Annotated in this window: 73 protein-coding genes (1 of these 73 only partly in view); 11 read left to right on the top strand and 62 right to left on the bottom strand. The window is 54.7% G+C overall.

The genetic code is table 11. The features are described from left to right. The first annotated feature begins 466 nt into the window (after positions 1–466). Positions 467–1,009 carry a gamma carbonic anhydrase family protein gene (locus AC2AXP_RS19160; RefSeq protein ID WP_004956115.1) on the top strand — a complete coding sequence of 181 codons (543 nt, stop codon included), beginning with the start codon at positions 467–469 and terminating at the stop codon, positions 1,007–1,009. Between the two features lie 35 nt (positions 1,010–1,044). On the opposite strand, the gene aroE is transcribed toward AC2AXP_RS19160, so the two are convergent. From aroE to dprA, 5 genes are all read right to left on the bottom strand, one after another. After that, positions 1,045–1,863 (bottom strand): shikimate dehydrogenase, encoded by an 819-nt coding sequence (gene aroE / locus AC2AXP_RS19155; protein WP_004956117.1) that lies wholly within the window; start codon positions 1,861–1,863, stop codon positions 1,045–1,047. Positions 1,864–1,874: 11 nt separating this feature from the next. Then, the gene (gene tsaC, locus AC2AXP_RS19150; RefSeq protein WP_004956120.1) at positions 1,875–2,432 is read right to left on the bottom strand and encodes an L-threonylcarbamoyladenylate synthase type 1 TsaC; all 558 of its coding nucleotides are present in this window, start codon (positions 2,430–2,432) and stop codon (positions 1,875–1,877) included. 7 nt (positions 2,433–2,439) lie between these two features. After that, entirely contained in the window at positions 2,440–2,985 is a 546-nt protein-coding gene (locus AC2AXP_RS19145; protein WP_004956124.1) for a DNA topoisomerase family protein, read from the bottom strand. A 148-nt stretch (positions 2,986–3,133) separates the two neighbouring features. Next, positions 3,134–3,607, bottom strand: coding sequence for a DUF494 family protein Smg (gene smg / locus AC2AXP_RS19140; RefSeq protein WP_004956125.1), 474 nt, complete (start codon positions 3,605–3,607; stop codon positions 3,134–3,136). Continuing rightward, positions 3,579–4,700, bottom strand: coding sequence for a DNA-protecting protein DprA (gene dprA / locus AC2AXP_RS19135; protein WP_004956129.1), 1,122 nt, complete (start codon positions 4,698–4,700; stop codon positions 3,579–3,581). Before dprA ends, smg begins: the two co-directional genes overlap by 29 nt. Positions 4,701–4,832: 132 nt before the next feature. Here dprA and def point away from each other — a divergent pair, with 132 nt between their 5' ends. From def to mscL, 5 genes are all read left to right on the top strand, one after another. Beyond that, the gene (gene def / locus AC2AXP_RS19130) at positions 4,833–5,342 is read left to right on the top strand and encodes a peptide deformylase (protein WP_004956131.1); all 510 of its coding nucleotides are present in this window, start codon (positions 4,833–4,835) and stop codon (positions 5,340–5,342) included. 17 nt (positions 5,343–5,359) lie between these two features. After that, entirely contained in the window at positions 5,360–6,304 is a 945-nt protein-coding gene (gene fmt / locus AC2AXP_RS19125) for a methionyl-tRNA formyltransferase (RefSeq protein WP_004956132.1), read from the top strand. Between the two features lie 74 nt (positions 6,305–6,378). Further along, positions 6,379–7,668, top strand: a complete 1,290-nt coding sequence (rsmB, locus tag AC2AXP_RS19120) for a 16S rRNA (cytosine(967)-C(5))-methyltransferase RsmB (protein WP_004956134.1) — start codon at positions 6,379–6,381, stop codon at positions 7,666–7,668. Between the two features lie 54 nt (positions 7,669–7,722). Next, positions 7,723–9,099 (top strand): Trk system potassium transporter TrkA, encoded by a 1,377-nt coding sequence (gene trkA, locus AC2AXP_RS19115; RefSeq protein ID WP_004956135.1) that lies wholly within the window; start codon positions 7,723–7,725, stop codon positions 9,097–9,099. 141 nt (positions 9,100–9,240) lie between these two features. Then, positions 9,241–9,657, top strand: coding sequence for a large-conductance mechanosensitive channel protein MscL (gene mscL / locus AC2AXP_RS19110; protein WP_004956137.1), 417 nt, complete (start codon positions 9,241–9,243; stop codon positions 9,655–9,657). A gap of 54 nt (positions 9,658–9,711) precedes the next feature. On the opposite strand, the gene AC2AXP_RS19105 is transcribed toward mscL, so the two are convergent. From AC2AXP_RS19105 to fkpA, 42 genes are all read right to left on the bottom strand, one after another. Further along, positions 9,712–9,918 carry an alternative ribosome-rescue factor A gene (locus AC2AXP_RS19105; protein WP_088499844.1) on the bottom strand — a complete coding sequence of 69 codons (207 nt, stop codon included), beginning with the start codon at positions 9,916–9,918 and terminating at the stop codon, positions 9,712–9,714. 72 nt (positions 9,919–9,990) lie between these two features. Then, the gene (gene zntR / locus AC2AXP_RS19100; RefSeq protein WP_004956140.1) at positions 9,991–10,431 is read right to left on the bottom strand and encodes a Zn(2+)-responsive transcriptional regulator; all 441 of its coding nucleotides are present in this window, start codon (positions 10,429–10,431) and stop codon (positions 9,991–9,993) included. After that, entirely contained in the window at positions 10,431–10,805 is a 375-nt protein-coding gene (locus AC2AXP_RS19095) for a DnaJ family domain-containing protein (RefSeq protein ID WP_004956143.1), read from the bottom strand. Before AC2AXP_RS19095 ends, zntR begins: the two co-directional genes overlap by 1 nt. A 147-nt stretch (positions 10,806–10,952) precedes the next feature. After that, on the bottom strand, positions 10,953–11,342 hold the full coding sequence (rplQ, locus tag AC2AXP_RS19090; RefSeq protein ID WP_004929726.1) for a 50S ribosomal protein L17: 390 nt from the start codon (positions 11,340–11,342) through the stop codon (positions 10,953–10,955). Between the two features lie 40 nt (positions 11,343–11,382). Continuing rightward, complete coding sequence (locus AC2AXP_RS19085) at positions 11,383–12,372, bottom strand: DNA-directed RNA polymerase subunit alpha (protein ID WP_002919219.1); 990 nt, start codon at positions 12,370–12,372, stop codon at positions 11,383–11,385. 25 nt (positions 12,373–12,397) lie between these two features. Further along, positions 12,398–13,018, bottom strand: a complete 621-nt coding sequence (gene rpsD, locus AC2AXP_RS19080) for a 30S ribosomal protein S4 (protein ID WP_004956152.1) — start codon at positions 13,016–13,018, stop codon at positions 12,398–12,400. A gap of 30 nt (positions 13,019–13,048) precedes the next feature. After that, positions 13,049–13,438, bottom strand: coding sequence for a 30S ribosomal protein S11 (gene rpsK / locus AC2AXP_RS19075; RefSeq protein WP_004956154.1), 390 nt, complete (start codon positions 13,436–13,438; stop codon positions 13,049–13,051). A 16-nt stretch (positions 13,439–13,454) separates the two neighbouring features. Beyond that, positions 13,455–13,811 carry a 30S ribosomal protein S13 gene (gene rpsM / locus AC2AXP_RS19070; protein WP_039991313.1) on the bottom strand — a complete coding sequence of 119 codons (357 nt, stop codon included), beginning with the start codon at positions 13,809–13,811 and terminating at the stop codon, positions 13,455–13,457. A 146-nt stretch (positions 13,812–13,957) separates the two neighbouring features. Further along, positions 13,958–14,074: a 50S ribosomal protein L36 gene (gene rpmJ / locus AC2AXP_RS19065; protein WP_002227352.1), complete on the bottom strand. Its 117-nt coding sequence runs from the start codon at positions 14,072–14,074 to the stop codon at positions 13,958–13,960. 34 nt (positions 14,075–14,108) lie between these two features. Beyond that, positions 14,109–15,440 (bottom strand): preprotein translocase subunit SecY, encoded by a 1,332-nt coding sequence (gene secY, locus AC2AXP_RS19060; protein ID WP_004956156.1) that lies wholly within the window; start codon positions 15,438–15,440, stop codon positions 14,109–14,111. Positions 15,441–15,447: 7 nt separating this feature from the next. Next, positions 15,448–15,882, bottom strand: a complete 435-nt coding sequence (gene rplO, locus AC2AXP_RS19055; protein ID WP_039991315.1) for a 50S ribosomal protein L15 — start codon at positions 15,880–15,882, stop codon at positions 15,448–15,450. 3 nt (positions 15,883–15,885) lie between these two features. Next, positions 15,886–16,065: a 50S ribosomal protein L30 gene (gene rpmD, locus AC2AXP_RS19050; protein ID WP_004956161.1), complete on the bottom strand. Its 180-nt coding sequence runs from the start codon at positions 16,063–16,065 to the stop codon at positions 15,886–15,888. A 6-nt stretch (positions 16,066–16,071) separates the two neighbouring features. Continuing rightward, positions 16,072–16,572 carry a 30S ribosomal protein S5 gene (gene rpsE, locus AC2AXP_RS19045; protein WP_004956164.1) on the bottom strand — a complete coding sequence of 167 codons (501 nt, stop codon included), beginning with the start codon at positions 16,570–16,572 and terminating at the stop codon, positions 16,072–16,074. 14 nt (positions 16,573–16,586) lie between these two features. Next, on the bottom strand, positions 16,587–16,940 hold the full coding sequence (gene rplR / locus AC2AXP_RS19040) for a 50S ribosomal protein L18 (protein ID WP_004956165.1): 354 nt from the start codon (positions 16,938–16,940) through the stop codon (positions 16,587–16,589). A 9-nt stretch (positions 16,941–16,949) separates the two neighbouring features. Then, the gene (rplF, locus tag AC2AXP_RS19035; protein WP_004956168.1) at positions 16,950–17,483 is read right to left on the bottom strand and encodes a 50S ribosomal protein L6; all 534 of its coding nucleotides are present in this window, start codon (positions 17,481–17,483) and stop codon (positions 16,950–16,952) included. A 14-nt stretch (positions 17,484–17,497) separates the two neighbouring features. After that, positions 17,498–17,890, bottom strand: a complete 393-nt coding sequence (gene rpsH, locus AC2AXP_RS19030; RefSeq protein ID WP_004956170.1) for a 30S ribosomal protein S8 — start codon at positions 17,888–17,890, stop codon at positions 17,498–17,500. 33 nt (positions 17,891–17,923) lie between these two features. After that, complete coding sequence (rpsN, locus tag AC2AXP_RS19025; protein ID WP_004956173.1) at positions 17,924–18,229, bottom strand: 30S ribosomal protein S14; 306 nt, start codon at positions 18,227–18,229, stop codon at positions 17,924–17,926. A 13-nt stretch (positions 18,230–18,242) separates the two neighbouring features. Beyond that, positions 18,243–18,782 (bottom strand): 50S ribosomal protein L5, encoded by a 540-nt coding sequence (gene rplE, locus AC2AXP_RS19020; protein WP_004956175.1) that lies wholly within the window; start codon positions 18,780–18,782, stop codon positions 18,243–18,245. 14 nt (positions 18,783–18,796) lie between these two features. After that, positions 18,797–19,111, bottom strand: coding sequence for a 50S ribosomal protein L24 (gene rplX, locus AC2AXP_RS19015; protein WP_004956177.1), 315 nt, complete (start codon positions 19,109–19,111; stop codon positions 18,797–18,799). 10 nt (positions 19,112–19,121) lie between these two features. Continuing rightward, positions 19,122–19,493 carry a 50S ribosomal protein L14 gene (gene rplN / locus AC2AXP_RS19010; protein WP_000613954.1) on the bottom strand — a complete coding sequence of 124 codons (372 nt, stop codon included), beginning with the start codon at positions 19,491–19,493 and terminating at the stop codon, positions 19,122–19,124. A gap of 171 nt (positions 19,494–19,664) precedes the next feature. Continuing rightward, positions 19,665–19,919 (bottom strand): 30S ribosomal protein S17, encoded by a 255-nt coding sequence (rpsQ, locus tag AC2AXP_RS19005; RefSeq protein ID WP_004956179.1) that lies wholly within the window; start codon positions 19,917–19,919, stop codon positions 19,665–19,667. Further along, positions 19,920–20,111, bottom strand: a complete 192-nt coding sequence (rpmC, locus tag AC2AXP_RS19000) for a 50S ribosomal protein L29 (protein ID WP_004956182.1) — start codon at positions 20,109–20,111, stop codon at positions 19,920–19,922. It lies immediately after the preceding gene. Then, positions 20,111–20,521 carry a 50S ribosomal protein L16 gene (gene rplP, locus AC2AXP_RS18995; RefSeq protein WP_004956184.1) on the bottom strand — a complete coding sequence of 137 codons (411 nt, stop codon included), beginning with the start codon at positions 20,519–20,521 and terminating at the stop codon, positions 20,111–20,113. Before rplP ends, rpmC begins: the two co-directional genes overlap by 1 nt. Positions 20,522–20,533: 12 nt before the next feature. Next, on the bottom strand, positions 20,534–21,232 hold the full coding sequence (rpsC, locus tag AC2AXP_RS18990; RefSeq protein ID WP_004956187.1) for a 30S ribosomal protein S3: 699 nt from the start codon (positions 21,230–21,232) through the stop codon (positions 20,534–20,536). A 17-nt stretch (positions 21,233–21,249) separates the two neighbouring features. Next, positions 21,250–21,582 carry a 50S ribosomal protein L22 gene (gene rplV, locus AC2AXP_RS18985; protein ID WP_002223844.1) on the bottom strand — a complete coding sequence of 111 codons (333 nt, stop codon included), beginning with the start codon at positions 21,580–21,582 and terminating at the stop codon, positions 21,250–21,252. Positions 21,583–21,596: 14 nt separating this feature from the next. Next, positions 21,597–21,875: a 30S ribosomal protein S19 gene (rpsS, locus tag AC2AXP_RS18980; protein ID WP_004929772.1), complete on the bottom strand. Its 279-nt coding sequence runs from the start codon at positions 21,873–21,875 to the stop codon at positions 21,597–21,599. Between the two features lie 14 nt (positions 21,876–21,889). After that, on the bottom strand, positions 21,890–22,714 hold the full coding sequence (rplB, locus tag AC2AXP_RS18975) for a 50S ribosomal protein L2 (protein WP_039991329.1): 825 nt from the start codon (positions 22,712–22,714) through the stop codon (positions 21,890–21,892). 18 nt (positions 22,715–22,732) lie between these two features. Then, entirely contained in the window at positions 22,733–23,035 is a 303-nt protein-coding gene (rplW, locus tag AC2AXP_RS18970; protein WP_004929776.1) for a 50S ribosomal protein L23, read from the bottom strand. Continuing rightward, entirely contained in the window at positions 23,032–23,637 is a 606-nt protein-coding gene (rplD, locus tag AC2AXP_RS18965; RefSeq protein ID WP_004956192.1) for a 50S ribosomal protein L4, read from the bottom strand. The genes rplW and rplD overlap by 4 nt, the downstream gene beginning before the upstream one ends. 10 nt (positions 23,638–23,647) lie before the next feature. Beyond that, positions 23,648–24,277 (bottom strand): 50S ribosomal protein L3, encoded by a 630-nt coding sequence (rplC, locus tag AC2AXP_RS18960; protein WP_004956193.1) that lies wholly within the window; start codon positions 24,275–24,277, stop codon positions 23,648–23,650. Between the two features lie 32 nt (positions 24,278–24,309). Next, positions 24,310–24,621, bottom strand: coding sequence for a 30S ribosomal protein S10 (rpsJ, locus tag AC2AXP_RS18955; RefSeq protein WP_001181005.1), 312 nt, complete (start codon positions 24,619–24,621; stop codon positions 24,310–24,312). 379 nt (positions 24,622–25,000) lie between these two features. After that, positions 25,001–25,480, bottom strand: coding sequence for a bacterioferritin (gene bfr, locus AC2AXP_RS18950; RefSeq protein WP_004956195.1), 480 nt, complete (start codon positions 25,478–25,480; stop codon positions 25,001–25,003). 74 nt (positions 25,481–25,554) lie between these two features. Further along, positions 25,555–25,749 carry a bacterioferritin-associated ferredoxin gene (bfd, locus tag AC2AXP_RS18945; protein ID WP_004956197.1) on the bottom strand — a complete coding sequence of 65 codons (195 nt, stop codon included), beginning with the start codon at positions 25,747–25,749 and terminating at the stop codon, positions 25,555–25,557. Between the two features lie 133 nt (positions 25,750–25,882). Beyond that, positions 25,883–27,067 carry an elongation factor Tu gene (gene tuf, locus AC2AXP_RS18940; protein ID WP_128135914.1) on the bottom strand — a complete coding sequence of 395 codons (1,185 nt, stop codon included), beginning with the start codon at positions 27,065–27,067 and terminating at the stop codon, positions 25,883–25,885. A 70-nt stretch (positions 27,068–27,137) separates the two neighbouring features. Beyond that, complete coding sequence (gene fusA / locus AC2AXP_RS18935; protein WP_004956200.1) at positions 27,138–29,252, bottom strand: elongation factor G; 2,115 nt, start codon at positions 29,250–29,252, stop codon at positions 27,138–27,140. Positions 29,253–29,346: 94 nt separating this feature from the next. Then, positions 29,347–29,817 (bottom strand): 30S ribosomal protein S7, encoded by a 471-nt coding sequence (gene rpsG / locus AC2AXP_RS18930; protein WP_004956203.1) that lies wholly within the window; start codon positions 29,815–29,817, stop codon positions 29,347–29,349. A gap of 96 nt (positions 29,818–29,913) precedes the next feature. Beyond that, positions 29,914–30,288 carry a 30S ribosomal protein S12 gene (rpsL, locus tag AC2AXP_RS18925; protein WP_004930426.1) on the bottom strand — a complete coding sequence of 125 codons (375 nt, stop codon included), beginning with the start codon at positions 30,286–30,288 and terminating at the stop codon, positions 29,914–29,916. 144 nt (positions 30,289–30,432) lie between these two features. Continuing rightward, positions 30,433–30,720: a sulfurtransferase complex subunit TusB gene (gene tusB, locus AC2AXP_RS18920; RefSeq protein ID WP_004956209.1), complete on the bottom strand. Its 288-nt coding sequence runs from the start codon at positions 30,718–30,720 to the stop codon at positions 30,433–30,435. A gap of 9 nt (positions 30,721–30,729) precedes the next feature. Then, positions 30,730–31,089: a sulfurtransferase complex subunit TusC gene (tusC, locus tag AC2AXP_RS18915; protein WP_484381870.1), complete on the bottom strand. Its 360-nt coding sequence runs from the start codon at positions 31,087–31,089 to the stop codon at positions 30,730–30,732. A gap of 9 nt (positions 31,090–31,098) precedes the next feature. Next, on the bottom strand, positions 31,099–31,485 hold the full coding sequence (tusD, locus tag AC2AXP_RS18910; protein WP_039992453.1) for a sulfurtransferase complex subunit TusD: 387 nt from the start codon (positions 31,483–31,485) through the stop codon (positions 31,099–31,101). A gap of 2 nt (positions 31,486–31,487) precedes the next feature. Continuing rightward, positions 31,488–32,210 (bottom strand): helix-turn-helix transcriptional regulator, encoded by a 723-nt coding sequence (locus tag AC2AXP_RS18905; protein ID WP_004956215.1) that lies wholly within the window; start codon positions 32,208–32,210, stop codon positions 31,488–31,490. Positions 32,211–32,516: 306 nt separating this feature from the next. Continuing rightward, a complete protein-coding gene (gene fkpA, locus AC2AXP_RS18900) occupies positions 32,517–33,353 on the bottom strand; it encodes an FKBP-type peptidyl-prolyl cis-trans isomerase (protein WP_004956220.1) in 837 nt (278 codons plus the stop codon). A gap of 370 nt (positions 33,354–33,723) precedes the next feature. On the opposite strand from fkpA, the gene AC2AXP_RS18895 reads away from it, so the two are divergent. Further along, positions 33,724–33,951, top strand: coding sequence for a protein SlyX (locus tag AC2AXP_RS18895; protein ID WP_004956223.1), 228 nt, complete (start codon positions 33,724–33,726; stop codon positions 33,949–33,951). A 66-nt stretch (positions 33,952–34,017) separates the two neighbouring features. Here the strand turns inward: AC2AXP_RS18895 and slyD are convergent, their stop codons facing one another. From slyD to kefG, 4 genes are all read right to left on the bottom strand, one after another. Further along, positions 34,018–34,608, bottom strand: coding sequence for a peptidylprolyl isomerase (gene slyD, locus AC2AXP_RS18890; RefSeq protein ID WP_004956226.1), 591 nt, complete (start codon positions 34,606–34,608; stop codon positions 34,018–34,020). Positions 34,609–34,747: 139 nt separating this feature from the next. After that, entirely contained in the window at positions 34,748–34,951 is a 204-nt protein-coding gene (locus AC2AXP_RS18885) for a YheV family putative zinc ribbon protein (RefSeq protein WP_039991335.1), read from the bottom strand. Between the two features lie 10 nt (positions 34,952–34,961). Beyond that, positions 34,962–36,770 carry a glutathione-regulated potassium-efflux system protein KefB gene (gene kefB, locus AC2AXP_RS18880; RefSeq protein WP_004956231.1) on the bottom strand — a complete coding sequence of 603 codons (1,809 nt, stop codon included), beginning with the start codon at positions 36,768–36,770 and terminating at the stop codon, positions 34,962–34,964. 2 nt (positions 36,771–36,772) lie between these two features. Then, positions 36,773–37,324: a glutathione-regulated potassium-efflux system ancillary protein KefG gene (gene kefG / locus AC2AXP_RS18875; protein WP_039991337.1), complete on the bottom strand. Its 552-nt coding sequence runs from the start codon at positions 37,322–37,324 to the stop codon at positions 36,773–36,775. Between the two features lie 129 nt (positions 37,325–37,453). Here kefG and AC2AXP_RS18870 point away from each other — a divergent pair, with 129 nt between their 5' ends. Beyond that, positions 37,454–39,373 carry an ABC transporter ATP-binding protein gene (locus AC2AXP_RS18870; RefSeq protein ID WP_004956234.1) on the top strand — a complete coding sequence of 640 codons (1,920 nt, stop codon included), beginning with the start codon at positions 37,454–37,456 and terminating at the stop codon, positions 39,371–39,373. Positions 39,374–39,429: 56 nt separating this feature from the next. On the opposite strand, the gene tauD is transcribed toward AC2AXP_RS18870, so the two are convergent. From tauD to AC2AXP_RS18825, 9 genes are all read right to left on the bottom strand, one after another. Next, positions 39,430–40,278, bottom strand: coding sequence for a taurine dioxygenase (tauD, locus tag AC2AXP_RS18865; RefSeq protein ID WP_004956236.1), 849 nt, complete (start codon positions 40,276–40,278; stop codon positions 39,430–39,432). Next, the gene (gene tauC, locus AC2AXP_RS18860) at positions 40,275–41,114 is read right to left on the bottom strand and encodes a taurine ABC transporter permease TauC (RefSeq protein ID WP_004956238.1); all 840 of its coding nucleotides are present in this window, start codon (positions 41,112–41,114) and stop codon (positions 40,275–40,277) included. Before tauC ends, tauD begins: the two co-directional genes overlap by 4 nt. Beyond that, positions 41,111–41,875 carry a taurine ABC transporter ATP-binding subunit gene (tauB, locus tag AC2AXP_RS18855; RefSeq protein ID WP_198773719.1) on the bottom strand — a complete coding sequence of 255 codons (765 nt, stop codon included), beginning with the start codon at positions 41,873–41,875 and terminating at the stop codon, positions 41,111–41,113. The genes tauC and tauB overlap by 4 nt, the downstream gene beginning before the upstream one ends. A gap of 10 nt (positions 41,876–41,885) precedes the next feature. Continuing rightward, complete coding sequence (tauA, locus tag AC2AXP_RS18850; protein WP_004956243.1) at positions 41,886–42,881, bottom strand: taurine ABC transporter substrate-binding protein; 996 nt, start codon at positions 42,879–42,881, stop codon at positions 41,886–41,888. 93 nt (positions 42,882–42,974) lie between these two features. Next, positions 42,975–44,102, bottom strand: a complete 1,128-nt coding sequence (locus AC2AXP_RS18845; protein WP_484381869.1) for a Gfo/Idh/MocA family protein — start codon at positions 44,100–44,102, stop codon at positions 42,975–42,977. After that, positions 44,099–45,163, bottom strand: coding sequence for a sugar phosphate isomerase/epimerase family protein (locus tag AC2AXP_RS18840; protein WP_273872407.1), 1,065 nt, complete (start codon positions 45,161–45,163; stop codon positions 44,099–44,101). Before AC2AXP_RS18840 ends, AC2AXP_RS18845 begins: the two co-directional genes overlap by 4 nt. Beyond that, positions 45,160–46,242, bottom strand: coding sequence for a Gfo/Idh/MocA family protein (locus AC2AXP_RS18835; RefSeq protein ID WP_430299739.1), 1,083 nt, complete (start codon positions 46,240–46,242; stop codon positions 45,160–45,162). The genes AC2AXP_RS18840 and AC2AXP_RS18835 overlap by 4 nt, the downstream gene beginning before the upstream one ends. After that, positions 46,235–47,494, bottom strand: a complete 1,260-nt coding sequence (locus AC2AXP_RS18830; protein ID WP_430299737.1) for an MFS transporter — start codon at positions 47,492–47,494, stop codon at positions 46,235–46,237. Before AC2AXP_RS18830 ends, AC2AXP_RS18835 begins: the two co-directional genes overlap by 8 nt. A 44-nt stretch (positions 47,495–47,538) precedes the next feature. After that, on the bottom strand, positions 47,539–48,456 hold the full coding sequence (locus tag AC2AXP_RS18825) for a GNAT family N-acetyltransferase (protein ID WP_198773715.1): 918 nt from the start codon (positions 48,454–48,456) through the stop codon (positions 47,539–47,541). A 242-nt stretch (positions 48,457–48,698) separates the two neighbouring features. On the opposite strand from AC2AXP_RS18825, the gene AC2AXP_RS18820 reads away from it, so the two are divergent. Then, a complete protein-coding gene (locus AC2AXP_RS18820) occupies positions 48,699–49,679 on the top strand; it encodes a LacI family DNA-binding transcriptional regulator (protein WP_039991340.1) in 981 nt (326 codons plus the stop codon). Here the strand turns inward: AC2AXP_RS18820 and AC2AXP_RS18815 are convergent, their stop codons facing one another. Together AC2AXP_RS18815 and AC2AXP_RS18810 are read right to left on the bottom strand one after the other, a co-directional pair. Beyond that, positions 49,680–50,462, bottom strand: coding sequence for a PhzF family phenazine biosynthesis protein (locus AC2AXP_RS18815; RefSeq protein ID WP_004956261.1), 783 nt, complete (start codon positions 50,460–50,462; stop codon positions 49,680–49,682). A 10-nt stretch (positions 50,463–50,472) separates the two neighbouring features. Continuing rightward, positions 50,473–51,075, bottom strand: a complete 603-nt coding sequence (locus tag AC2AXP_RS18810; RefSeq protein ID WP_039991342.1) for a LysE family translocator — start codon at positions 51,073–51,075, stop codon at positions 50,473–50,475. 340 nt (positions 51,076–51,415) lie between these two features. Here AC2AXP_RS18810 and AC2AXP_RS18805 point away from each other — a divergent pair, with 340 nt between their 5' ends. Both AC2AXP_RS18805 and AC2AXP_RS18800 read left to right on the top strand, forming a co-directional pair. Further along, on the top strand, positions 51,416–52,396 hold the full coding sequence (locus AC2AXP_RS18805) for a hydrolase (RefSeq protein WP_039991343.1): 981 nt from the start codon (positions 51,416–51,418) through the stop codon (positions 52,394–52,396). Continuing rightward, positions 52,393–52,456: the beginning of a YheU family protein gene (locus tag AC2AXP_RS18800; protein WP_004956277.1), read on the top strand. 170 nt of this gene lie beyond the right edge of the window; 64 of the gene's 234 nt are visible here — the first part of the coding sequence; it begins with the start codon at positions 52,393–52,395; its stop codon lies off the right edge, out of view. The genes AC2AXP_RS18805 and AC2AXP_RS18800 overlap by 4 nt, the downstream gene beginning before the upstream one ends.

Here is a 52,456-nt window from a genome sequence, read left to right as displayed (position 1 = left end):
AAGATTCACTAAATGAATTTTACTTCAGTAGTCACTCTTCAAGACTTGATATTTTTTTGCTGCCGAAGCAGCTGGATATCGTCTTGTGAGTGCCCACACAGATTGTCTGATAAATTGTTAAAGAGCAGTGAGTTACGCGCCGAAGCTTGTTAACTCGAGGTGGCGTATAATACGCTTTCCTCTTTCAGAGTCAACCCGTTTTTTCAGGATTTTTTCTCTTTCGTCCCGGCCGCGTTGTGAAGTGAATCACTTGCGCCGTGTCGATGGAGGCGCATTATAGGGATCCGAGTTTTTTGCACAACCCCTTTTTTGATCTTTTCTTATCGTTTGCACACTTTTCCGCCCTTTCGGCCGGATCTTGCGCGATCGAGGCCATTTTACGCAGGATCTGCGCTGTTGATTGGTTGTAATTCCATCGCCAACGTCTAGTATTGCCGGTAATTATGATCCCGACGTGAGGCTTACCATGTCTGATGCAATTCGTTCTTACCTTCATTACACCCCACAGATCGGCCAACGCGTGATGATCGATCCTTCCAGCGTGGTGATCGGCAACGTGGAACTGGCCGATGACGTCAGCATCTGGCCCCTGGTGGCCATCCGCGGCGACGTTAACGCCGTCAAGATCGGTGCGCGCAGCAACATTCAGGACGGTAGCGTGCTGCACGTGACTCATCAATCGGAACATAATCCTCAAGGCTACCCGCTATTAATTGGCGAAGATGTGACGGTGGGGCATAAAGCCATGCTGCATGGCTGCGCCATTGGCAACCGGGTATTGGTGGGAATGGGATCGATTTTGCTGGATGGTGCAGTAATAGAAGACGACGTGATGATTGGCGCCGGTAGCCTAGTGGCGCCGGGAAAACACCTGGCAAGCGGTTACTTATATATGGGCAGCCCTGCACGGCAAGTACGACCGCTGACGTCGGCCGAGTTGGAAGGGCTGCGCTACTCCTCCAATAACTACGTGCGCTGGAAAGATGATTACCTGTCCGAAGATATTTGACCGAACGCCCGTTCCTGTCCGGGTACGGGTTGCTTTCAGTCAGCCAGTTCCTTGCGCAATTGCTGCAGCACCGGTTCAATCTGCGGCATGACCCCATGCCACAGCAAAAAGGCATGCGCCGCCTGCCCCACCAGCATGCCTAAGCCATCGGCAAACTGCGTTACGCCCTGCCGTTGCGCCCACGCCAGAAACGGCGTCAAACCGCGTTGGTAAAACATGTCGTAACAACGGATATGCGCTCCCATGATGCTCACGGGCAACGTCGGCACCTCTCCGCTAATGCCTGATGCAGTCGCGTTGATCAGCAAATCAAAATCCTGTTGATCGAGTTGGTTCATCGGCAGTGCCGCGATCTCTCCAAGGTGGCGGAAGGCCTGCGCCAGGTCTTGTGCCCGACTAAAGGTACGGTTGGTAATCACCACCTCGCAACCAAAGGAAAGCAACGGCAGTATAACGCCGCGAGCGGCCCCCCCCGCCCCCACCAGCAGAATGCGATCGCCGGAATTGATCAAACCCTGACGCTCCAGATCGCTCAACAGGCCAATGCCGTCGGTGTTGTCTCCCAATAGCAACCCATGGAGCTGTCGTTTAAGGGTATTCACCGCGCCGGCCATTGCCGCACGTTCGGTCAGTTCATCGGCCAGCTGATACGCCTGTTCCTTAAACGGCACGGTAACATTGGCTCCTTCGCCGCCAGCGCCAATGAACGCCTGTAAACTCCCGGCAAAATCATCGACCGGAGCCAATACCGTGCCATAGGGATGCGCAATCCCGGTTTGCTGAGCAAACAGCGCATGAATGCGCGGTGATTTGCTATGAGCAATCGGGTTGCCAAATACCGCAAATTTGTCCATCCACCGCTCCTCTAGCCCTGACGGATCTGCTCGCCGGTCAACGCATCTCTGATTTCTGAAGGGTTAAGACGACCACCGACATTGCCGGCTAACACCGGGAAAGCGGCGCCAAACTGCTGCAGCACCTCATTGGCGCTCCGGCAGGGCTCTTGTCCACTGAGGTTGGCGCTGGTCGATACCAATGGCTTACCGAACTCGCGGCACAGTTGCTGCACCAAAGGATGATCGCTAACGCGTACCGCCAATGAATTAAAATGCCCGGTAAGCAGCGTCGAGGTGGTCGGTTTCGCCGGGATCACCCAGGTCACCGGCCCCGGCCAACTGGCGAATATCGCCGCGCGCTGCGACTCGCTAAGCTGGCTGTCAGCAATATAGGGCAGCAACTGGTCGTATTCGGCAGCAATCAGGATCAGTCCCTTTTCCCAAGGCCGCTGCTTTAAGGCCAGCAGTTCGCGCAGCGCCTGCTCGCTGTCAGGATCGCAGCCCAGGCCAAACACCGCTTCGGTTGGGTAGGCAATAACCTGCTGATTGTTCAATGCTGTAATAATGGAGGTGAATTCTAAGCTCATGATGTCGTTATTCTGTCGTTGTGACCGGTTTTCCGCAGAGTTTACTGGCGCAGCAGAGGATTATCCCCCTGGCCGTACGCTTTTCCATCAGCAACGGATAATGGCAATACGCGCATTCGCCGGCGACGGGTTTAAGATTGAGGGCAAACTGGCATTCCGGGTAGCGATCGCAGGAATGAAACACTTTGCCGTAGCGTGATTTGCGCTGCAGCAATTTGCCCTGGCCGCATTGCGGGCAAGGAATGCTGGTTTCGTCCGGTTTGTCGATTACTTCGGTATGATCGCATTCAGGGTAGTTATTACAACCAATGAACATGCCATAGCGCCCCTGACGCAACACCAGCGTCGCCTGGCATTTCGGGCAATGTTGTCCTTCCAATACTTTAACTATATGACCGTCCGCCTGGGCTTTCAGCGGACGTATATATTCGCACTCTGGATAATGAGAACAGCCAAGGAAGGGGCCATGGCGACCACTGCGGATCACCAACTCGGCCCCACATTCCGGACAGGGTTCATTTTGCCTAGCGGCAAAAATCGCTGTTTTAGTCATAACTACTTTATACCCTACATGATTCGAGTTACAGGAAGGCGGCGACGCAGCAAATCCCTGGGGCGCACAAAGGCTACGCCACCAGGGTCAGCAAGGGAAGCCAACGCACCTGTATCTTGAAGTATACGGGTATATGCGTGTTATCGGCTCAATGCAAATAGCCTTCGTTTACTTCAAACAACAGTTCTTCCATTTGCTGATAGGCGCTTTCATAACCTGGGATATTGAATAGCACCATCAACACCACCCATTTCAGGTCTTCGAGATCGAATTCCTCGTTATCCAACGCCATAACGCGATCGATAACCATTTCACGGGTTTCGAGGTTCAATACCTGGATCTGTTCAAGGAACAGAAGAAAACCACGGCAACTGGCATCCAGACGCACGCTTTCTTCTTCGGTATAGAATCGCATCGCCAGCGGATCGGCGCCCATAAGATACGGCGCGTTCTCACCTTCTTGCAAGTCTGCGAGTTTTTCAAGCCAATTCAACGCGTTGTAGATATCCTCTCGATGAAACCCCGCCTCAGCGAGATCATCGGTCAGTTTATCCTGATCGACGCGTATCTCTGGTTCATTGTGGATATACGTTTCAAATAAGTACATGAGTACGTCGAACATGGCTTGCCCTCCTTATTCGGACATAGCCGCCGGGTACAGCTGCGATCCATCCTGCTAACTCCAGATCGAGTAATTGGATTACCACCTCTGGCACAGGTTGGCCGGCACGTTCAGCGACGACGTCAACAGGTGTCACCTCATCTCCTACGTTAGCCAACACATCGGCAAATGGCAATTCAACTTCCGCTTCTGAAGCAGAAATAGTTGTTTTTTCATCCATCGCCAACCAATGCAGGCCGCTGCCGAGCTGTTCTGCGATATCTTTTGGTTCGGTAACCAGATAACCGCCCTGTTGAATCAGCCAGTGTGTTCCCGCGCTCATAGGATTACCCAAGGCGCCAGGCAAGGCAAAAACGTCACGCCCCTGTTCAAGTGCCAGGCGCGCAGTAATTAGCGAACCACTGCGTAAAGCGGCCTCCACCACCAGCACGCCAAGGCTCAAGCCACTAATGATGCGATTACGCCGAGGGAAATGCGCTGGCAGAGGCAAGTCGGTGACCAGGTGTTCGGACAACAGCGCGCCGCCCTGCTCGACGATGCGCCTGGCCAGTCGACGATGACAACGCGGCGAGACATTGGCCAGCCCGCTACCCAATACGCCAATCGTGATACCCTGTGCGTCAAGTGCAGCGCGATGACAGATACCGTCGATGCCAAGTGCCAGACCGCTGGTGATGGCATAGCCGCAATGTGCCAACTCGCCGGCAAAGTACGTCGCCCAACGCTCACCGTAATGGCTGTATTGACGACTGCCCACCATGGCGATTTGCGGCAACTGCAACGCCTCAATGCAGCCGTCCACCAGCAGTACAAACGGCGCATCGACGAGATGCGAAAGTTGCTGCGGATATCCCGCCGTGCCGAAAGTCAGCATCCTGTGCCCGGGGTGTTCCAGCCAAGCCAGCGTCGCGGCCAGGTAGCGCGAGTCCAAACGGTCGAACTGTTCACGCTGGCGAAGGTTCAGGCCCAGTGCGCGCAGCATGCGGCAAGGTGCGCCCCCTGCCGCGATCAACTGCCGCAAGACCTCGCTTGCCGCTGCCGCGCCGAGCCCCGATACCGCATGCAGCCGTAACCCCATCTCCTCTGGAATCATCGCGCGTCCCTTGCCGTTAGCGTTGGTATTACCAATCTGTGCAATTGTTAGACGATGCTGTCAATCAGGACGGGAAATGTCTAGAATAGACATTAAACTCTCTTTATTACTCGGATATAGATCTAAAGATATATGTCAGTCTTGCAGGTATTACATTTCCCAGACGAGCGGCTGCGCAAAGTTGCAGCCCCGGTAAAAGAAGTCAATGCTGATATCCAGCGTATCGTGGATGATATGTTTGACACCATGTACGCAGAGGAAGGCATTGGCCTGGCCGCGACCCAGGTGGATATCCACCAACGCATTATCGTCATCGACGTTTCCGAAACTCGCGATCAGCGCCTGGTGCTGATTAACCCGGAACTGTTGGAACAAAGTGGTGAAACCGGCATTGAAGAAGGATGCCTGTCCATCCCTGAACAACGTGCCTTGGTGCCACGGGCCGAAAAGGTGAAGATCCGCGCGCTGGATTACAACGGCAATTCATTCGAACTGGCCGCCGACGATCTGTTGGCCATCTGTATCCAGCATGAAATGGATCACCTGGTCGGCAAACTGTTTGTCGATTACCTGTCGCCGCTGAAACGCCAGCGTATCCGTCAGAAACTGGAAAAAATGGCCAAGCTGCAAGCGCGCGCCTAACCACGCAGGGAATCAACGTGTCTGACTCTTTACGCATTATTTTTGCCGGCACACCCGACTTCGCAGCGCGTCATCTTGACGCGCTGTTGTCATCTGGACACCAGGTGGTCGGTGTGTTTACCCAGCCCGATCGCCCTGCCGGGCGTGGCAATAAACTGACGCCAAGCCCGGTCAAAGTGCTGGCTGAACAGCATCAACTGCCGATCTTCCAACCCAAGTCATTACGCCCAGAAGAAAACCAGCAACTGGTGGCAACGCTTGAAGCTGACGTGATGGTGGTGGTGGCATACGGTCTGATTCTGCCAAAAGCAGTTCTGGATATGCCGCGCCTCGGCTGTATCAACGTACACGGTTCGCTACTGCCGCGCTGGCGCGGTGCCGCGCCGATCCAGCGTTCCCTGTGGGCTGGCGATCGGGAAACCGGCGTGACCATCATGCAAATGGATGTCGGCCTTGATACGGGTGACATGATGCATAAAATCAGTTGTCCCATTGAAGCTTCGGATACCAGTGCCAGCCTGTACGACAAGCTCGCTGAATTGGGGCCCAGGGGATTGCTGACCACATTGCAACAGTTGGCCGACGGCACCGTCGCACGTGAAGTACAAAACGAAGCGCTGGTGACCTACGCGGAAAAACTGAGTAAAGAGGAAGCGCGCCTCGATTGGCAACTTTCTGCCGCACAGCTTGAACGCTGCATTCGCGCCTTCAATCCGTGGCCAGTCAGTTACTTCACCGTTGACGACCAACCGGTGAAGGTTTGGCAGGCGCAGGTTAGCGATGAGAGCAGCAATGCCCAGCCGGGTACCATCATCCATGCCGACAAGCATGGCATCCAGGTGGCAACTGCCGACGGCGTGCTATGCCTGACGCAGTTACAGCCTGCCGGCAAAAAGCCGATGTCAGCTCAAGATTTGTTGAATTCACGTCGCGAATGGTTCACTCCGGGTAACCGGTTATAAACCGCCTTCACTGCCCGGTGGATCCTGCCGGGCTGTTTATTTTATTCAATGCCGATCGTCAACAGCTCTAGCCTATGAAAAACAACTACAACCTCCGCAGCATTGCTGCTCAAGCCATCGGCCAGGTATTGGATCAGGGGCAATCACTCAGCACCATCCTGCCGTCATTGCAGAAAAACATCTCGGACAAAGACCGCGCACTGTTACAGGAGCTGTGTTTTGGCACCTTACGCGTCTTGCCGCAACTGGAATGGTGCATTCAGCAGTTGATGGCCAAACCGATGGTCGGTAAACAACGCACGCTGCACTATCTGCTGATGGTTGGCATGTACCAATTACTGTATACCCGTATTCCTGCGCACGCGGCGCTGGCAGAAACGGTAAACGGCGCCGTTGCGCTAAAGCGGCCACAGCTCAAGGGGCTGATTAACGGCGTTTTGCGTCAGTTCCAGCGCCAGCAGGATCAATTGCTGCAACGCGCGGCCAACAATGACAGCCGCTATTTGCACCCAAGCTGGCTATTGAAACGCATCCAGCAGGCCTATCCTGAGCAGTGGGAACACATCGTCGAGGCCAATAACCAGAAACCGCCAATGTGGCTGCGGGTAAACCGGCTGCATCACACGCGCGATGAATATCTCAAACTGATGGAACAAGCCGGCATCGCCGCCGCGCCACACGCAGAATATCGTGATGCGCTGCGTTTATTGTCGCCATGCGCGGTCAACGAGCTGCCCGGCTTTGCCGAGGGATGGGTCACCGTGCAGGATGCCTCTGCACAAGGCTGCGTCGATCTGCTGGATCCGCAGGATGGCGAGCAGATCCTCGATCTGTGCGCAGCCCCTGGCGGCAAAACCACGCATATCCTCGAAGCGGCACCAAAAGCCCATGTGATGGCGGTCGACATCGACGAACAGCGGCTGAGTCGCGTGAACGAAAATCTCCAGCGTCTGCGATTCAGCGCCGAGGTCAAGCAGGGTGATGGCCGTACACCGCAGCAATGGTGCGGCGATAAGCAATTTGATCGCATTCTGTTGGATGCGCCATGCTCTGCCACCGGGGTCATCCGCCGCCATCCTGATATCAAATGGCTGCGCCGCGATCGCGACATTGCCGAATTGGCCAGCCTGCAGGCGGAAATCATGGATGCCATTTGGCCTCACCTGAAGCCTGGCGGTGTGATGGTGTATGCCACCTGCTCTATCCTGCCACAGGAAAACAATGAGCAGGTACTGGCCTTTTTACAGCGCCATGCCGACGCACAACGTGTAGAAACCGGTAAGCAACATCAACCTGGCCGACAGAACCTTCCTCATCCTGAAGATGGCGATGGCTTCTTTTACGCTAAGCTGATTAAACTGTAACCCCTCAGGGCGTGCCTTTGCGCCCTGCTCTTTCAGTGTGAAGCAGAGAACACGATGAAAATAATTATTCTTGGCGCAGGTCAGGTCGGCGGAACTCTGGCGGAAAACCTGGTTGGCGAAAATAACGATATCACCGTGGTGGATACCGATACCAACCGCCTTCGTCAGTTGCAGGACAAATTCGATCTGCGCGTCGTACAGGGACATGGTTCACACCCGCGCGTCCTGCGTGAGGCCGGCGCTGAAGATGCCGATATGCTGGTTGCCGTCACCAATTCTGACGAAACCAATATGATCGCCTGCCAGATTGCCTACTCATTGTTCAACACGCCAAACCGCATCGCTCGTATTCGTGCGCCAGAATACATTCGTGAATCCGACAAGCTGTTTTTACCTGAAGCGGTGCCTATCGACCACCTGATCTCTCCCGAACAGCTGGTTATCGATTACATCTACAAACTGATTGAATACCCTGGAGCCTTGCAGGTTGTAAACTTTGCGGAAGGGAAAGTCAGCATTGCCGCGGTTAAAGCCTATTATGGCGGCCCGTTGGTAGGCAATGCGTTGTCGGCCATGCGCGAACACATGCCGCATATTGATACCCGCGTAGCCGCTATTTTCCGCCAGGATCGACCGATTCGCCCGCAGGGTTCCACCATCATTGAAGCCGGTGACGAAGTATTTTTTGTTGCTGCATCCCAGCATATCCGCGCGGTAATGAGCGAACTGCAACGGCTGGAAAAGCCTTACAAGCGCATTATGATCGTCGGCGGCGGCAATGTCGGTGCCGGTTTGGCCGCCAAGTTGGAGAAAGACTACAACGTCAAGCTGATTGAACGTAACCAGCAGCGCGCCGCCGAATTGGCCGAACAGCTCCATGACACCATTGTGTTTTACGGTGATGCTTCCGATCAGGAACTGCTGGCCGAAGAACACGTTGAACAGGTAGACGTGTTTATTGCCATCACCAACGATGACGAAGCCAATATCATGTCCGCCATGCTGGCCAAACGCATGGGCGCCAAGAAAGTCATGGTGCTGATCCAGCGCCGCGCCTACGTCGATTTGGTTCAGGGCAGCGTGATTGACATCGCCATCTCACCGCAACAAGCTACCATCTCTGCGCTGTTGGGGCACGTACGCAAGGCCGATATTGTCAGCGTCTCGTCCCTGCGCCGTGGCGTGGCAGAAGCCATCGAAGCGATCGCCCACGGTGATGAAAGTACCTCCAAAGTGGTTGGACGCATTGTAGAAGAGATCAAGTTGCCGCCAGGCACGACCATTGGCGCAATTGTACGTGGTGACGATGTGATTATCGCCAACGGCAACAGTAAAATTGAGCAAGGCGATCATGTGATCATGTTTATTACCGACAAGAAATTTGTCCCGGATGTTGAACGACTGTTCCAACCGAGTCCGTTCTTCCTTTAATACAAATACGTAAAGCCGGTAACCGCCGTTTTGCGTTAAAATTGATTGTCACAGGAAATGGCGAAAAGTTTTCTATACTTATTGTGGCAAAGGGAAGTTGCTTTGTTAAACTTGTGTTATTAATTTTGCGAGGGGTGTTCTATGAGTATGATGAAAGAGTTCCGCGAGTTTGCCATGCGTGGCAACGTGGTCGATTTGGCGGTGGGTGTCATTATCGGTGCTGCCTTCGGGAAAATTGTATCGTCATTCGTTGCTGATATCATCATGCCGCCGTTGGGTTTGCTGATTGGCGGCGTCGATTTTAAACAGTTCCATCTGGTTTTACGTGAAGCACAAGGCGCTGTTCCGGCGGTAGTAATGAATTATGGTTCATTCATTCAGACCGTTTTTGATTTTATCATCGTCGCATTTGCCATCTTCCTGGCAATTAAGCTGATGAATAAAGTTCGCCGCAAGCAGGAAGAAGCCCCTGCTGCTCCGCCAGCGCCTACCACTGAAGAAAAACTGCTGACTGAAATACGCGATCTGCTGGCTCAGCAACAACAGCCAAAGCTGTAAGACCACCCTTTTTATAAATAAAAGCCCTCGCTGATAGAGGGCTTTTTTAATGGCTTAAAACCAGAAGGCCAGTGGTAAATTATCTGCTGATACTTTACCACTGGCCTCCCAACGCCCACCTTTTGCATGTTTTTCTTTACGCCGATAACTGCCTTTACCTTTAATATTTTTTTCTACCCGTTGGCGAAACAGCGGGTCATGTAACAAGGCTTCCAAGGCGTTATCCTGAATTTGGCCCTTGGTATGTCGATATTTTGTCATGGTATTACTCCGATTAACTCTGTGGTTATAAAACGGCTGATGATACTGCGGTCGAGGTCGACATTAAAGCGATTATCGCTGTTGCCTGACGCTTGCCGCTTTTTCTTCACGTGCGCCTTGTTCCAATGCCTCAAGGATCGAGCAAGAGCTACTGGTATGTGCGGTACCACAGCAGGCATCGCTGAGTCGTTTCAATGATTCACGCATACGCGACAATTCTTGCAATTTGTTCTCAACGTCCTGCAGTCGCGCCTCCACGATCGATTTTGATTCCTGGCAGGTATGATGCTCTGGATCGACGCGGATCGATAACAGTTCGGCGATGGTTTCCAGGGTAAATCCCAATTGCTTGGCATAACGAATAAAACGCAGCCGCTGCAAGTCCTGCTCGCTGTACAAGCGAAAACCGCCTTCGGTTCTGATGTCGTGATCCATCATGCCCTGCTTTTCGTAATAACGCACCGTATCGGGCGTCACATCGGCAAGTTTTGCCAACTGGCCAATTTTAAACATTACTTATCCTCCGTGCTGAATTTACCGCTCAGTGCCGCCTGGTATTCACCGTGTAGAAAATCGGTGCTCATTCCCGCCTGACGCAAACGAAACGCCAACAGCGCCATGCGTTTATTCAACTCGTCAAAGTCAGGATGTTCGCTATTGATGCCCTGCAGTAAGCGAGCCAGCGTCAGCGCTTCTTTGCGCACTTCAAGTTCTGGCGGCAGATAACCGGCGTTTTTTAACAGGCGAAAACCCGATCGCAGCTCGGCAGGTACCGCACTGTCATCATCCAGTATTAGCGGCGCGCCCATACCGGGTAGTTTGTCGAGTTCACCTTTCTGCTGGGCATCGGCGATATGGCGTTCAGCCCATTCATCGAGCAACCACATAAGAGGATTTCTCCAGCGCTAAAGCAGATAATATTAGCATAGTGGATAAGAAGGGAGATCTTAAGTCATCACATAGGGGGATCGATCTGCGGCAAACGACAGACGTAAAAAAACCGGGCAAGCCCGGTTTTTTTACGCGTCTACAGATTACTCTGCAGTTGCCACTTCTGCTTGAGACTCAGCACGATCAACCAGCTCGATGTATGCCATCGGCGCGTTGTCGCCTGCGCGGAAGCCACACTTCAGAATGCGAGTGTAACCACCGGCACGGCTCGCGAAACGCGGGCCCAGCTCGTTAAACAGTTTTGCCACGATCTCGTTATCACGAGTACGGGCGAATGCCAGACGACGATTAGCTACGCTGTCGGTCTTGGCAAGAGTAATCAGCGGCTCAACAACGCGACGCAGCTCTTTCGCTTTTGGCAGGGTCGTCTTGATGATCTCATGACGAACCAAAGAGCCGGCCATGTTACGGAACATAGCCTGGCGATGGCTGCTGTTACGGTTCAGTTGACGACCACTCTTACGATGGCGCATGACCTTATCCTTCTCAGTAAAACCTTAACCTGTGATCCGGTTACTCGTCAGCAATGCTTGCCGGCGGCCAGTTTTCCAGGCGCATGCCCAGAGACAGACCACGTGAGGCCAGCACATCTTTAATCTCGGTAAGAGATTTTTTACCCAGGTTCGGCGTTTTCAGCAACTCAACCTCGGTACGCTGTACCAGATCACCGATGTAGTGGATAGCTTCTGCCTTAAGGCAGTTAGCAGAGCGGACAGTCAATTCCAGATCGTCAACAGGGCGCAGCAGGATTGGATCGAACTCTGGTTTCTCTTCTTTAACTTCCGGCTGACGTACATCACGCAAGTCAACGAAAGCTTCAAGTTGTTCAGCCAGAATGGTTGCCGCACGGCGGATCGCCTCTTCAGGATCGATCGTGCCATTGGTTTCCATTTCGATTACCAGCTTGTCCAGGTCAGTACGCTGTTCTACACGCGCTGCTTCAACATTGTAGGCAATGCGCTCTACAGGGCTATAGCAGGCGTCCACCAACAGACGACCAATCGGGCGCTCATCTTCTTCCGAATGAATTCGGGCAGAAGCCGGCACATAACCACGACCGCGCTGAACTTTGATACGCATGCTGATAGCAGCGTTCTCATCGGTCAGGTGGCAGATAACGTGCTGCGGCTTGACGATTTCGACATCACCATCATGGGTAATGTCGGCAGCGGTCACAGGGCCAATGCCAGATTTATTCAGGGTAAGAATAACTTCATCTTTGCCTTGAACTCTCACCGCCAGCCCTTTCAGGTTGAGCAGGATCTCCAGGATATCTTCCTGTACGCCTTCTTTGGTGCTGTACTCATGCAGTACACCATCAATCTCAACCTCGGTCACCGCGCAACCCGGCATAGATGAAAGCAGAATACGGCGCAGTGCGTTGCCAAGAGTATGGCCAAAGCCACGCTCTAAAGGCTCAAGGGTCACCTTGGCGTGCGTCGAACTGACTTGCTCGATATCTACCAGGCGCGGTTTTAGAAACTCTGTCACAGAACCCTGCATTGTGTCCTCTCTTTGGTACTAAGCTTTACTTGGAGTAAAGCTCGACGATCAGGTGTTCGTTAATGTCCGCAGACAGATCGGTACGTTCAGGAATACGTTTGAACACACCTTCCATCTTAGCAGCATCAACTTCCAGCCAAGTTGGCTTTTCACGCTGCTCAGCCAGCTCCAAAGCGGCCTTAACACGAGACTGCTTTTTAGCTTTCTCGCGGATGCTGACTACGTCATTCGGAGATACCTGATAAGAAGCGATGTTAACAACGCGACCATTTACCATGATGCCTTTATGGCTAACCAGCTGACGTGCTTCTGCACGAGTGGCGCCAAAGCCCATACGGTAAACGACGTTGTCCAGACGGCCTTCCAGCAGTTGCAACAGGTTTGCACCAGTGTTGCCTTTCAGACGTGCTGCTTCTTTATAATAGTTACGGAATTGACGCTCCAGAACACCGTACATACGGCGAACTTTTTGCTTTTCACGTAACTGTACACCGTAGTCAGACAGACGCGGTTTACGCGCACCGTGTTGACCAGGCGGTTGCTCAATTTTGCATTTTGAATCGATCGCGCGAACGCCAGACTTCAGGAACAGGTCTGTGCCCTCACGGCGGCTAAGCTTGAGCTTAGGACCCAAATATCTTGCCATTTTCTTTCTCCAACAATCCTAAAAGCAGCGTTATACGCGGCGCTTTTTCGGCGGACGACAACCGTTATGAGGGATCGGAGTCACATCAGTAATGTTAGTGATGCGGAAACCAGCCGCGTTCAGAGCGCGGATAGTAGACTCACGACCAGGACCAGGTCCTTTAACCATAACTTCCAGGTTCTTGATACCGTATTCTTTTACTGCTTCAGCACAACGTTCGGCTGCAACCTGAGCTGCAAACGGAGTTGACTTACGAGAACCACGGAAACCGGAACCACCGGCAGTTGCCCAACCCAAAGCATTACCCTGACGATCGGTAATAGTTACAATGGTGTTGTTGAAAGAAGCATGGATATGAGCCACGCCGTCAGAGACTTGCTTTCTTACACGCTTGCGTGTACGAACAGGTGCCTTTGCCATTATTCAATCACCCCGATTATTTCTTGATCGGTTTACGCGGACCCTTACGGGTACGTGCGTTGGTCTTAGTACGCTGACCGCGAACTGGCAGACCACGACGATGGCGCAAACCACGATATGTACCAAGATCCATCAGACGCTTGATGCTCAGGGTAACTTCACGACGCAAATCACCTTCTACAGTGAATTTGGCGACTGCTTCACGCAGCTGTTCAATTTGCTCTTCAGACAGCTCACTGATCTTAACATTTTCAGGAATACCCGTAGCCGCACAGATAGACTGTGAGCGGGTTTTACCGATTCCGAAGATCGACGTTAAGGCGATTACGGTATGTTTATGATCAGGAATGTTAATGCCTGCTATACGGGCCACTATGCACTCCTACTATTTTATACGGCAACACCATTCTGAAAAGCCCGTTTTCAGGATACTCAAATAATGTTGCAGCTACATACAAAAGATTGGCTGGCTAATCTAGCCAGCTCAACCCAACTTTGCAAGAAAAATATGCGAGATAATCAGCCTTGACGCTGTTTATGCTTCGGCTCGGCGCTGCAAATCACACGAACGACACCGTTACGCTTAACGATTTTGCAGTTACGACATAATTTCTTGACGGAAGCACGAACTTTCATTTTTACTCTCCGTAACTTCTCAAACAAAACCCGACTAGCGGTTATAGCCTTTCAGGTTTGCTTTCTTCAATGCAGACTCGTACTGACTTGACATCATCAGAGTTTGCACTTGAGCCATAAAGTCCATGATGACGACAACCACGATCAGTAGCGAGGTACCACCAAAGTAGAATGGTACTTTCATTGCATCACGCATGAACTCCGGGATCAGGCAGATGAAAGTAATGTACATCGCGCCCACCAGGGTTAAACGCGTCATTACTTTATCGATGTACTTCGCCGTTTGCTCTCCCGGACGAATTCCTGGTACGAAGGCACCGGACTTCTTCAGGTTATCTGCTGTCTCACGCGGGTTGAAAACCAACGCCGTGTAGAAGAAACAGAAGAAGATGATTGCAGACGCATAGAGTAACACATAAAGCGGCTGTCCAGGCTGCAAATACATCGAAATCGTTGTCAGCCAGTTCCAACCGGTACCGCCCCCAAACCAGGATGCAATCGTGGCTGGGAACAGGATAATGCTGGAAGCGAAGATTGCAGGAATTACGCCTGCCATGTTCACTTTCAACGGTAAGTGTGTGCTCTGTGCTGCGTAAACACGACGACCTTGTTGACGTTTCGCATAGTTAACGACGATACGACGTTGACCACGTTCGATGAAAACAACGAAGAAGGTTACTGCAAACACCAATACTGCAACCAGCAGCAACAGGAGGAAGTGCAGGTCGCCTTGCCGGGCTTGCTCAATAGTATGACCGATTGCCGGCGGTAATCCCGCCACAATACCAGCGAAGATAATGATTGAAATACCGTTGCCGATACCTCGTTCGGTTATCTGCTCACCCAGCCACATCAGGAACATTGTCCCGGTAACCAGACTCACAACCGCAGTAAAGTAGAACGCAAAGCCTGGATTTAACACCAGGCCCTGCATACCAGGCATATTCGGCAGACCGGTAGCAATACCGATCGACTGGAATATGGCCAATACCAGCGTACCGTACCGGGTGTACTGGCTTATCTTGCGACGGCCAGCCTCCCCTTCTTTCTTGATTTCCGCCAACGCCGGATGAACCACCGTCAGCAGCTGGATAATGATCGACGCCGAGATATATGGCATGATCCCCAGAGCAAAGATAGAAGCACGGCTGAGGGCACCACCAGAGAACATGTTAAACATTTCAATGATAGTGCCTCTCTGCTGCTCGAGCAATTTGGCAAGCACAGTGGCATCGATACCAGGAATCGGAATAAAAGAGCCGATACGGAAGACAATCAGCGCGCCGATAACAAACAAAAGTCTGCGCTTCAGCTCGCCGAGCCCACCTTTAGCACTTTGAAAATCTAATCCTGGTTGCTTAGCCATCTGCTACTTATTCCTCAATTTTACCGCCAGCAGCTTCGATAGCAGCACGAGCGCCTTTGGTGACACGCAGACCACGCAGGGTAACCGGACGAGTGATTTCGCCAGAAAGCATAACTTTCGCGAACTCAATCTGGGTACCAACAACGTTAGCGGCTTTCAGCGTGTTCAGGTCGATTACGTCGCCTTCAATCAAAGCCAGCTCAGACAGACGAACTTCTGCCGTGATCATCGCTTTGCGAGAGGTGAAGCCGAATTTCGGCAAACGACGGTATAAAGGCATCTGACCACCTTCAAACCCGCGACGTACGCCACCGCCAGAACGAGACTTCTGACCTTTGTGACCACGGCCGCCGGTTTTACCCAGGCCAGAACCAATACCACGACCTACACGCTTCGGCGCATGCTTGGCACCTTCAGCCGGAGACAGAGTATTTAAACGCATCTGTTACTCCTCAACTTTAACCATGTAGGAAACCAGGTTGATCATACCGCGTACAGCAGGAGTATCCTCGCGCTCTACGGTGTGACCAATACGACGCAGACCCAGACCGAGCAGAGTAGCTTTATGCTTCGGCAGACGGCCAATGGAACTGCGAACTTGTGTTACTTTAATAGTCTTAGCCATGGTCAATTACCCCAGAATGTCTGCAACGGATTTACCACGCTTGGCAGCGACCATTTCAGGGGACTTCATATTTGCCAAGGCATCAATAGTTGCACGAACCACGTTGATCGGGTTGGTGGAACCATAAGCCTTAGCCAATACGTTGTGAACCCCAGCGACTTCCAGGACGGCGCGCATTGCACCACCGGCGATAATACCGGTACCTTCGGAAGCCGGCTGCATGAACACACGAGAACCCGTGTGAGCACCTTTAACAGGGTGCTGCAGGGTGCCGCTGTTCAGCGCGACATTCATCATGTTGCGACGGGCTTTTTCCATCGCTTTCTGGATCGCTGCCGGAACTTCGCGTGCTTTGCCGTAGCCAAAACCAACGCGACCGTTACCATCACCAACGACTGTCAGTGCGGTAAAGCTGAAAATACGGCCACCTTTTACGGTTTTAGATACGCGGTTTACCGCGATCAGCTTTTCCTGCAGTTCGCCAGCTTGTTTTTCGATGTGAGCCATCTTAAACCTCTTCCTTAGAACTGAAGGCCAGCTTCACGGGCAGCATCTGCCAGTGCCTGGACTCGACCATGATATTGGAAACCGGAACGGTCAAAGGAAACATCTTTGATGCCTTTTTCCAACGCGCGCTCAGCGATAGCTTTACCTACTGCTGCTGCTGCGTCTTTGTTACCGGAAAACTTCAGTTGCTCAGTGATAGCTTTTTCTAAAGTAGAAGCTGCTACCAATACTTCAGAACCGTTCGGAGCAATTACCTGTGCGTAAATGTGACGCGGGGTACGATGTACCACCAGGCGGGTTGCACCCAGTTCTTTGAGCTTGCGGCGTGCGCGGGTCGCACGACGGATACGAGCAGATTTCTTATCCATAGTGTTACCTTACTTCTTCTTAGCCTCTTTGATACGCACGACTTCGTCGGCGTAACGAACACCCTTGCCTTTGTAAGGCTCAGGACGACGGTAGGCACGCAGATCTGCAGCAACCTGGCCAATAATCTGCTTATCAGCGCCTTTCAGCACGATTTCAGTTTGGCTAGGACATTCAGCAGTAACACCTGCTGGCAGCTGGTGATCGACAGGGTGAGAGAAGCCCAGGGCTAAATTCACCACATTGCCTTTAACAGCAGCACGATAACCAACGCCTACCAGTTGAAGCTTCTTGGTGAAGCCTTCGGTAACACCGATAACCATTGCGTTCAGCAGAGCGCGCGTAGTACCCGCTTGGGCCCATGCGTTCACAAAGCCTTCGCGTGGTGCGAAAGTCAGTGCGTTAGCTTCTTGCTTCACTTCAACGGCTTCGTGGACTGTACGAGTCAGCTCGCCGTTCTTACCCTTAATCGAAATAACCTGACCGTTGAGTTTTACCTCTACGCCGGCAGGAATGACGACGGGTGCTTTTGCAACACGAGACATTCTTTCCTCCCGAATTAAGCTACGTAGCAGATAATCTCGCCACCAAGACCAGCCTGGCGAGCTGCACGATCGGTCATAACACCTTTAGAGGTAGAAACAACAGCGATCCCCAAACCGGCCATAACTTTTGGCAACGCATCTTTTTTCTTATAGATACGCAGACCTGGACGGCTGATACGCTGAATGCTTTCTACCACAGCTTTGCCCTGGAAGTACTTCAGTACCAGTTCCAGAACAGGCTTGGCGTCGCCTTCGATTTTGAAATCTTCAATAAAACCTTCTTCCTTCAGCACGTTGGCAATTGCCACTTTCAGCTTGGAGGAAGGCATGGTGACCGCAACTTTGTTCGCGGCTTGACCGTTACGGATACGGGTCAGCATATCCGCGATCGGATCTTGCATGCTCATCTGTCTTTACTCCCGTGATTCAATTGGTGACAATTACCAGCTAGCCTTTTTCAAGCCTGGTACTTCACCGCGCATGGCGGCTTCACGCAGTTTGATACGGCTCAACCCGAATTTGCCCACATAACCATGTGGACGGCCAGTTTGGCGGCAGCGATTACGCTGACGGGACGGGCTGGAATCACGCGGCAGAGTTTGCAGCTTGAGAACGGCATTCCAACGATCTTCATCGGAAGCGTTCACATCAGAGATAATAGCTTTCAGTTCAGCGCGTTTTGCAAAGAACTTGTCAGCTAATTTCACGCGCTTTACTTCGCGTGCTTTCATTGATTGCTTAGCCATCAGTAACCCTGCCTTACTTGCGGAACGGGAAGTTAAAAGCAGCCAACAGTGCGCGGCCTTCATCATCAGAGTTCGCAGTAGTGGTAATGGTAATATCCAAACCACGGACGCGATCGACTTTGTCGTAGTCGATTTCTGGGAAGATGATTTGCTCACGCACACCCATGCTGTAGTTGCCACGGCCGTCGAATGACTTGGCGGACAAGCCACGGAAGTCACGGATACGTGGAACAGCAATGGAAATCAGACGCTCAAAGAACTCCCACATGCGTTCGCCACGCAGAGTTACTTTACAGCCGATCGGATAGCCCTGGCGGATTTTGAAGCCTGCAACAGATTTGCGTGCTTTGGTGATCAACGGCTTTTGACCGGAGATTGCTGCCAAGTCGGCTGCTGCGTTATCCAGCAGTTTCTTGTCAGCGATCGCTTCACCAACACCCATGTTCAGGGTGATCTTCTCGACCCGAGGGACTTGCATGACAGAATTGTAGTTAAACTGAGACATCAGTTGTTTAACTACCTCGTCTTTGTAGTAATCATGCAGTTTCGCCATCGTATTACTCCAAATTACTTGATAGTTTCGCTGTTAGATTTGAAGAAACGGACTTTTTTGCCGTCTTCGAATCTAAAGCCTACACGGTCAGCCTTACCGGTAGCCGCATTGAAGAGAGCAACGTTAGAAACCTGAATTGCAGCTTCTTTTTCAACGATGCCACCTGGTTGGTTCAGAGCCGGAACCGGCTTCTGATGTTTCTTCACCAGGTTGATACCTTCAACAATGACCTTACCAGCAGACAGGACATTTTTTACTTTACCGCGCTTACCTTTGTCTTTCCCGGTAATCACGATAACTTCGTCATCACGACGGATTTTCGCTGCCATGGTTCGCTCCTTAGAGTACTTCTGGGGCCAGAGAGATAATTTTCATGAACTTCTCATTACGCAGTTCACGAGTTACCGGCCCAAAAATACGCGTACCGATTGGCTGCTCGCTGTTATTGTTTAAAATAACGCATGCATTACCATCGAAGCGAATGACAGAACCGTCCGGGCGACGTACACCCTTCTTGGTGCGCACCACTACCGCCTTCAGCACATCGCCTTTCTTCACCTTACCACGTGGAATTGCTTCCTTGATGGTAATCTTGATGATGTCGCCGACGCCTGCGTAGCGACGGTGCGAGCCACCTAGAACCTTGATACACATTACGCGACGTGCACCGGAGTTGTCGGCGACGTTCAGCATAGTCTGTTCTTGGATCATTTTAGTGCTCCGCTAATGTCAACTACTACTTTAAAGACCCAAGAAATATTAGGTCGTTGAAAAGCCCCATAACCGAGGGCGCAGCATTATAACACCGCTTCCAGAGTATGGGTAGAAAAAATGAACGGCTCATTTCCTGAGCCGTTCATTAAGTTAGAGCCAGCTACTCTATTACAGAATCGCTTTCTCTACAACGCGAACCAACGTCCAGGACTTGGTCTTGGACAGTGGACGGCATTCGCGGATTTCAACCACGTCGCCGATACCACATTCGTTGCTCTCGTCGTGTACGTGCAGCTTGGTCGTACGCTTGATGAATTTCCCGTAGATCGGGTGCTTCACGAAACGCTCGATAGCAACAACAATGGATTTCTCCATTTTGTCGCTGATCACGCGACCTTGCAGAGTACGGATATTGTCACTCATTTACACACCCGCCTTTTCAGTCAGTAAAGTCTTAACGCGTGCGACATCACGACGCACTTGTTTCAACAGGTGAGTTTGTTGCAGCTGGCCACTCGCCGCCTGCATGCGCAAGTTGAATTGCTCACGCAGCAGGTTGAGCAGCTCAGTGTTCAGCTCTTCAACGCTTTTTTCACGCAGCTCTTGTGCTTTCATTACATCACCGTCTTAGTTACAAAGGTGGTTTTGATCGGCAATTTAGCTGCAGCCAGCTTGAATGCCTCACGGGCCAGCTCTTCCGGCACACCGTCCATTTCGTACAGGACTTTACCAGGCTGGATAAGGGCAACCCAATACTCCACGTTACCTTTACCTTTACCCATACGCACTTCGAGCGGCTTCTCGGTGATCGGTTTGTCCGGGAATACACGGATCCAGATCTTACCTTGACGCTTAACTGCACGAGTCATTGCACGACGAGCTGCTTCGATTTGACGAGCAGTCAGACGGCCACGGCCAACAGCTTTCAGACCGAAAGTGCCGAAGCTAACATCCGTACCCTGCGCCAGACCACGGTTGCGGCCCTTGTGCATCTTACGGAATTTTGTACGCTTTGGTTGTAACATCAGCGACTCTCCTTACTTGCGGCCTTTACGCTGCTGCTTTTTAGGTTGAGCAGCCGGTTCCGGTTGTTCAACTGCAGCCATACCACCCAGGATCTCACCTTTGAAGATCCATACCTTAACGCCGATTACACCATAAGTGGTGTGCGCTTCAGATGTGTTGTAATCGATATCCGCACGCAGAGTGTGCAACGGAACACGACCTTCACGGTACCATTCGGTACGCGCGATTTCAGCACCGCCAAGGCGGCCGCTTACTTCAACTTTGATACCTTTAGCGCCAAGACGCATTGCGTTCTGTACAGCACGCTTCATAGCACGACGGAACATAACGCGACGTTCCAGCTGTGAAGTGATGCTGTCAGCAACCAATTTAGCGTCAAGTTCCGGTTTACGGACTTCGGCGATGTTAATCTGTGCAGGAACGCCAGCGATATCCGCTACGACCTTACGCAGTTTTTCGACATCTTCACCTTTCTTGCCGATAACGATGCCTGGACGAGCGGTGTGAATAGTCACACGGATGCTCTTCGCAGGACGTTCGATAACGATGCGAGAAACGGAAGCTTTCGCCAGTTCCTTGGTCAGGAATTGACGAACTTTAAAGTCGCTGTCCAGGTTGTCAGCGAATTCTTTGGTATTCGCATACCAAGTAGAGTTCCAAGGTTTGACAATACCCAGGCGAATACCGTTAGGATGTACTTTCTGACCCATTGCTAGTCTCCAGAGTCTCAGCGATCGGACACAACCACAGTAATGTGGCTGGTGCGCTTCAGGATGCGATCTGCACGACCTTTTGCACGCGGCATAATGCGCTTCATGCTTGGGCCTTCGTCGACGAAGATTTTCGTGACTTTCAGATCATCGATGTCAGCGCCATCGTTGTGTTCTGCGTTAGCAATGGCAGACTCCAGCACTTTCTTAACCAGACCAGCAGCTTTCTTGTTGGTGTAGGTCAGAGTTTCCAGAGCTTGCGACACTTTCTTACCGCGGATCAGGTCAGCAACAAGGCGAACCTTCTGAGCAGAAGAACGAGCGTGGCGATGTTTAGCGATAGTTTCCATCTCTTCCTCCTACCTTAGCGCTTTTTAGCTTTTTTATCAGCCGCATGGCCGCGATAAGTACGAGTCGGCGCGAATTCACCCAGTTTGTGACCGACCATTTCATCGGAAACGAACACTGGTACGTGCTGACGACCATTATGGACAGCGATGGTCAAACCGATCATGTTAGGAAAGATCGTTGAACGACGGGACCAAGTGCGCAAAGGCTTCTTGTCACCGCTTTCCACCGCTTTCTCTACCTTCTTCAGCAAGTGCAGGTCAATAAAAGGACCTTTCTTGAGAGAACGTGGCATGGCTTATCCTCTAATTATTTTTTGCTACGGCGACGTACGATGAACTTATCAGTACGCTTGTTGCTACGGGTCTTCTTACCTTTGGTCTGAACGCCCCACGGAGTTACCGGGTGCTTACCAAAGTTACGACCTTCACCACCACCGTGCGGGTGATCTACCGGGTTCATCGCCGTACCGCGAACGGTAGGACGAACACCACGCCAACGTGCAGCACCTGCTTTACCCAGAACGCGAAGCATATGTTCAGCGTTACCGACTTCACCCAGGGTGGCGCGGCAATCAACTGGAACTTTACGCATTTCGCCGGAGCGCAGACGCAGAGTTACGTAGGAACCATCACGTGCAACGATCTGAACGTAGGCACCGGCTGAACGAGCCATCTGGCCGCCTTTACCTGGTTTCATTTCTACGTTGTGAACCGTTGAACCCACTGGAATGTTGCGCATCGGCAGGGTGTTACCCGTTTTGATTGCAGCATCAACGCCAGATTGAATCTGGTCACCAGCTTTCAGGCCTTTCGGCGCAAGGATGTAACGGCGTTCGCCGTCTTTGTACAGAACCAGCGCGATGTTCGCGGAACGGTTCGGATCGTACTCCAGACGCTCAACCACTGCAGGCACACCGTCTTTGTTGCGTTTGAAGTCAACCAGACGATAATGTTGCTTGTGGCCACCACCGATATGACGGGTGGTGATACGGCCATTGTTGTTACGACCACCGCTTTTGCTCATTTTTTCAAGCAGCGGGGCATAAGGTTTACCCTTGTGCAGCTCAGGGTTAACCACTTTAACAACGTGGCGACGACCCGGAGATGTAGGTTTACATTTAACAATTGCCATTGTTCTTACTCCTCCGACTTACTCTGCGCCGCCGATGAAGTCCAGATTCTGGCCTTCTTTCAGGGTGACGTAAGCTTTTTTCCAGTCGCTACGACGACCAACACGCTGACCGTGACGCTTCACTTTCCCTTTAACTACCAGGGTGTTAACGTCCTTGACTTCGACTTCAAACAGTTTCTGCACTGCAGCTTTGATTTCTGCTTTGGTCGCGTCTTTGGCAACTTTGAGAACGATGGTGTTGCTTTTTTCCATCGCAGCGGATGCTTTTTCAGATACGTGCGGTGCACGCAGCACTTTCAGCAAACGTTCTTCACGGATCATGCCAGCATCTCCTCAACTTGCTTCACAGCATCAGCAGTCATAACCACTTTGTCGAAGGCGATCAGGCTAACTGGATCGATACCTGCTACGTCGCGCACGTCAACCTTGTACAGGTTGCGAGCGGCCAGGAACAGATTCTCGTCGACTTCGCCGGTTACAATCAGCACGTCTTCCAGGGCCATATCTTTCAGTTTCTGTGCCAGCAGCTTGGTTTTAGGCGCTTCTACAGAGAACTTCTCGACAACGATCAGACGATCTTGACGTACCAGTTCGGACAGGATGCTTTTCAGCGCGCCGCGGTACATCTTTTTGTTAACTTTCTGACTGTGGTCTTGTGGCTTGGCAGCGAAGGTTACACCACCGGAACGCCAGATCGGGCTCTTTACAGAACCTGAACGCGCACGGCCGGTACCTTTCTGGCGCCACGGTTTTTTACCGGAACCAGTTACTTCAGCACGGGTCTTCTGAGCACGGGTACCTTGACGGGCACCTGCTGCATAAGCAACAACAACCTGGTGTACCAGCGCTTCGTTGAAATCACGACCGAAGGTAGTTTCGGAAACAGTCAGCGCGCTTTGCGCGTCTTTCAATACTAATTCCATTGCTATCCCCTTACGCCTTCACAGCTGGTTTAACGATCAGGTTGCCACCGGTTGCGCCCGGTACAGCACCCTTAACCAGCAGCAGGTTGCGCTCAGCGTCAACACGTACTACGTCCAGGCTTTGAACGGTTACACGCTCGTCACCCAGGTGGCCAGCCATTTTCTTGCCTTTGAACACTTTGCCCGGAGTCTGGTTCTGACCGATAGAACCCGGAACGCGGTGAGACAAGGAGTTACCGTGGGTAGCGTCTTGGGTACGGAAGTTCCAGCGCTTTACAGTGCCAGCAAAACCTTTACCTTTAGAAGTACCGGTAACGTCGACTTTTTTAACGTCAGCGAAGATTTCTACGCTGATTTCCTGACCTGCAGCGAACTCTTGACCTTCTTCAAGGCGGAATTCCCACAGACCACGGCCAGCTTCAACGCCAGCTTTAGCGAAATGGCCCGCTTCCGGTTTGGTCACACGGTTCGCTTTTTTGCTACCGGTAGTGACCTGGATGGCACGGTACCCGTCGTTGTCCAGGTCTTTGACCTGAGTAACGCGGTTCGCTTCAATTTCGATTACGGTTACTGGGATAGAAACGCCATCTTCAGTGAAGATACGGGTCATACCCACTTTTTTACCGACTAAACCAATCATTGTTTCAACCTCTCAATCGCTCAATGACCTGATTAACCCAGGCTGATCTGCACGTCTACACCGGCAGCCAGATCCAGACGCATCAGAGCATCAACGGTTTTCTCGGTTGGCTCAACGATGTCAACCAGACGCTTGTGAGTGCGAATCTCGTACTGATCACGCGCATCTTTGTTGACGTGCGGAGAGATCAGAACGGTAAAGCGCTCTTTGCGAGTTGGCAGCGGGATCGGACCACGGACTTGCGCACCAGTGCGCTTAGCAGTCTCGACGATTTCCGCGGTTGATTGATCGATCAGACGATGATCAAACGCTTTCAGGCGGATACGGATTCTTTGGTTCTGCATGAGACCAGAGCTCCAATTATTTATAAACGTAAATAATTACTCCTCACACCCATTTCGATTGATGGGGGAGTGTAATCGTCAACATATAACCCCCATATCGGGAGTATTGTTCGAAGGGCAGAAAGAGCTTGCCTATCGACTGATTCGCTAAAATCAGGCTTACCAAGATTAGGTAAGCCCGCGCATTATACGCAAAATGCGCGCATAAGCAAGGCACAGATGAAATTATGCTCAGGATATCGACAAATTTAATCGAGATGAGGTATCAGACGTTGGCGCCAAGAGAAAAAGATGGGGACTCACATGGGGATATTCAGCAATCGCTGTCCCCTGCCCTGCCGGCAGTAATCGGTTTCCGGCAGAGAGGAAACGCGGTAAATCAGTCTTTGCGCTCCAGTACCTGCGCCTGGGCATAGTTCTGGATACCCAACCGCTGAATCAGGTCCAGTTCGGTCTCCAGCCAGTCGATGTGTTGTTCTTCGTCGGCCAGAATTTCAATCATCAAATCGCGGCTGACATAGTCATGGATGGAATCAGCATAGGCGATACCTTCACGCAAATCTCTGGCGCCTTGCAGCTCAAGATCGAGATCTGAGCGCAGCATTTCTTCAATGTCTTCGCCAATATTCAGTTTGCCGAGGTCTTGCAGATTGGGGAGCCCTTCAAGGAATAATATGCGTTCAATGTAACGATCGGCATGTTTCATCTCGTCGATCGACTCGTGATATTCCTTATCGTTGAGGCGCATTAGACCCCAATTCTTGAACATACGGGCGTGCAGGAAATATTGATTGATGGCAACCAGCTCGTTACCAAGCAGTTTGTTGAGATGCGCAATGATCTTTTTATCGCCTTTCATAGGGTAATCCTCCTGACCAGTTCTAAAAGTGTAGAACCTGTATGCCAAGAGTCAAAAAATAACCTTACCTTTTGTTAGGCAACTTCATGCATATGAATAATGGTTGCGCGTTCCTCCACCATAATTTGTCTTGCCTGACGAATGCATTTCCCACAATCGGTACCAATTGGCACTAAATCACGCAGTTGCTTCATGGTATGAGGGTTGTGCTGGCGAACCACTTTGCGAATGGCTTTATCAGTCACGGCATTACACAGACATACGTACATAGGAGACTCACTTCTTAACCAATGCATCAAGTCTAAATGGGAATGCTTTTTATTTCAATTAAGATTTAACCAATTTGCATAAAAAAAGGGCACCGAAGTGCCCTTTTTATTGGTGTCGAAAAGTTGTCAGCGATTAAGCGATAACTTTAGCAACAACACCTGCGCCTACGGTACGGCCGCCTTCACGGATTGCGAAACGCAGACCGTCGTCCATTGCGATTGGGTGAATCAGGGTAACAACCATGTTCACGTTATCGCCTGGCATTACCATCTCTACGCCTTCTGGCAGTTCGATGGTACCGGTCACGTCAGTAGTACGGAAGTAGAACTGTGGACGGTAGCCTTTGAAGAATGGCGTGTGACGACCACCTTCTTCTTTGCTCAGGATGTACACTTCTGAGTCGAATTTGGTGTGCGGCTTGATAGAACCTGGTTTAGCCAGAACCTGACCACGTTCGATGTCTTCACGCTTGATACCACGCAGCAGAACACCAACGTTCTCACCAGCACGGCCTTCGTCCAGCAGTTTGCGGAACATTTCTACACCGGTACAGGTAGACTTAACGGTGTCTTTGATACCAACGATTTCAACTTCTTCGCCAACTTTGATGATACCGCGCTCAACACGACCGGTAACAACGGTACCACGACCGGAGATGGAGAATACGTCTTCGATTGGCAGCAGGAACGGCTTGTCGATAGCACGCTCTGGTTCTGGGATGTAAGAATCCAGCGCTTCAGCCAGTTCTACAATCTTAGCTTCCCACTCTGCTTCGCCTTCCAGCGCTTTCAGCGCAGAACCGCGGATTACTGGCAGGTCGTCGCCAGGGAAATCGTAAGCAGACAGCAGCTCGCGAACTTCCATTTCTACCAGTTCCAGCAGCTCTTCGTCATCAACCATGTCACATTTGTTCATGAACACGATGATGAAAGGAACGCCAACCTGGCGACCCAGCAGGATGTGCTCACGGGTCTGAGGCATAGGGCCGTCAGTCGCTGCAACAACCAGGATTGCGCCGTCCATCTGCGCAGCACCGGTGATCATGTTTTTCACGTAGTCGGCGTGCCCTGGGCAGTCAACGTGCGCGTAGTGGCGAGACGGGGTGTCATACTCAACGTGAGAGGTGTTGATGGTGATACCACGAGCTTTTTCTTCTGGCGCGTTATCGATCTGATCGAAAGCACGTGCAGAACCGCCGTAGGTTTTAGCCAGAACGGTAGTGATTGCTGCAGTCAGGGTAGTTTTACCGTGGTCAACGTGGCCGATAGTACCAACGTTAACGTGCGGTTTGTTACGTTCAAATTTTTCTTTAGACACGGCTATATTCCTTACTCTTATGCTCTCCCCTCAAGGAGAGAGCATGGGATCATTGTTTTAAAACCTGGGCTTATTTACCACGGGCTTCGATTACGGCCTGAGCAACGTTGTTCGGCGCATCATCATACTTCAGGAACTCCATGGAGTAAGAAGCACGACCTTTGGTCAGAGAACGCAATTGAGTTGCGTACCCGAACATTTCAGACAACGGAACTTCAGCGTGAATCTGAACGCCGGTAGCGTTGGATTCTTGACCTTTCAGTTGACCACGACGACGGCTAAGGTCACCGATAACGTCACCAGTGTTCTCTTCTGGCGTTTCAACTTCAACCTTCATGATAGGCTCAAGCAGAACGGGTTTCGCTTTCTTAAAGCCATCTTTGAAGGCGATAGAAGCTGCCAGTTTAAACGCCAATTCGGAGGAGTCAACGTCATGGTAAGAACCGAAGTGCAGACGCACACCGAGATCAACAACCGGATAGCCAGCCAGCGGACCTGCTTTCAGCTGCTCCTGGAGACCTTTGTCAACGGCAGGGATGTATTCAGTTGGAATCACACCGCCTTTAATGTCGTTGACGAACTCGTAGCCTTTCGGATTCGAGCCCGGCTCCAGTGGGTACATGTCGATCACAACGTGACCATACTGACCACGACCACCAGACTGCTTGGCGTGTTTACCTTCGATATCGGTAACCTTGGAGCGAATCGCTTCGCGGTAAGCAACCTGAGGTTTACCGACGTTCGCTTCAACGTTGAATTCACGCTTCATACGGTCAACGATGATGTCGAGGTGCAGTTCACCCATACCAGCGATGATGGTCTGGTTAGATTCTTCATCAGTCCATACGCGGAATGACGGGTCTTCTTTAGCCAGACGGCCCAGAGCCAGACCCATTTTTTCCTGGTCAGCTTTGGTTTTCGGTTCAACGGCGATGGAAATTACCGGTTCAGGGAATTCCATACGCTCCAGAATGATCACGTTGTCCGGATCACAGATGGTGTCACCTGTAGTCACGTCTTTCAGGCCGATTGCCGCAGCAATGTCGCCCGCGCGAACTTCTTTGATCTCTTCACGTTTGTTAGCGTGCATCTGAACGATACGGCCAAAACGCTCACGAGCCGACTTCACCGGGTTGTATACGGTATCACCGGAGTTAACCACACCAGAATACACGCGGAAGAAGGTCAGGTTACCGACGAACGGGTCAGTAGCGATTTTGAACGCCAGTGCAGCGAACGGCTCGCTATCGTCTGCGTGACGCTCGGCTGGAGTATCTTTACCGTCGTCCAGCATACCGTTGATTGCCGGTACGTCTGTTGGCGCTGGCAGGTAATCGATTACCGCATCCAGCATCGCCTGTACGCCTTTGTTCTTGAACGCAGAACCACAGGTAACCAGAATGATTTCGTTGTTCAGCACGCGCTGACGCAGAGCTTGCTTGATTTCTGCCTCGGTCAGCTCTTCGCCGCCCAGGTATTTTTCCATCAGCTCTTCTGAAGCTTCGGCAGCAGATTCAACCAGATTCTGGTGCCATTCTTCAGCCAGTTCCTGCATGTCAGCCGGGATATCTTCGTATTCGAAGGTCACGCCTGCATCGGCTTCGTTCCAGTTGATGGCTTTCATCTTCACCAGGTCAACAACACCGGTGAATTTCTCTTCTGCGCCGATAGCCAGCTGCAGAGGAACCGGGTTTGCACCCAGGCGAGATTTGATCTGGCCTACAACTTTCAGGAAGTTCGCGCCCATGCGGTCCATTTTGTTAACGAACGCGATGCGTGGAACCTTGTATTTGTTAGCCTGACGCCATACGGTTTCAGACTGTGGCTGAACACCACCAACAGCACAGTAAACCATTACCGCGCCATCAAGCACACGCATGGAACGTTCAACTTCGATGGTGAAGTCAACGTGCCCTGGGGTGTCGATGATGTTTACGCGATGCGGTTCATACTGCTTGGCCATACCTGACCAGAATGCAGTAGTTGCAGCGGAGGTAATGGTAATACCACGCTCCTGCTCCTGCTCCATCCAGTCCATGGTAGCTGCGCCGTCATGAACTTCACCGATTTTGTGGTTTACACCGGTGTAGAACAGAATACGTTCGGTAGTGGTGGTTTTACCGGCGTCGATGTGTGCGCTGATACCGATATTACGGTAGCGCTCAATGGGTGTTGTACGAGCCATTTGATTCCTCTATTCCTAGGGCGTTCATTCAGTTAACCCAAGCGGGCTGGCTTCTTGAAGCGCCCGCTTGGTTAGCATAACTACTGCGTGGCAATTACCAGCGGTAGTGGGCGAACGCCTTGTTGGCTTCGGCCATACGGTGAACGTCTTCACGCTTCTTAACAGCAGAACCTTTGTTCTCTGCTGCGTCAGACAGCTCGTTCGCCAGGCGCAGAGCCATGGATTTATCACCGCGTTTACGAGCAGCATCAACGATCCAGCGCATTGCCAGGGCATTACGACGAACCGGACGAACTTCAACTGGTACCTGATAAGTAGAACCACCAACGCGGCGAGACTTGACTTCGACAGTCGGGCGCACGTTGTCCAGAGCTACTTCGAAAGCTTCCAGGTGATCTTTACCAGAACGCTGAGCCAGGGTCTCCAGCGCGGTATAGACGATTGCTTCAGCAGTAGATTTTTTACCATCTACCATCAGGATATTTACAAATTTGGCCAGCAGCTCGGATCCGAACTTAGGATCCGGCAAAATTTTACGTTGACCAATGACGCGACGACGTGGCATGGAAATACTCCGTTGTTAATTCAGGATTGTCCAAAACTCTACGAGTTTATTTTGACATTAAAGTGAAAATGTTTGGCCTTACTTAACGGAGAACCATTAAGCCTTTGGCTTCTTCACGCCGTACTTGGAACGAGCTTGCTTACGGTCTTTAACACCGGAGCAGTCAAGTGCGCCGCGAACGGTGTGGTAACGCACACCTGGCAGGTCTTTTACACGACCGCCGCGGATCAGGATCACGGAGTGTTCCTGCAGGTTGTGACCTTCACCACCGATGTAGGAAGTCACTTCGAAACCGTTAGTCAAACGCACACGGCATACTTTACGCAGTGCGGAGTTTGGTTTTTTCGGGGTGGTGGTATATACGCGGGTACATACACCACGTTTTTGCGGGCAGGCTTCCAGCGCTGGAACGTTGCTTTTAGCAGCCTTCACAGAGCGTGGTTTGCGTACCAGCTGGTTAATCGTTGCCATTCAAAAAGCTCCTGGTTTGTGCTTCGTTTCTTGCTTCGTAAACATGTGATAAATCCCCCCGCATGCACTACTGGCAAAATACGAGGACGCAGAATTTTATGGCTGAGTGATTAAGGTGTCAAGAAATATACAACATCAGCATTATCACCACGCCATTTGGCTATGGTGTTTTTCGGTTAATTCAACGAATTGATTATAGCCGATGACGGTGATGCTGTGTGAAATATAACCAGACAGACCGCGAGCGCTCAGGTCATCTTCCAGCGCATACAGGGATATGGGGGCGTTCAGCAGTAAATCAAGCGGCGCACTGCCGGCCAGCGCGGCCAGCACGCCGTCCTGCAGCAGCAGCAGCGCGTCGCCCGGGGCAGCCAGGCGCAGCAGTGCAGGCAGATCGCATTGTAGCGGGGAGCGGCTCAGGGTAAACAGCATGGCTAATTCCTAAAATGTCAGTACCACATCGTAGTCGGCGAGCCGCTGGCGCAGCACGTCCGGCGCCAACACCTCGGCGTCCAGCACGCCGCCATCGATCTGCGTAAAGCCGCGCTGTTGCAGTGACGCGGCGCACAGATAGCAGCGATCGACATCGTACAGGGGCAATACACCGAAGGTGGCAATATAATTTCGCGCAAGGATCTTTTCCGGCTGTTGGCCAGGCAGCAGTTGCAGCACCCCGTCGCCGATAAAGAACACGCCCAGTTCCTCGCTCAGCGCGGAGGTCGCCAATAGGGCATCCAGTCCTTCGCGACCGGCGGCACTGCCGTGTGGCCCCTGGGTGAAAACAAACGCGACTCTTTTCATGATGATCTCTTAAAACTGCACGGTGCGGTCGCAGCTCAGTGTCGCTTCCGCCAGCGCACCCAGCCCGCTGAGAGTGAATCCCGGCTGCAGGTTGGCGGCCGGCAACCCTTGCTGCTGCGCTTCCTGTTGGTCAGTAACGCCTCGGCGCAGCGCAGCCGCCACGCAGACGTTCAGCGCAATAGCGTGCTGCTGCGCCAGCGCAGCCCACGCACGCACCAGATCGAACTCGTCGCTGGCCGGCGACGTCAGCTGATTGGCATTCAGCACACCTTCGCGATAAAAGAACACGCTGGTCAGTTGATGCCCCGCCGCCAATAACGACTGAGCGAACAGATACGCGCTGCTGGCCTGTTGCGTGCCATACGCCGGGCCGGTGACCACCAGGCAATAACTCAGGCTCAACGTTCGCTTCCCAGCAGATCGCCGCTTTTGAACTGGCGAATATACAGATAGACGGTGTGTTTGGAGATATTCAGCCGCTCAGCCACCTGATTGATGGCGTCCTTGATATCGAAAATCCCCTTTTCATACAGGTTCAGCACCACCTGACGATTTTTGGCGTTGTTGGATACGTTACGGTCGGCATTCACCTCTTCAATGGTGAATTCCAGCGTTTGCGCCACCAAATCGTCAACGGACGAGGCGAAGTTAACCGAAGAAGGCACTTCCTGCGTTTCCGGCGGCATAAAGGTTTGCATGATCTGTGAGAACGGCACATCCAGGTTCATATTGATGCACAACAACCCGATGACCCGCTGTTCACGATTACGAATGGCGATGGTCACCGACTTCATCAGCACGCCGCTTTTGGCACGGGTAAAGTACGCTCTGGACACGCTGCTGTCGTCGCCGGCCATATCGTGCAGCATGCGCAGTGCCAGATCGGTAATCGGCGAGCCTATCTGACGCCCGGTATGTTCACCGTTGGCAATCCGCACCGCGGAGCATTTCAGATCCTCCAGCGAGTGCAGTACGATTTCGCAGTGACCGCCGATCAGCATCGCCAGTCCGTCGACCACGGCTTCATAAGACTTCAGGATTTCATGGTCCGTTTGGCTAAACGGACGTTCATTCAGCAAATCGAGTTCGCTGGCTTCGCTGGATAAAAGCGAATTAGACATCGAAGATACCACCCTCATAGATCGCCTGTGCCAGGGGGCGCAGCTAAAACGGCTCTTGGCGGCCGGGAACGGTTTTAGATACACGCCCTAAGGGGCAGGCGTATGACTCATTAGTCAGAACCCAGGTTTGGCGATATGGCCAAAACCAAGCCCTGGCATTTACGCGTGGTATTGACGTTAAGCCGATGCCCGGCAGGCGTCAAGTAATCCGTAAGGAGAGGGGAGAAAAGTTGCGTTGCAGATCAGGCTGACGGAGCTGAAGTAAAAACCGCCGCGATAAACGCGGCGGTGATGCATCGGCAAGGCTTATTTTGCTTTGCTGCCTGCGGCTTCCGCTGGCTTTTCAGCTTTGGCATCGGCTTTTGGCGCCGCTTTCACGTCCAGCAGCTCAACGTCAAACACCAGGGTCGAGTTGGCCGGGATGCCAGGAACGCCGGTTTTACCGTAGGCCAGCGCCGGTGGGATAACCAGCTTGATCTTGCCGCCCTTCTTGATGTGTTTCAGGCCTTCGGTCCAGCCCGGGATCACGCCGTCCAGACGGAACGACAGCGGTTCGCCGCGCGTGTAGGAGTTGTCAAACTCGGTGCCGTCGGTCAGGGTACCCTTGTAGTTCACCACCACGGTGTCGCTGTCCTTCGGCGCTTCACCGGCACCTGGTTTTTCTACCTGGTACAGCAGACCTGATTCGGTTTTCTTCACGCCTTTTTCTTTGGCGAAGGTATCACGATATTTGGCGCCTTTCGCTTCGTTGTCTTTGGCATCCTGCTCCATCTTCGCCTGAGCGGAAGACTTCACGCGTGCTTCAAAGCCCTGCAGGGTCTTTTCGATATCGGCATCGTTCAGCTTGCTCTTGTTGGCAAAAGCGTCCTGAACACCGGCGATCAGCTGATCCTTGTCCAGTTTGATGCCCAGTTTTTCTTGCTCTTTCAGCGAGTTGTCCATGTAACGGCCCAAAGACGCACCCAGTGCGTAAGCCGCTTGTTCGTCATCGTTCTTGAACTTGCCGGTGCTTGGCGCTGCCGCTGCATCAGCCGCTTTGGCGGCCTCGGCCGGTTTCGCTGCATCGGCGGCCATAACCTGAGTCGTATTCAGAGCAAAAGCCATGGTGGTTGCCAGAAGCGTGACTTTAAACAAAGATTTCATCCATTTCTCCAGTGTCTGAAGCGGTGCCCCAAACAATCATTAGGTAAGATAACCGGGCTACTATAGCTGGCTGAAACAAAACAAAACAGTCGCACAGGTAACCAATCGAGTCAAAGTGTGACTCCGTATCCCGAGAGAAGTTTCCTCTGATTTATTACCCGCATGATAAATCAGACTTTTCTGTGCCAATGACGCCATATTGACGTAAAAAAGCCGTCCCTTGCGCGCTTTTTTACCGACTTTTACACCGGGTACCGAACTTTTCGGCTATACCCTAGGCTGAATGCGTCCAAATAGCACAGCGCAAAGCCCGCGCCACCTGTTACCATAACGCCAGCAATCGGGATTTAACAGTGTCAGAGGTAGTATTATGCACAACGTCGACAATCAGGGCCTGCTACAGCGGCTGGAGGAACTGGAAAGCCGTCAGGCGTTCCAGGAATTGACAATTGAAGAGCTGAATCAAACAGTTGTCCAACATCAGCTTGAATTATTAAAACTGCGGGAACACCTGCATATGTTGACCGACAAACTGCGTGCCACGCAAACCTCGATGATCGCCTCGCAATCGGAAGAGACGCCGCCACCGCACTATTGACCGGCCAACGCGCTGCGCCAATAAAAAAGGCCGCCGAGGCGACCTTTTTCTGGCAGTAGACTGCGCTTAGTGGCAACCGCAACCACCGTTGCCGCAACCGCCTTTCTTGCCATGGTCGTGGTCATGATCGTGAGCATGGTCATGATCGTGACCGCCGCAGCAGCCGTCACCGTGTTCGTGATGATGATCGTGCTCACCGTGAACGTGGCCATGAGCCAGTTCTTCAGCGGTTGCTTCACGAATGGCCACGACTTCGACATTGAAGTTGAGGTTCTGGCCAGCCAGCATGTGGTTACCGTCAACCACCACGTGGTCACCGTCCACTTCGGTGATTTCTACCGGTACCGGCCCCTGATCGGTGTCAGCCAGGAAACGCATGCCAACCTGCAGTTCGTCAACGCCCATGAATACATCTTTTGGTACGCGCTGAACCAGGTTTTCGTCATAGTTGCCGTATGCGTCGTTAGCGCCAACGTGAACGTCGAAACGATCGCCCACCGCGTGGCCTTCAAGCGCTTTTTCCAGACCTGCGATCAGAGAGCCATGCCCGTGCAGATAGTCCAGCGGTGCACTCACCGGAGACTCATCAACCAAAACACCGTCTTCTGTACGTACTTGGTAAGCCAGGCTGACCACCGAGTCTTTTGCTACTTTCATGATATCTCCTACCGTTGGATACTTTAAGCTGCCCCCTTGTGGCACCTTAGTACCGTACGGACACAACCTATACCGTGCAGATTGTAACGGAAATCTGCATCGCTGTACCCTTCAGCATAAAAAATCGCGGCAAATAACGCTACTCCGGGTGGAAAATCCCGATGACCTGCTCCTGCGGACGCACGTGCTTTTCCACCTGTTGTTCGGTCTGGCGCTGGTGATGACCGCACTTGACGCACTCCACCACTTCAACCCGATCTTCGCGCCAAACGGCCAGCGTATCCATCGCGCTACAGCTCGGGCAGACCGCCCCGGCGATAAACCGCTTACGTGTTGCAGACATGCTCTTGCTCCTATTCATATTCATCCCAGCCGTCAAACTGGCGACTCTCTTTTTGCATTTCGCGATGGAACAGCTCTTCCAGCTCGCGCCGCGCCTCTTTGACGCGTGAGATTTGCGCCACGTCGCCCTGATGCGGCGGCATCAGCTCACGCAGCATACGCATATCCAGCCGGCGGAAGTGCTGCTGAGCGCGAAACGCCTGATGCGGATGCATACCAAGCGTCATCAGCGCCTTGCGCCCCAGTTCCAGCGCGCTGGAGAACGTCTCGCGGCTGAAATACTGTACCCCGGCCTGCAACAGCTCGTGCGCCTCCACCCTGCCCCGCGCCCGCGCCAAAATGGCCAGATTGGGAAAATGCTGCTGGCACAGGTGAACGATCGCCAGGGTATCTTCCGGCTCGTTACAGGTGATGACGATCGACTTGGCTTTTTCGGCACCGGCGGCGCGCAGCAGTTCCAGCTCGGTGGCATCACCGTAATACACCTTGTAGCCATAGCGGCGCAACACGCCGACCGCACTGACGTCGCGTTCCAGCACCGTGATACGCATTTTGTTGGCCATCAGCAGACGGCCAATCACCTGGCCGAAGCGGCCAAAACCGACGATAATCACCTGCGGATCGTCATCTTCGACGTACGGTGTTTCCTCGTCTTCGTCTTTGGCGTTATAGCGGCGCGCCAGCATGCGATCGATGATCTGCATCAGCAGCGGCGTGGTCATCATCGACAGCGTCACGATAACCAATAACAAGGCCAGTTGGTCGCTTTTCAACAGTTTTTGCGACGCCGCCGCCGAAAACAGCACGAAGGCGAATTCGCCGCCCTGACTCAGCACGCCAGCGAACTGCAGGCGCACCGAGCGCCGCAGGCCGAAAATGCGCGCCAGCGTATACAACACGCCGGACTTGATGGTCACCAGCAGCAGCACGCCGATCAGCACTTCCGCCAGATGGGTATACAACACGCCGATATTCAGCGCCATGCCCACCGAGATAAAGAACAGCCCCAGCAGCAGCCCCTTGAACGGTTCGATGGCGATTTCCAGCTCGTGACGATACTCGCTTTCCGCCAGCAATACGCCGGCGATAAAGGTGCCCAACGCCATCGACAGCCCAAGCGCATCCATAAACAGCGCCGCCCCCAGCACCACCAATAACGCGGCGGCGGTAAAGATTTCACGCACGCCGGACGCGGCGATATAGCGGAACAGCGGCCGCAACAGGAAACGGCCGCCAACCAGCATGCCGCCGAATGCCGCTACCTTATAGCCAATCTCCGCCCAGTCGTCGCTGGTGCCGGCGCCGCCGGCCAAAATCGGGATCAGCGCCAATGCCGGGATCACCGCCATATCCTGAAACAGCAACACCGAGAAGCCGAGCTGGCCCCCTTCGTTGCGGTTCATGCCCTTTTCGCGCATCAGTTGCAGCGCCATGGCGGTGGATGACATCGCCAGCCCAATGCCGCCAATCACCGCCGCCTGCCAGGCAAACTGGGTCAGATACAGCAGCACGCCCAGCACCGCCGCGGTGAGCACCACCTGACCGGCACCGACGCCGAAGATCGAGCGGCGCAGTTCCCATAGCTTGGAGGGGTTCAGCTCCAGGCCAATGATAAACATCAAAAACACTACGCCCAGTTCGGAAAAGTGCAGAATTTCCTCTACGTCGCGGATAAACCCCAGCCCCCAGGGGCCGATGGCGATGCCGGCGAACAGGTACCCCAGCACCGCACCGATCCCCAGACGCCGAGCGATCGGTACCGTCACCACGGCGGAGAACAGGAACAGCAGTACGGCGGTCAGTAAGGTTGAACTTTCCATGTTTATCGCCCTCGTTGCGGCAGCGGGTTTTGCAGCCAGTCGCCATAGGCGTCGGCGTGACCGGCCAGCACCTCCGGCTTTTGGCGGCGCGCCCAGTAAACGATAATCGGCGACAGCCAATGCATATGACACATGCCGGCGGTCAGCTCAAACGGACGCAGAATGTCTTCCATCGGATAACGGTTGTAACCGCCGGTGCGGTACGCGCCTTCCGGTTCGCCGGTGGTGATTACCGAACGCCAATACTTGCCCGCCAGCGCATTGCCGCCAACGCCGCTGGCAAAACCACGCGACAGCACGCGGTCGAGCCACTCTTTCAGCAGCGCCGGGCAGCTGTAGGTATATAAAGGATGTTGGAAGACGATGATCTGATGCTCGCGCAGCAACTGTTGCTCATGGTGAATATCAATAAAAAAATCAGGATAGTGCGCGTATAAATCGTGCACGGTGACGTGGTCCATCTGCTGTGCCGGCTTGAGCAAAACCCGGTTGGCGACCGAGTCATGAGATTCCGGATGGGCATACAGCAGCAAAACCTTGGGCGGCTGCGACATCATTCCCCTCCAAAGCGTCGTCAGGGTAGCGGTTTTCCGTTACCATGCAGCGCAAAGTTTAAAACAGCACGCGTACTGCGGTCTGTTACATTAAAGATAATTTAACATACTCTGAACAAACGGCGCTTTATGATTGTATTCTCCTCGCTACAAATTCGACGCGGTACCCGTGTCTTGCTGGACAACGCCACGGCGACGGTTAATCCAGGTCAAAAGGTCGGCCTGGTGGGCAAAAACGGCTGCGGCAAGTCTACGCTGCTGGCGCTGCTGAAGGGCGAAATCGCCGCAGACGGCGGCAGTTACAGCTTTCCGAGCAACTGGGCGCTGGCCTGGGTCAACCAGGAAACGCCGGCGCTCGACGTGCCGGCACTGGAGTATGTCATCGATGGCGATCGCGAGTTCCGCCAGCTCGAAGCCGAGCTGCAACAGGCCAACGATCGCAATGACGGCAACGCCATCGCCACGCTGCACGGCAAGCTGGACGCCATCGACGCCTGGACGGTGCGCGCCCGCGCCTCCAGCCTGTTGCATGGACTGGGCTTTTCCAATGAACAGCTGCAAAAGCCGGTGCGCGCCTTTTCCGGCGGCTGGCGGATGCGTCTCAACCTGGCACAGGCGCTGCTCTGCCGTTCCGACCTGCTGCTGCTCGACGAACCCACCAACCACCTGGATCTGGACGCGGTGATCTGGCTGGAACGCTGGCTGAAAGGCTACGCGGGTACGCTGGTGCTGATCTCGCATGACCGAGACTTCCTTGACCCGATCGTTGACAAGATCCTGCATATCGAACAGCAAACCATCAACGAATACACCGGCAATTACTCCTCGTTCGAACGCCAGCGTTCGACCAAGTTGGCGCAGCAGCAGTCGATGTATCAGCATCAGCAGGAGAAGGTGGCGCATCTGCAGAGCTTTATCGATCGCTTTAAAGCCAAGGCGTCCAAGGCCAAACAGGCGCAAAGCCGCATCAAGATGCTGGAACGGATGGAGCTGATCGCCCCGGCGCACGTCGACAACCCGTTCAGCTTCAGCTTCCGCGAGCCGGAAAGCCTGCCGAACCCGCTGCTGCGTATGGAAAAGGTCAGCGCCGGCTATGGCGATAACATCATTTTGCAATCCATCAAGCTGAATCTGGTGCCCGGCTCACGCATCGGCCTGCTGGGGCGCAACGGCGCCGGCAAATCAACGCTGATCAAACTGCTGGCCGGTACGCTGGATCCGCTGAGCGGTGAAATCGGTCTGGCAAAGGGCATCAAGCTCGGTTATTTCGCACAGCATCAGTTGGAGTTTTTACGCGCCGACGAATCGCCATTGCAGCACCTGAGCCGCATCGCGCCACGAGTGCTGGAACAACAACTGCGTGACTATCTGGGTGGCTTCGGCTTCCAGGGCGATAAGGTCACCGAACAAACCGAACGCTTCTCGGGCGGTGAAAAAGCACGCCTGGTGCTGGCGCTGATCGTCTGGCAGCGTCCTAACCTGCTGCTGCTTGATGAACCGACCAACCACCTGGATCTGGACATGCGCCAGGCGCTGACCGAAGCGCTAATCGATTTCGAGGGTGCGTTGGTGGTGGTGTCGCACGACCGACACCTGCTACGCTCCACCACCGACGATCTGTATCTGGTGCATGACGGCCAGGTCGAACCGTTCGAAGGCGATCTGGACGATTACCAGCAGTGGCTGAGCGACTTACAAAAACAGCAGGCGCAGCAGGACGCGGCACCGAAACAGGACAGCGGCAACAGCGCGCAAGCGCGTAAAGATCAAAAGCGTCGCGAAGCCGAGTTCCGCAGCCAGACTCAACCGCTGCGCAAACAAATCGCCAAACTGGAACAGCAGATGGACAAGCTGGCAGCCGAACTGGCCGCGACAGAGGAAAAGCTGGCGGACTCCACGCTGTACGACATCAGCCGCAAGGCCGAACTGACCGAATGCCTGCAACAGCAAAGCCAGGCCAAAAGCGCGTTGGAAGCAACGGAACTGACCTGGCTGGATGCCCAGGAGCAGTTGGAACAGCTGACCCAGGCGTTTGAATCAGAGAGTTGACGGTGGCGGTTGCGACGCATGCGCCAGCAACCGCGCCGCAGCCTACACAGGCGGTGCTACCCTTTATAAAACGGCTTATCGCCCAGTACCGTCGCGCGGTGCATAATGCGCCGCTGCGGCAGATAGTCGGCGTTGGCATAGTGCTGCGTCACGCGATTATCCCAAATGGCGATGTCGTTTTCCTGCCAGCGCCAACGCACCTGGAACTCCGGCTTGGTAATATGGGCAAACAAAAAGCCGAGTAACGCGTCGCTTTCCTTTGGTGACAGGTCAACGATGCGCGTGGTAAACCCTTCGTTGACGAACAGCGCCTGCTTGCCGCTGACCGGATGGGTACGCACCACCGGGTGCAGCAACGGCGGATTGTTCTGCACCGCCTGTCGCCAGCGCTGGTGCTGTTCTTCACTGCCACGATGCTTGTACTCCGGAAAGGATTTGGTGAAGTCATGCTCGGCCCGCAACCCGCTCAACAACTGTTTGAACGGCGTCGACAACGCGTCAAAGGCGGCAATACCGCTGGCCCATAGCGTATCACCGCCGGTGCTCGGCAGGCGTTTGGCGGCCAGAATCGCCCCCAGAGGGGGATTGTCGATAAACGTCACGTCGGTATGCCAGTTGTCATTGTCCGGCGGATTGTTGTCATCGGTATCCAGTACGATGATCTCCTCCACGTCACTGGCGTGCGGATAGACGGGATGAATGTGCAGATCGCCAAAGCGCCCGGCCAAATCACGCTGTTGCAGCGGTGTGATCGGCTGATTGCGGAAGAACAGCACCTGATGCTTCAGCAACGCGTGATAAAGCTGCTCGAACTGGCCATCGCCAAGCGGTCGCGCCAACGTGACGTTTTCCACCAAAGCACCGATATGCGGCCCCAACGGGGTAATCACCAAACGTTCGTTCATTGTTGTACTCCATGCCACGGGGTTAATCGGCGCTGCAAGGCGCGTAGCCCCAGCTCCAGCCCAAATGCAATAATCGCAATCACGCTGATGCCGGCGATCACCACATCGGTCGCCAGAAACTCACCGGCAGATTGCACCATAAAACCCAGCCCGCGCGTGGCGGCGATCAATTCGGCGGCCACCAGCGTAGACCACCCCACGCCGAGTCCGATGCGAATACCGGTCAGAATTTCCGGCAACGCATTCGGCAGCACCACGAAACGCAGCACTTGCCAACGATTGGCCCCCAAGGCACGGGCAGCACGCAATCGAACCTGTGCCACGCTGCGCACCCCGGCCACGGTAGACAACGTCACCGGCGCAAAGATTGCCAGGTAAATCAACAGGATTTTTGATGTTTCCCCGATGCCGAACCAGATCACCATCAGCGGCAGGTAGGCTAACGGCGGTACCGGACGATAAATTTCTATCAGCGGGTCGAGAATACCGCGCACCGTGTCATTCAACCCCATGGCGATACCAACCGGAACGCCGATCATCACCGCCGCCAGCAGCGCCAGCAGTATACGCCCCAGACTGGCCGCCAGATGCTGCCATAACGTGGCGTCCATAAACCCTTGCGGACTGGCGATAGTCAGCAATTGATGCAGCACCTGCTGTGGTGACGGCAGAAACAGCGGGCTGATCAATCCCAGCGCGGTGATCCCCCACCAGACCGCCAAGGTTACCAGTAAGGTGGCCGCGCTCAGCCAGAGGTTGCGCGGCAGCGTGAGACGGCGGGCCGGCGCGCGCGCTGTCTGCCCGACGCTGGATTTCAAAATGGAATGCAGACTCATGACAGCGCCTCGCGTTCAAAGACCTTGCCGAGCACGTATTCGCGCCGGGCGATAAATTCCGGGTCGGACTTGATGGCGCGACAGGCTTCACCGGCGGCGTAGCGACGACCAAAATCCAGCGACAGCCGTTCAACCACCTGGCCAGGCCCCGGCGATAGCAGCAACAGCTCGCTGGCCAGGAATACCGCCTCTTCGATGTCATGGGTAATCAGCAGCACCTGCTTACCGGTATCGCGCCAAATGGTCAGCAACAGCTCCTGCATCTGCTCACGGGTAAAAGCATCCAGCGCGCCAAACGGCTCATCCAACAGTAACAGCCGCGGGTCGGCCGCCAGTGCACGAGCAATCCCCACCCGTTGGCGCATGCCGCCGGACAGTTGCCAGATAAAATGCTGCTCATAGCCGGCCAGTCCGACGCGTTGCAGCATCTGCTGCGCCACCGCGCGGCGCGACGCTTTGCCGACGCCGGCCAGTTGCAAGCCGAACTCGACGTTATCTACCACGTTGCGCCACGGCAGCAAGCCTTCATGCTGGAATACCACGCCCCGCTCGGCACCCGGGCCGTTAACCGGTTTTTCATCAAGCGTGATGCTGCCCGCTGAAGGCGCGATAAATCCGGCAATCAGGTTCAACAGCGTGGTCTTGCCGCAACCTGACGGCCCGAGCACCACCACCAGTTCCCCACTGGCAATCTGGAATGACACATCGCGCAGCGCGGGGCGTCCCTGATATTCGGCTGAAAGACCACTGACGTTTAACATGCCGACCTCCTTAAGGCTGCGGTGCAGCCTGCACCTGCTTAACGAAACGGTCGGTCACATAGGCGCTGTAATCGTTGTCGACCTGCGGGATTTTGCCCTGCTGCTTGAGGAAGAGCGCGGTATCATGGATCGCCTTTTCCACCGGCTGACCAAGCTGGCTGATTTGTTCGGCCACCGGCAGATAGCGATTACCCTTCACCAGTGGCGGGATCTGCGCTACCGGCACGCCGCTCAGGCGAGACAGGGTATTGAGATTGTTCTGGTCTTGCAGCCAGGCATCCGGCGCGGCCAGATAGGCCTGCTGCGCGCTGAGTGCGCTGGCGGCAAAGGCGGTGACCACCTCGGGATGCTGTTCGGCAAAATCCTTGCGCACCACCCACACGTCCAGCGTTGGCGATCCCCATTGCCCCACTTGCTCAGAATCGGCCAGTACCCTGCCCTGCTTGGCCAGCTCGCTGACTACCGGTGCCCAGACGTAAGCGCCGTCAATGTCGCCACGCTGCCAGGCGGCAGCGATCGCCGGCGGTTGCAGATTGAGGATCTTCACCTGTTCGGGCTTGATGTCCCAATGCCTGAGCGCAGCCAGCAGGCTGTAATGAGTGGTGGAAATAAACGGCACCGCAATGCGCTTGCCAATCAGATCTTTTGGCGACTGGATGTCATTCTTGACCACCAGCGCTTCAGAATTTCCCAGTTGCGAGGCGATCAGGAATACTTCAATCGGCAGTTTCTGGCTAGCGGCAACCGCTAACGGACTGGAGCCGATATTACCCATCTGCACGTCGCCAGACGCCAGGGCACGCAACACGCTGGAGCCGCTGTCGAACTTGCGCCAGTCGACCTGGGCGCCAGAGCGTTTGGCAAAGCTGTTTTCCGCCTGCGCGACCTTGGCAGGCTCCGCCGAGGTTTGATACGCCACGGTTACGTCCACCGCCTGCGCACTGGCCGCCGCCAGCGATAGCATCAGCAGCGCTGCGCCGCGTAAAGAAAAGAGTGTGCCCGCCATGATCCGCTCCGTTGATAAACTGCTATTCAGTTATCTGTAGTTTTATCCGAGCGTCAGCGGGCATTGAAGGAATAAAAAAATATTCTTTATTACTTATGGAACTATAAGCGTCGTCCATTGGCCGCCGGCGTCATGGCTGCGTCGGGCGGTTTCGATAAACGCCATGCCTTGCAATCCGCTTTCAATTCCCGGCAACAGCGGCGCGGCACCAGGTCCATGGCGCAAACGCTGCGCCGCCTCACGATAAATCTGGCCAAACCCTTCCAGATACCCTTCCGGGTGACCAGCCGGCACCCGTGCCAACGCGCGGTTTTCCGCATATTGAGAGGTTGCACCACGGGTCAAACAATACGCCGGTGCCGAATGGGGACGCATCCACAGCTGATTGGGGTTTTCCTGATTGAATTCCAGGCTGCCTGCGCTGCCGTAAATCCGCAACCGCAAGCCGTTCTCATGGCCACAGGCCACCTGGCTGGCCCACAAACGGCCGCGTGCGCCGTTGGCATAACGCATCTGCACCCGCACGTCATCATCCAGCCGACGGCCGGGAATAATGCTGCTCAGCTCGGCGCTGATGGTGACGGGCAGTTGACCGCAAACGAACTGCGCCAGTTGCCAGGCGTGAGTACCAACGTCGCCAATGCAGCCCGCCCCCGCCTTTTCCGGCTCGGCACGCCAGCCCGCCTGTTTGTTACCGCGTTGTTCCAGCGGCTGCGCCAGCCATTCCTGCAAATATTCTACCTCGACGAAGCGCAGCTCCCCCAGTTCCCCGGCCAGCACCCGACTGCGCGCTTCGCGGATCAGCGGGTAGGCGCTGTAATTATGGGTCAAGATCAGCTGTCGGCCGCTGCGACGCACGGTTTCAGCCAGTTGCAGCGCATCCTGGTACGAGGTGCACAACGGCTTATCGCAGATCACATCGATGCCGGTGGTGAGAAACGCCGTCGCCGCCGGCGCGTGCAGGTGGTTTGGCGTCACGATCGCCACCACCTGAATGCCGTCCTCGCGCGCCGCTTCCTGCTGCGCCATCTGCTGGAAATCACCATAGCAGCGCTGCGCATCCAGCTGTAGCGACGCTCCGGTGCGCCGACAATTGTCCCAGTCCGAGGAAAACGCGCCGGCCACCAGGATAAATTCGTCATCCATGCGTGCCGCCAAACGATGCACTGCGCCAATGAAAGCCCCTTCGCCGCCGCCGACCATACCCAAACGTAACCTCATTCCTTGCCCTCCAGTCCGAGCATGGTCCTTACCGCAGCGCGATCGCTGCTGCCGGCGGCGAAATCGTCGAACGCCCGTTCAGCCACCGGTATGATATGCCGGGCAATAAATGCCGCCCCTTCGCGTGCGCCCACCTCCGGCGCCTTCAGGCAGCATTCCCACTCCAGCGTCGCGGTACCGGGGAAATCGTACTGCGCCAGTTTGCTGAAAATGGCAGCGAAATCAATCTGGCCGTCCCCCAGCGAGCGGAAACGCCCCGGCCGCTCCAGCCACGGCTGATAACCGCCGTAAACGCCGCTACGCGCGCTCGGCCGGAACTCGGCGTCCTTGACGTGGAAGGCGCGAATGCGGTGGTGGTAGCGATCGATAAAACCAAGGTAATCCATCTGCTGCAAATGCAGATGACTCGGATCGTAAAGAATATGGCAGCGCGGATGGTTGCCGACCAAGCGCAGAAAACGCTCAAAGGTCACGCCGTCGTGCAGATCCTCCCCCGGATGCAGTTCGTAGCAAACGTCGACGCCGGCCTGGTCAAACGCATCGAGGATTGGACGCCAGCGCTGCGCCAGTTGGCCGAACGCCTCCTCCAGCAACAACGCATTATGCGGCGGCCATGGATAAAAGTAGGGCCAGGCCAGCGCACCGGAAAACGTCACGTGCGCACTCAGGCCCAAGCGTTGCGAAGCCTGCGCCGCCAGCATCAGCTGATCGCAGGCCCACGCCTGGCGCGCACGCGGATTACCACGCACCGCCTCGGGCGCAAAGCCCTCGAACGCGGCATCATAGGCCGGATGCACCGCCACCAATTGGCCTTGCAGATGGGTCGACAGTTCGCTGATGCTCAGCCCATGCTGCGCCAAGCGTGCGCGTATCTGGTCGCAATAGGCCTGGCTGCGCGCCGCCTGTGCCAAATCAAAAATCGCCGCATCGCCGGTCGGCAGTTGCAGGCTGCGAAACCCCAGCCCCGCCGCCCATTGCGCCAGCCCATCCAGCGAATTGAACGGCGCCTGCGGACCGATAAACTGTGCCAGAAACACCCCCGGCCCGTTAATGGTTTTCATTGCTCACCCCCTAACATTACCGTGCTCTGACTGCGTACCGCCTGGTCCGCCGCCAGTACCACCCGCAGGCTGTTAATCGCATCGCGCCAATGGTCGTTGAGATCGCCACCCTGCCGGATCGCCTGCAGGAAAAACTGCTGTTCGCGGCGGCATAACGCCAGATGATCGGGCTCGTCCCGACAATCAATCCATTCGTCCGCGTCGGTGAACCGGTTATCGGCGTCAAGGGTCGCATGATGCACCCGCAGCGATTCGGTGCGGGTATGGGCATCGACATTGTCCGACGCTCCCACGGCTGCGGCCTGTCGCGCCACGATCGATACCGCGCCACGCGGGCCGATCACATCCTTGATAAAGAATGCCGTCTCGCTGATCATCGGCCCCCAGCCCGCCTCGTACCAGCCGACCGAACCGTCGGCAAAGCGCACCTGCAGCTGACCGTAGTTGTACATGTCCGCCGGCAGCGCATCGCTCAGCCGGGCGCCGATCGCGCTGACGCTGACCGGCTCCGCCTGTGTCATTTGGCACATCACGTCAAGGTAATGCACCCCGCAATCGACGATCGGCGACAGCGACTGCATCAGATTGCGATGCACATTCCACATCTGGCCATGGCTCTGCTGGTTAAGGTTCATGCGCATCACCAACGGTTTGCCCAGGCCGCGTGCCAGGGTGACAAAGCGCTGCCATGACGGGTGGTGGCGCAGAATGTACCCCACCACCACCTGCCGCCGCGCGGCGCGAGCGGCGGCAATGACCCTTTCGGCACCCGCCACGCTGGTGGCCAGCGGTTTTTCGATAAACAGGTGGCAACCGGCCGCCAACGCCTGCAATGAATAGGCTTCATGGGTGTCGGGGTAGGTCGTCAGACACACCGCATCCGGCCGGGTTTGCGCCAGCGCGCTGGCAAAATCGGCAAACAGCGCATAGCCGCCGCCCAGTTGCCGATTGAGCGCATGGCGCGAATCGCCACGCGCCACCAGTCCGCATATCGTCACGCCGTCCATCGCCTGGTAGGCCGCTGCATGCGACGCCCCCATGTTGCCGCACCCCACCACCAATACGCGCAAATCAGCCATCGTTGCTGTCTCCTTTTGGCGTTTCGCGGTAGTTGAAGGTGAAGAAGAACAGCAGCGCAATTACCAACGCGCCAATCGCCGGATACCACCAGAAACCTTGCCATTGCGGCAACGCCGCCGCCCCCTGCGCCGTCACCATACGGTTGAACAATGCGCCGCTGAGCTGCGAGCCGATCAACATGCCAAGGCCGTAGGTAAACAGCACCAGCAGGCTTTGCGCCTGCCCCTTGACCTTGTCGCCCGCCACTTTGTCGGTATAGATAAAACCGATGACGAAGAAAAAGTCATAACACATGCCGTGCAGGATAATGCCGAGGTAAATCATCCAGCGCAGCTCTTCGGTGATGCCAAGCGCAAACATCACGTAACGCAGGCACCATGACAGCATGCCGATCAACAGCATCATCTTGATGCCCAACCGAACGAACAGCAGCGGGATCAGCAGCATGAAGAACAGCTCGGACATTTGCCCCAGCGACATCACACCGCCGACGTTGCTAAAGCCGGTAGCCGCCACGAACGGCGCTGCATAGGCGTAATACGCCGCCAGCGGAATCGAGATCAGCGTGGCGCAGATGATAAACACCAGAAAATGGCGCTGCTTGAGCATCGCGAAAGCGTCAGCGCACAGCAGATCGCGCATCTGCACCGGTTTACCGCGCTCCGGTGCCGGGGTATGCGGCAAGGTGAAGCTGTAGATAGCCAATACCAGCGAAGCCACCGCCGCCAGGGTGAAAATGCCGGTACTGTCAGACAAACCGCTGGCGCCGACGATCAGCCCGGCCACAATCCACCCCAGCGTACCGAACGCCCGTACCACCGGGAAGGCCTTTTCGCTGTTGCTGAGACTGTAAAACGCCACGTTATTACTCAGCGCAATGGTCGGCATATAACACAGCATATAGCCGAAGATGACCCACAGCAGACCGCTTTGCTGATCGGCAAAAAAGCCCGGCATCCACCACAGCAACGCCGCGCCCACCAGATGCAGCAACCCCAGTACCTTTTGCGAGGCAAAGAAGCGATCCACCACCATGCCCAGAACGAACGGCGACAGAATCGAGGCAATCGGCCCGGTGGAATAAGCATCGCCGATGATCGCCGCCATGCCGTACTTGCCCATCACCACCCCGAGGGTGACGTACCACGCGCCCCAGACGAAGAATTGCAGGAACATCATCAGCGCCAGCCGCGGCACCACCCATTTGAATGTGACACTTTTGGCCCCCAGGGCCACGCTGTCGGTTTGCATAACTCCCCCATCGTTCTGTGTTGTTGTGGTTAACTGCTGTGTGTTTATCCGCTTTCAGGCAGAAAGGACGGCATGACCACGCCGCCGGGACGTTGTGCCTCGCCCTTCGCCTGCGCCAGATGCAATTCGCAAATCCGTCCCCCCCAGCGCAACAGCGCTCGACTAAGCGCCGAGGACTGCGCCGGCACCAATACCACCGCCGTATGGCCGCGATGATGTCGGTCGAGCATCCAGCCCAGCAGCTCCAGCGCCATCTCTTCGCGCTGGCAGCATCCCGGCCCCAGCATGCGTGACGCCGGATGGGCAACCGATGCCAGGTAGCCGCCGATAATGCCGTCCTGCTCCCACACGGCCGTGCGCCAATATCCACTGCCGTCGCCAAGCAAGAATTCGATATCCCGTCGCCGGGCGATGCCCAGCAGTTGACGCTCCAGCTGCATGATGGCGGGCAAATCCGCTGGCTGAGCCTGACGAACCCGAACGTGTGACGACGGCGAAAGGTCAAGACCCCGTGGCGGCACCGCGATCGCCATATCCTGATAGACCGCATATGGCGCAAAACCGGCGCGATGATAAAGCGCGTAAGAATCCAGATTCAGCGCGCTGGACAACAGCCGCTGCGGCAGCCTGCCCGCCAGCTCATCGCCCTTGTGCAATAGCTGCGCCGCAATGCCACGACCAAAATAGTCGGGATGGACGTTCATGATGCCCAGTCCAAGGTGTGTTTCGCGCGGATGAAAGAAGCAGGAGCCGCACAGCACGCCGCGTTGATCCTGCGCAACCCAGTGGTGGCCGGCATCCAGTTGTTGATACACATCGACAAACAGCCCGCAGCTTTCCGCCATGTCCGGGAAAATCGCCGCCATACCGTGCCGCTGGTACCAGGCATTGGTTGAATGGTGAATCAGTTGGGCAATCGCCAGGCGATCGCTGGGCTGCGCCAGGCGTAATTGAATTTGCATCGGCCACCTCGATACCGTCAGGAACCGGGCAAGATACTGCGAAATCGTCAAATGAAATCGATTTCATTCAAGCCATGAGCAAAATGTAATCGATTTCTTTTTTTCGGCAACCTGATTAAGCTGGTGATTGATGATGGCGAGTGAAATTTGCAAGCAACATCACAATGCTGGCGGTAAACCCGCTTTTTTAGCCACGTTACCGCATACTGGCGGTGGCAAATCAGCACAAGGAACAGCGATTCATGTCGATAGAAAAAGTGGCGAAAATCGCCGGCGTGTCGCCGGCGACGGTATCACGGGTGCTGAACGGCCAGCAGATCGTCAAACCAGCGACGCGCGATAGGGTATTGGCGGCCATCCGCGAATGCGATTACCAGCCCAACCTGCTGGCGCGCCAGTTACGCACCGCGCGCAGCCGCATGCTGCTGGTGTTGGTGTCCAACATTACCAACCCGTTCTGCTCATTGGTGGTGCGCGGTATCGAGGAAGAAGCCGAACGCCACGGCTACCATATTCTGCTGTGTAATTCCGAATCCAACCCGACGCGCGAATCGGCCTATCTCAAACTGTTGAGCGGGAAAGTGGTGGACGGGGTGATCACCATGGATGCCGTCAGCTGCCTGCCGGGACTGACGGCAATGATCGGTGACTTTCCGTGGGTACAGTGTGGCGAAGGAGATCCGGAGTTTCGCGCCTCGTCGGTGACCATAGACAACCACCAGGCGGCGTTTGCCGGCGTACGGCTGCTGGCGGACAAGGGGCGTCAACGCATCGCCTTGATTAACAGCGATATGCGCTATCTCTATTCGCAACAGCGTGAACAGGGCTATCTGCGGGCGCTGGCGGATTTTGGCCTGAGTTACCATCGGGTGGAATACGTTGACGGGCTGGAGTATGCCGCCGGTGCGCAGGCGATGAACCGCCTGCTGGCCGACGCGCAGCCGCCGGATGCGGTATTTGCCATTTCCGACGTGGTTGCCGGCGGGGCGATGAGCGCCTTGCATCAGCGCGGACTGCGTATCCCGCAAGACGTGGCGATCATCGGCTTTGACGGCGTGCCGTTCGGCGCTATCACCACGCCGCCGCTGTCGACCATCGAGCAGCCGATGCACCAGTTCGGCATTCGCAGCGTGCAACTGCTGTTGGCAAAAATCAAGGATCCGCAGTTGGCGCCCAGCAATGAAGTACTGGACTGGCGACTGGTGGAGCGCGGCACCACCTGATTAGGCGGTAATTGATCCGCGCAGGAATATATTGGCATAGCCGCCGAGCAACGTACGCTCGCCCTGCAACTGGCAAAACAGCTCGCCACCGCGCGGCGAGATCTGCCGGGCATGCAATGCGCTACGGCCCAGCCTGGCGCTCCAGTACGGCATCAGACTGCAGTGGGCCGAGCCGGTCACCGGATCCTCGCCGCCATCCAGCGTAAAGTAGCGAGAAACGAAATCCACCTCGTCACCCGGTGCGGTGACGATCACCCCACGACCCACCGCCGCGATCAACGCCGGTATCGCCGGTTGCAGCGCCCTGACCTGCGCCTCATTGTCCAGTACCACCATTAGCGCATTGGCCTGCCACACCGCCTGCGGCTGCACGCCCAACAGCGCGGCCAGGCCTGCCGGCTCGGCGATCGGGTGCGGGGCGCGTGTCGGGAAGTCCAGAATCAGGCGTTGACCGTCCGCCGCGTCGCGTTTGACATACAGCTCTCCGCTGGCGGAACGCAGGCGCACATCGTTCAGCCCCGGGTTCAGCACATTGAGCATCACATGCGCCGCCGCCAGCGTGCCATGGCCGCATAAGTCCACTTCGCGGTACGGCGTGAACCAGCGGATGGCGGCCATGTCGCCGTCCTGCCACACAAAGCTGGTTTCCGGCAGGTTCAATTCATTGGCGATCGCCTGCATTTGCACGGCGTCCGGTGGCGCTTTCAACACATATACGCCCGCCGGATTGCCGCGCAATCCCTGGCCAACAAAGGCGTCAACGTGGAAATAATCTTCGGTCATCTGCAATCCCTTAATGCCAAATCAACAACACGCAGGCTGCGGTCAGCAACCCCATAGAAACGTTAAAGATAACCCAGGCTTTCTTGCTGCGCAGCAAACGGCCAATCACGCTGCCGAAACCGAGCCAGACGATGCCGGTGGCCAGATTCATGCCGGAAAGCCCCGCCGAGATCGCCAGAATCGAGTGATTATACCCTTCGCCGTTCAGGCTGAAGCTGGCCACCGCGCCCAGCGCCATCAGCCAGGCCTTGGGGTTGAGAAACTGCAACAGCCAACCCTGATACAGACGAATCGGCTTGGGTGGCGCGGTATCGGTGTCGAGCTTTTCATAACGGGCGGTCGCCACCTTCCACGCCAGCCACAGCAGATACAGGCTGCCAAGAATTTTCAGTGCCAGGTGCAGCGAGGGATAGACCACAATCAGGCTGCCAACGCCGAACGCCACCAGCAATAAAATGCTTTGCATGCCGAGTATGATGCCCAGCATCAGCCACAGCGAACGCATAAAGCCAAAGTTGGCGCCGGAGGTGGTTAACAACAGGTTATTCGGACCGGGCGTAATAGCGGCAACAAACAGGAAGCCGAGCATTGAAAGAAATAAACTTGATTCCATGAAACGGGTGCTCCCCACCCAAATGCGTGTGTGCGTTTACCCGTCATGCTGCAAGCTGCTTACTGGCTGGCTACGCATCCTGAGCCGAAGCACCGGGTTTGCGTAGGCGCATCGGGATGCATTCACTTGCCGCCTCGATGCAACTCGAATTATTTGGGGTATATTATTAATCATATCCCGAATCGTTGGTATGGCAGCCAAGAAGCCCGCGTGAGCATACCAGGCACTGACCGGTCAGTGATGGTCGCTGCCACTACAACGAATAAGGAAATAGTGGTATTGAAGCTAACAGTGCTCTACCGATCAGACAATAGCCGCCAATAAGAATTTTATTCACGTTATGTATGAAACCTTCCGCCCTCTCACCGGGGCCAGTAATCCGCACCTGCAAACGCTGCTGCCACGCCTGGTACGTCGTCGCGTACGACTGAAACCGCATTGGCAACGGCTGAACCTGCCTGATGGCGACTTTCTCGATCTCGCCTGGAGCGAAGACCCGCGCCTGGCGCGCGACAAACCGCGGGTAGTGCTGTTTCACGGCCTGGAAGGCAACTTCTACAGTCCGTATGCCCACGGCCTGTTGCACGCCTGGCAGCAAAAGGGCTGGCTCGGCGTGGTGATGCATTTTCGCGGTTGCAGCGGCGTGCCAAACCGCCAGCAACGCATTTACCATTCCGGTGAAACCGAAGACGCCCGCTTCTTCCTGCAATGGTTGCGCGACAGCTATGGCACTGCGCCAACCGCGGCAGTCGGCGTATCGCTCGGCGGCAATATGCTCGCCTGCTATCTGGCACAGCAGGAAGGCAATAGCCTGCTGGACGCGGCGGTGGTGGTCTCGGCACCGTTAATGCTCGAACCCTGCTCGTGGCGTATGGATCAGGGATTCTCCCGCGTATATCAGCATTACCTGCTGGGTCAGTTGAAGCAGAACGCCACGCGAAAACTGCTGCATTATCCCGGCACCCTGCCGCTGAAATTGCCGCAGTTGCAGGGCTTGCGCCGCATTCGCGATTTCGACGATCTGATTACCTCGCGCATTCACGGCTTCAGCGACGCCACGGATTATTACCGCCGTTGCAGCGCCTTGCCGCTGCTGCCGAAGATCCAGACACCGTTGCTGATCATCCATGCCAAGGACGATCCGTTCATGACCGACGAGGTGATCCCTGACCTCGCCAGCCTGCCGCACAATATCGAATATCAACTGACGGAATGCGGTGGCCACGTCGGCTTCGTCGGCGGCTCACTAAAAAAACCCTACATGTGGCTGGAATACCGCATTCCCTCCTGGCTTACCCCTTATCTGGAACAGAACACGTGATAATCCCCTGGAAAGAACTGGACAGCGAAACGCTGAATAATCTGATCGAATCCTTTGTAC

It is taken from the genome of Serratia sp. Sp408 (assembly GCF_057180665.1).
Note: the sequence above shows the minus strand (reverse complement) of the source record. Positions and strands in the feature narration are given on the sequence as shown.

Coding starts and splice junctions, on each gene's coding strand:
- AC2AXP_RS19160 (WP_004956115.1), top strand. CDS start 467: ATGTCTGATGCAATTCGTTCTTACCTTCATTACACCCCACAGATCGGC.
- aroE (WP_004956117.1), bottom strand. CDS start 1,863: ATGGACAAATTTGCGGTATTTGGCAACCCGATTGCTCATAGCAAATCA.
- tsaC (WP_004956120.1), bottom strand. CDS start 2,432: ATGAGCTTAGAATTCACCTCCATTATTACAGCATTGAACAATCAGCAG.
- AC2AXP_RS19145 (WP_004956124.1), bottom strand. CDS start 2,985: ATGACTAAAACAGCGATTTTTGCCGCTAGGCAAAATGAACCCTGTCCG.
- smg (WP_004956125.1), bottom strand. CDS start 3,607: ATGTTCGACGTACTCATGTACTTATTTGAAACGTATATCCACAATGAA.
- dprA (WP_004956129.1), bottom strand. CDS start 4,700: ATGATTCCAGAGGAGATGGGGTTACGGCTGCATGCGGTATCGGGGCTC.
- def (WP_004956131.1), top strand. CDS start 4,833: ATGTCAGTCTTGCAGGTATTACATTTCCCAGACGAGCGGCTGCGCAAA.
- rsmB (WP_004956134.1), top strand. CDS start 6,379: ATGAAAAACAACTACAACCTCCGCAGCATTGCTGCTCAAGCCATCGGC.
- trkA (WP_004956135.1), top strand. CDS start 7,723: ATGAAAATAATTATTCTTGGCGCAGGTCAGGTCGGCGGAACTCTGGCG.
- mscL (WP_004956137.1), top strand. CDS start 9,241: ATGAGTATGATGAAAGAGTTCCGCGAGTTTGCCATGCGTGGCAACGTG.
- AC2AXP_RS19105 (WP_088499844.1), bottom strand. CDS start 9,918: ATGACAAAATATCGACATACCAAGGGCCAAATTCAGGATAACGCCTTG.
- zntR (WP_004956140.1), bottom strand. CDS start 10,431: ATGTTTAAAATTGGCCAGTTGGCAAAACTTGCCGATGTGACGCCCGAT.
- AC2AXP_RS19095 (WP_004956143.1), bottom strand. CDS start 10,805: ATGTGGTTGCTCGATGAATGGGCTGAACGCCATATCGCCGATGCCCAG.
- rplQ (WP_004929726.1), bottom strand. CDS start 11,342: ATGCGCCATCGTAAGAGTGGTCGTCAACTGAACCGTAACAGCAGCCAT.
- AC2AXP_RS19085 (WP_002919219.1), bottom strand. CDS start 12,372: ATGCAGGGTTCTGTGACAGAGTTTCTAAAACCGCGCCTGGTAGATATC.
- rpsD (WP_004956152.1), bottom strand. CDS start 13,018: ATGGCAAGATATTTGGGTCCTAAGCTCAAGCTTAGCCGCCGTGAGGGC.
- rpsK (WP_004956154.1), bottom strand. CDS start 13,438: ATGGCAAAGGCACCTGTTCGTACACGCAAGCGTGTAAGAAAGCAAGTC.
- rpmJ (WP_002227352.1), bottom strand. CDS start 14,074: ATGAAAGTTCGTGCTTCCGTCAAGAAATTATGTCGTAACTGCAAAATC.
- secY (WP_004956156.1), bottom strand. CDS start 15,440: ATGGCTAAGCAACCAGGATTAGATTTTCAAAGTGCTAAAGGTGGGCTC.
- rplO (WP_039991315.1), bottom strand. CDS start 15,882: ATGCGTTTAAATACTCTGTCTCCGGCTGAAGGTGCCAAGCATGCGCCG.
- rpmD (WP_004956161.1), bottom strand. CDS start 16,065: ATGGCTAAGACTATTAAAGTAACACAAGTTCGCAGTTCCATTGGCCGT.
- rpsE (WP_004956164.1), bottom strand. CDS start 16,572: ATGGCTCACATCGAAAAACAAGCTGGCGAACTGCAGGAAAAGCTGATC.
- rplR (WP_004956165.1), bottom strand. CDS start 16,940: ATGGATAAGAAATCTGCTCGTATCCGTCGTGCGACCCGCGCACGCCGC.
- rplF (WP_004956168.1), bottom strand. CDS start 17,483: ATGTCTCGTGTTGCAAAAGCACCCGTCGTCATTCCTGCCGGCGTAGAG.
- rpsH (WP_004956170.1), bottom strand. CDS start 17,890: ATGAGCATGCAAGATCCGATCGCGGATATGCTGACCCGTATCCGTAAC.
- rpsN (WP_004956173.1), bottom strand. CDS start 18,229: ATGGCTAAGCAATCAATGAAAGCACGCGAAGTAAAGCGCGTGAAATTA.
- rplE (WP_004956175.1), bottom strand. CDS start 18,782: ATGGCGAAACTGCATGATTACTACAAAGACGAGGTAGTTAAACAACTG.
- rplX (WP_004956177.1), bottom strand. CDS start 19,111: ATGGCAGCGAAAATCCGTCGTGATGACGAAGTTATCGTGATTACCGGG.
- rplN (WP_000613954.1), bottom strand. CDS start 19,493: ATGATCCAAGAACAGACTATGCTGAACGTCGCCGACAACTCCGGTGCA.
- rpsQ (WP_004956179.1), bottom strand. CDS start 19,919: ATGAGTGACAATATCCGTACTCTGCAAGGTCGCGTGATCAGCGACAAA.
- rpmC (WP_004956182.1), bottom strand. CDS start 20,111: ATGAAAGCACAAGAGCTGCGTGAAAAAAGCGTTGAAGAGCTGAACACT.
- rplP (WP_004956184.1), bottom strand. CDS start 20,521: ATGTTACAACCAAAGCGTACAAAATTCCGTAAGATGCACAAGGGCCGC.
- rpsC (WP_004956187.1), bottom strand. CDS start 21,232: ATGGGTCAGAAAGTACATCCTAACGGTATTCGCCTGGGTATTGTCAAA.
- rplV (WP_002223844.1), bottom strand. CDS start 21,582: ATGGAAACTATCGCTAAACATCGCCACGCTCGTTCTTCTGCTCAGAAG.
- rpsS (WP_004929772.1), bottom strand. CDS start 21,875: ATGCCACGTTCTCTCAAGAAAGGTCCTTTTATTGACCTGCACTTGCTG.
- rplB (WP_039991329.1), bottom strand. CDS start 22,714: ATGGCAATTGTTAAATGTAAACCTACATCTCCGGGTCGTCGCCACGTT.
- rplW (WP_004929776.1), bottom strand. CDS start 23,035: ATGATCCGTGAAGAACGTTTGCTGAAAGTGCTGCGTGCACCGCACGTA.
- rplD (WP_004956192.1), bottom strand. CDS start 23,637: ATGGAATTAGTATTGAAAGACGCGCAAAGCGCGCTGACTGTTTCCGAA.
- rplC (WP_004956193.1), bottom strand. CDS start 24,277: ATGATTGGTTTAGTCGGTAAAAAAGTGGGTATGACCCGTATCTTCACT.
- rpsJ (WP_001181005.1), bottom strand. CDS start 24,621: ATGCAGAACCAAAGAATCCGTATCCGCCTGAAAGCGTTTGATCATCGT.
- bfr (WP_004956195.1), bottom strand. CDS start 25,480: ATGAAAGGCGATAAAAAGATCATTGCGCATCTCAACAAACTGCTTGGT.
- bfd (WP_004956197.1), bottom strand. CDS start 25,749: ATGTACGTATGTCTGTGTAATGCCGTGACTGATAAAGCCATTCGCAAA.
- fusA (WP_004956200.1), bottom strand. CDS start 29,252: ATGGCTCGTACAACACCCATTGAGCGCTACCGTAATATCGGTATCAGC.
- rpsG (WP_004956203.1), bottom strand. CDS start 29,817: ATGCCACGTCGTCGCGTCATTGGTCAACGTAAAATTTTGCCGGATCCT.
- rpsL (WP_004930426.1), bottom strand. CDS start 30,288: ATGGCAACGATTAACCAGCTGGTACGCAAACCACGCTCTGTGAAGGCT.
- tusB (WP_004956209.1), bottom strand. CDS start 30,720: ATGCTGTTTACCCTGAGCCGCTCCCCGCTACAATGCGATCTGCCTGCA.
- tusC (WP_484381870.1), bottom strand. CDS start 31,089: ATGAAAAGAGTCGCGTTTGTTTTCACCCAGGGGCCACACGGCAGTGCC.
- AC2AXP_RS18905 (WP_004956215.1), bottom strand. CDS start 32,210: ATGTCTAATTCGCTTTTATCCAGCGAAGCCAGCGAACTCGATTTGCTG.
- fkpA (WP_004956220.1), bottom strand. CDS start 33,353: ATGAAATCTTTGTTTAAAGTCACGCTTCTGGCAACCACCATGGCTTTT.
- AC2AXP_RS18895 (WP_004956223.1), top strand. CDS start 33,724: ATGCACAACGTCGACAATCAGGGCCTGCTACAGCGGCTGGAGGAACTG.
- slyD (WP_004956226.1), bottom strand. CDS start 34,608: ATGAAAGTAGCAAAAGACTCGGTGGTCAGCCTGGCTTACCAAGTACGT.
- AC2AXP_RS18885 (WP_039991335.1), bottom strand. CDS start 34,951: ATGTCTGCAACACGTAAGCGGTTTATCGCCGGGGCGGTCTGCCCGAGC.
- kefB (WP_004956231.1), bottom strand. CDS start 36,770: ATGGAAAGTTCAACCTTACTGACCGCCGTACTGCTGTTCCTGTTCTCC.
- kefG (WP_039991337.1), bottom strand. CDS start 37,324: ATGTCGCAGCCGCCCAAGGTTTTGCTGCTGTATGCCCATCCGGAATCT.
- AC2AXP_RS18870 (WP_004956234.1), top strand. CDS start 37,454: ATGATTGTATTCTCCTCGCTACAAATTCGACGCGGTACCCGTGTCTTG.
- tauD (WP_004956236.1), bottom strand. CDS start 40,278: ATGAACGAACGTTTGGTGATTACCCCGTTGGGGCCGCATATCGGTGCT.
- tauC (WP_004956238.1), bottom strand. CDS start 41,114: ATGAGTCTGCATTCCATTTTGAAATCCAGCGTCGGGCAGACAGCGCGC.
- tauB (WP_198773719.1), bottom strand. CDS start 41,875: ATGTTAAACGTCAGTGGTCTTTCAGCCGAATATCAGGGACGCCCCGCG.
- tauA (WP_004956243.1), bottom strand. CDS start 42,881: ATGGCGGGCACACTCTTTTCTTTACGCGGCGCAGCGCTGCTGATGCTA.
- AC2AXP_RS18845 (WP_484381869.1), bottom strand. CDS start 44,102: ATGAGGTTACGTTTGGGTATGGTCGGCGGCGGCGAAGGGGCTTTCATT.
- AC2AXP_RS18840 (WP_273872407.1), bottom strand. CDS start 45,163: ATGAAAACCATTAACGGGCCGGGGGTGTTTCTGGCACAGTTTATCGGT.
- AC2AXP_RS18835 (WP_430299739.1), bottom strand. CDS start 46,242: ATGGCTGATTTGCGCGTATTGGTGGTGGGGTGCGGCAACATGGGGGCG.
- AC2AXP_RS18830 (WP_430299737.1), bottom strand. CDS start 47,494: ATGCAAACCGACAGCGTGGCCCTGGGGGCCAAAAGTGTCACATTCAAA.
- AC2AXP_RS18825 (WP_198773715.1), bottom strand. CDS start 48,456: ATGCAAATTCAATTACGCCTGGCGCAGCCCAGCGATCGCCTGGCGATT.
- AC2AXP_RS18820 (WP_039991340.1), top strand. CDS start 48,699: ATGTCGATAGAAAAAGTGGCGAAAATCGCCGGCGTGTCGCCGGCGACG.
- AC2AXP_RS18815 (WP_004956261.1), bottom strand. CDS start 50,462: ATGACCGAAGATTATTTCCACGTTGACGCCTTTGTTGGCCAGGGATTG.
- AC2AXP_RS18810 (WP_039991342.1), bottom strand. CDS start 51,075: ATGGAATCAAGTTTATTTCTTTCAATGCTCGGCTTCCTGTTTGTTGCC.
- AC2AXP_RS18805 (WP_039991343.1), top strand. CDS start 51,416: ATGTATGAAACCTTCCGCCCTCTCACCGGGGCCAGTAATCCGCACCTG.